Origin of the sequence: Acinetobacter sp. 197, from assembly GCF_048148385.1 — a bacterium.
Taxonomy (GTDB): Bacteria; Pseudomonadota; Gammaproteobacteria; order Pseudomonadales; family Moraxellaceae; genus Acinetobacter; species Acinetobacter pecorum.
Map to the genome: position 1 here is coordinate 1 of NZ_JAYWZK010000008.1, position 57,671 is coordinate 57,671.

The following is a 57,671-nucleotide window of genomic DNA, read 5'->3' on the forward strand; positions in this document are numbered from 1 at the left end:
TGCGGGATGGAGCAGTCTGGTAGCTCGTCGGGCTCATAACCCGAAGGTCGTTGGTTCAAATCCAGCTCCCGCTACCAAGTTTCTAAAAGAGGCTCACAACAAGGTGGGCCTTTTTGCACAGTGGGATTTGAAAAAAGTCTTAAATTGTGCAGTAATTGGGGCGATTTACGCCCTTTTTTATTGGCTATCGTGTAGTGTCGACATTATTTGATCAAATCTCCATGTTTCACTACTACTATAGTTTGTATTGGTTTGTAGTGGTCAAATAGATCATAAAATCGCACCAGATGACGAGAGTAAATGAAGCTATCAAATAAAACTCAAGCACTTCAGGACTTGATTGCACCGGCAGTTGAAGCCTGTAATGTAAACCTTTGGGGGATTGAGTTCCTGCCACAAGGGAAACGTTCGTTATTACGTATCTATATCGACAAACCAGTCGATGAGAGTGTTGCACCAGTCGTTAATGAAGATGGTGAAGAAGAACAGGGGCGTGGTATTGGCGTTCAGGATTGTGTGCGTGTCACGCAGCAAGTGGGTGCAATGCTGGATGTTCATGATCCAATTTCAGGTGAGTATTCACTTGAGGTTTCATCACCAGGCTGGGACCGTCCTTTTTTCCAGCTTGAGCAGATGTCAGGTTATATTGGTCAAACCGTAGCACTACGATTGATCAGCGCAGTAGATAACCGTCGCAAATTCCAGGCAAAACTGGTTGCTGTCGACCTGGAAAGTGAAATGGTTCAGGTTGAAGTGGAAAAGCAGCAGGTATTGGAGATCGACAGTCACAATATTGATAAAGCAAATTTGGTCTTCCAAGATTAATTTAATAAATAAGAATTTGAACGCATAGGTGACGTATGGCACGTGAAATTCTGACCGTCGTTGAAACGGTTAGTAACGAAAAAGGTGTACCTCGTGAAGCGATCTTTGAGGCGCTTGAGCAAGCTTTAGTTGCAGCGACAAAGAAAAAATTCTACGAAGGTACAAATTCGGAAGAAGCACGTTTACGTGTGGAAATCGATCGCAAGACAGGTGACTATCGCACTTTCCGTCAGTGGGAAGTGGTTGCAGATGAAGATCATGAAATGCCAGCTTGTCAGGATGCGATTTCTGACGTTGATCCTGCAAAATGGTCAATTGGCGACATTCGTGAGCTGGAAGTTGAATCGATTGATTTCGGTCGTATTGCGGCACAAATTGCCAAGCAAGTGATCGTACAGAAAATTCGTGAAGCAGAACGTGCACTTGTGGCAGATGCTTATGAATCTAAAGTCGGCGAGTTGATCTACGGTGAAGTGAAAAAACAAACCAAAGATGGCTTTATTATCGACTTAGGTGACAATGCCGAAGCTTATCTTGCCCGGGAAGAAATGATTCCGAAAGAGATTCTTCGTCCGAAGCAGCGCGTAAGTGCAATTCTTTATAGCGTGAACCGTGAAGGTCGCGGTGCGCAATTGTTATTGTCGCGTGCCAAGCCTGAAATGCTGATCGCATTGATGAAGAAAGAGATCCCTGAGATTTCTGAAGAAATTATTGAAATTAAAGCTGCAGCTCGTCAACCGGGCGTGCGTGCCAAGATTGCAGTAAAAACCAATGACCACCGTATTGACCCGGTGGGTGCTTGTATTGGTATGCGTGGTACCCGAATTCAGGCTGTACAGCAAGAGCTCAATGGTGAGCGTATTGATGTCGTAGTCTGGTCGGATGATCCTGCGCAATATATCGCAAGTGCATTGGAACCAGCAGATGTATCGAGTATTGTCATCGATGAAGATGCACGTACTGCGGATATTATCTTCGCTGCCAGCGATCAGTTGGCACGTGCGATTGGTTCACAAGGTCAGAACGTTCGTCTGGCATCAGAACTGACTGGCTATAAGCTGGACATGATGCTGGAAGAGGAATACTACGCCCGTCAACAAAACGAAGCGCAACAATATCTGGACATGTTTGTACAACGTCTGGATATCGCGGAAGATTTGGCGATGGCATTAGTAGAAATGGGCTTCACCTCGCTTGAAGAAATTGCTTACGTCCCGGCAGAAACATTCGATGAAATCGAACTTGATGCTGAACTAGTTGAATTATTGCAAAGCCGTGCGAAAGAAATTGCACTTGCTGATGCATTACAACAGCAAGAGAATATCCAAGCGCCAAGTGAAGAACTTGTTGCAATGGAAGGCATGACAGCAGAGATCGCGCAAGCTCTAGCAGCTCGTGGTGTGGTAACCGTGGATGATTTAGCAGATCAGGCAACCGACGATATCGCAGATATTGAAGGTTTGGGTGCTGAGAAAGCGGGTCAACTCATTATGAAAGCGCGCGAATCATGGTTTAACTAGGAGGTAGTATATGACGGACAAGTCAATTAAAGAGTTAGCCCTCAGCGTGGGTCGTCCAGTTGAGAAGCTCCTAGAGCAGGTTCGTGAGGCAGGTTTACCACAGCGTAAAGCTGACGATATTATTACCACCGAACAACAAGATAGCTTGATGAGCCATGTGAAAAAATCACAAGGTTCAGAGAGCCAAGCAGGGCAAATCACGTTGAAACGTAAAACGACCAGTACGGCTAAAGTAGCCAGTACTTCAGGTAAGGCAAAAACAATTAATGTAGAAGTTCGCAAGAAGCATACATTTGTTAAGCCAGATCCGGAACAGATCAAAGCAGAAGCATTGGCGAAAGCCAAGGCTGAGCAACAGGCCAAAGCTGCGCCTGAGCAGAATACACCGCAAGCGGCTTCTGCTGAAGCTCCAAAAACTGGCGTCAATAATGCCAGTAAAGCGCTAGAAGCGATGCGTGCTGCTGCAAAGCAAACCAGTGACAAGCAGGAAGTTTCTAAAGCTGCAGTTGTGGTAAAACGCAAATCAACCAATAAACCGATTGTAAAACAAACGGTTAAGCAAGTAGAAACAGCTGAACAGAAAAAACTACGTGAAGCGGAAGCAGCAAAATTAAAAGCTGTTGAAGAAGCAGCACGTCGTAAAGCGGCTGAAGAAGCGCAGCAACGTACGCTTGAACAAATGCGTCAAATGGCGACCAAGTACTCTGCTGAAGATACCACTGCAACCATTCGTGTTGTTGATGATTCTCCTCTGGCAGCCGGTCTTGTTGGCCAGGCATATGAAGACTCTTTTGCCAAAGAAGACCGCGAAATCAAACGTGGTACCAATACGCCGAGCGCGCGTGCACCGAAAAAAGGTGGCCGTCGTGGTCAGGAAGAGCAAAGCTTCAGCAAACAGCCTAAACGTGGTTTAAAAACCAGCCAGGGCAACAAGCATGGTTTCGAAAAACCTGTGAAAAAACAGGTTTACGATGTTGAAATCGGTGAAACGATTGTAGTTGCTGACTTGGCTGCGAAAATGGCAGTTAAGGTTCGCGAAGTGATTAAATCACTCATGAAAATGGGTGAGCTAGTAACTCAGAACCAGGCGATTGATCAGGAAATTGCTGCACTTGTGGTTGAAGAAATGGGCCATAATCCGGTACTGGTTTCTGATACACAAGCTGAAGATAACTTGCTGGAAGCAGCTGAAGAAGCACGTGGTGCGCAAACCACTCGTGCGCCTGTTGTGACTATCATGGGTCACGTTGACCATGGTAAAACATCACTGCTTGACCGTATTCGCCGTGCCAAAGTGGCTCAAGGTGAAGCGGGCGGTATTACCCAGCATATCGGCGCTTACCATGTAACTACCGATAAAGGTATTATTACTTTCCTTGATACTCCGGGACACGCAGCGTTTACTGCGATGCGTTCACGTGGTGCCAAAGCGACTGATATCGTGGTACTTGTTGTAGCAGCAGATGATGGTGTGATGCCACAAACTGCAGAAGCAATTGATCATGCGCGTGCTGCAGGTACGCCGATCATTGTTGCGATCAACAAGATGGATAAAGAGTCTGCTGATCCAGACCGTGTTCTGAATGAATTGACTGCTAAACAGATCGTGCCTGAACAATGGGGCGGTGATGTGCCGGTTGCCATGGTTTCAGCCCACACGGGTCAAGGTATTGATGAGCTGCTGGACCTGATTTTGATTCAAGCAGAAATGTTAGAGTTGAAAGCATCTGAAGAAGGTGCTGCGCAAGGTGTGGTTATTGAAGCACGTGTAGATAACAGCCGTGGTGCTGTGACTTCTATTCTTGTTCAAAACGGTACCCTGAAAGTGGGTGACCTGGTACTTGCTGGTTCGTCTTATGGTCGCGTACGTGCGATGACAGATGAAAACGGTAAACGTATCAAGTCTGCTGGTCCTTCAATTCCGGTTGAAATTCTGGGTCTTCCAGAAGCACCAATGGCGGGTGATGAAGTTCTTGTGGTCAGCGATGAGAAGAAAGCACGTGAAGTTGCTGATGCGCGTATGGACCGTGAACGTCAAAAACGTCTTGAGCGTCAATCTGCAATGCGTCTTGAAAATATCATGGCATCTATGGGCAAGAAAGATGTGCCTATCGTCAATGTGGTACTGAAGACTGATGTACGCGGTACGCTGGAAGCCTTGCATGTAGCACTTGCTGAACTTGCAACAGATGAAGTGAAAGTACGTATTATCGGTTCAGGCGTTGGTGCAATCACCGAGTCTGACGTAACACTGGCTGAATCTTCAGAAGCAGTTCTGCTTGGCTTTAACGTACGTGCGGATAATGCAGCACGCCAAAAAGCCGATGCGGACAATATCGACATTCGTTACTACTCAATCATCTATCAATTGATCGATGACGTGAAAGCAGCAATGAGCGGTAAGCTTGCACCTGAACATCGTGAAACGATTCTGGGTGTTGCACAGGTACGTGAAGTATTCCACTCAAGTAAATTCGGTGCGGCTGCAGGCTGTATGGTGCTTGAAGGTGTATTACATCGTAACAAACCGATTCGCGTATTACGTGATGACGTGGTTGTGTTCCAGGGTGAGCTTGAATCTCTTCGTCGCTACAAAGAAGTGGTTGAAGAAGTTCGTGCCGGTATGGAATGTGGTCTTGCGGTGAAAGGCTATAAAGACATCAAACCTCTCGACAAGATCGAAGTGTACGATGTTCAACTGATTAAACGGAGTCTTTAATGGCGGGTAGTCAACGTCTGAAGCGTATGGCGGATACAGTACAACGCGAGTTGTCAGAACTGATCCGTCAGGAGCTGAAAGATCCACGCTTAGGTGGTCTGGTGACCATCTCTGCGGTGAAGGTGAGCCCAGACCTGGGATATGCGGAAGTTTATGTCACTGTAATGGGACGTGAACTTGGCGACGAACAAAGCGAAGCGGCAAATAAAGAAACTCTGGATGTATTAAACAAAGCATCCGGTTTCCTGCGCCATGAGCTGAGTCGTCGTATTAAAACCCGTATTACGCCTCGTCTACGTTTCCATTATGATAAGACCAATGCATATGGTAACTATATGTTTGGTTTGATCGCTGAAGCTGTGAAGGACTTACCTGAAGCAGAAGCAAAAAAAGACAATGAATAAGTCTTAACACAATAAAAAAGCCACCTTTGGGTGGCTTTTTTATTGTCTGGTTGTATCAAAAATTAAGCTACTGATAGACCAATCTAAAAATAGTCTGGATTAAGTGAGATCATCATCTTTATGGTTCATTTTTTTCTCATAAAAAGCACGGCGACGTGAGCGCTGCCAAGGCAGAGGGCGTTCCAGCGTTTCCGGAACCTCGCCACTCAAAGAGCGTAAACGCAAATGTAATGCAGCCTGTGCCATCAGATTGGCAGATACCGGTGCGGTAATGAAGGCGAACAGGGTGATGAGCACTTCAGCAAAACCGAAACGGCCATATATGGCCGAGAACAGAATTGAGGCCATCAAAAAGCTGCCCAGGCCCAAAGTACTGGATTTGGTCGGGGCGTGCAGACGCATAAACAGATCGGGCAGACGGACCATACCGATCCCGCCGACCAACATAAAGAAAGCACCAATCAATAAAAAAATCGACACCAGTATTTCTAAAATTAAGGACATTTAAAAACTCCTAGTCGATCACATGGCCAGTGGTGAAATAACGTGCCAAGGCTGCAGTCGAAACAAAGCCAAGCATCGCAACCAGTAAGGCCCCTTCAAACAGGAAGCTGCTACTCCAGTAAATCCCTAAAATGACAATCAGACAGGTGGCATTCAGGAACAGGGTATCGAGTGCCAAGAGCCGGTCAACGATAGAAGGGCCAGTGATGAGCCGGATCAGGCAGAGTAACATCGAGACAGTGATAGCACCCAGGCAAATCATTAATGCATAAGGCAGAATAGTCATGCTTTTTCTCCTGTCTGTGCGCTGAAAATTTCAATCAGAGGCTGTTCGTAGCGCTGTTTGATCGTTTCGATTTCTGCTGCTTCATCCTCTGTGCTTAAGGCATGAACCAGAATATCACCACGATCCTGATCAATGCCTGCAGATACTGTACCGGGCGTTGTAGTAATGATCATTGCCAGCAAGGCATTGACTTCCTCATGCTCGGTTTCCAAAGGCACGCGAAACCATTTCGGATGCAGGTTCTTGGTTGGACCAAGTACCAGTTTTGCGACTTTAATATTGGCTACTACAATATCCCAAACCACGACAAAGAACAGGCGCAGGGCAGGAGCCCACTGCATATTCGGGGTATAGTCAATAAAAGGTGCAACCATTTTCGGAATGACAATCGCCAGAACCAGCGCGAAAAGCAATGTTCCAGCTTCCAGATTATGTGCCAGCAGAATCCAGCTTAGCCCAACGATCACAGAAACCAGCGGATGCGGGAACCAACGTTGCAGGAATGATACAGCCATTAAGGTCCCTCCACCGGTTTAAGTTGATTATCATCATATCTGTTTTGTTCAACATACTGCTGATCAATCTGGCGTTGCTTGAATTCAGAAATGTTTTCACCTTCCAGAGTGGCTTCCGAAATCGTATAAGGAACCAGATGTGCATTCGGATCGACTGTCTCACCACCGTACTTGGTTTCAGGTAAATAGCTTGGATCAAAAGGTTGCACACTGATAAACTGGCCTTCTGCATCGCGTTTTAACAAGGCAGCTTCATAAACCGGATTATTTTTAATCTGTTCTGCAGTCTGATAATTATATTGATAGATCGGTCCGGCAAACACCACATAGGCAGTCAGGCCAGCAAGCAATAGATAGATTACACGATCATTACGTGCGGGTGCCTTACTTGGTAGGGCTTCGTATTTGTGAAAATCTTCAGAATTAAGGTCATCCTCAGGTCTGGTCGAACGCCAGAACAGCACGAAACCAACCCGGGTAAAGGCCAGAATACTGAGGAAGCTTACCAATAAAATGGTCAGGATAATAATCATCTGATAGTCTGAATTGGCAGAAGCCTGCAAAATAAAGACTTTACCGAAGAAACCACTAAACGGTGGCAGGCCGGCCATCATCAAGGCAATGATGAAATAGACAATCGAAACCAGCTTGTTCTGTTTCATCAGTGGCGCGATTTTAAAGTGATCCTTAAATTCGCCGCGCTGTGAGGTAATCCAGCCTGACAGGATATAAAAGGCTGCGCCAATCAGGGTACTGTGCACCATATAATACAATGCACCGGCCCAGGCTGCAGTTGTATTCATGCCGATTGCTACCAGAATTGTTCCGACTGAAGACAGCACCATAAAGCCGATAAAACGGCGCAGACGTTCTGTGCCGATTGCGCAAATCACGCCATAAACCGACGTAATCAGACCGATCACCAGCAGGCAATTCATCAGGATCTGGTGGCTGTATTCATCATCAAAAACAGTTCCATTAATCCGTAAAATTGCATACACCCCGACTTTGGTCATGATGGTAAAGAGTGCTGCCACAGGTGTGGTGGCTACGGCATAGGTTTTGGGTAACCAGAAGCCAAGCGGTAGCATCGCCGCTTTAATTCCGAACACGACAAACAGCATTAATCCACCAGCAACCGCCAGCTTGTGCTGATCTTCAGCGAGGGTAGGCATCAAGCGGGCCACATCTGCCATATTCAGACTGCCGACACTGCCATAAATCATCCCGAGTCCAATCAGGAATAGGGCAGAAGCAAACAGATTAATGGTGACGTAGTGGATTCCCAGCTGGAAACGGGCCTTGCCTTGTCCATGTAGCAGTAGTACATAGGATGCCATCAACAAGATTTCAAAAAACACGAACAGGTTAAACAGGTCACCGGTCAGGAAGGCACCGGTCAAACCCATGAGCAGGAAATGCACCATGGCATGGAAATAACGCCCACGCATATCCCATTCTTTACTGGCATACCAGAGCACCGGCACTGCAAGGGCATAGGTCAAAACCAGCATCATCGCAGAGAGCTGATCGAGAACCAGTACAATACCAAAAGGTGCGACCCATTCGCCCAGCGTATAAACATTGATCTGACCCTGATTACTGTCTACTAAATAGCTGACAGCAATGATCAGGCCCAAGATACTCGAGACATAGCTGATACCCCGACGCCAGGGCTGACGCCAGTCCGTCACCAGAGAGCCTGAACCCGGGTTGCCTAAAAGAACCAGGACAAAAGCGGTAAAGGCCGGTAAAAGAATACTGAAAATAGGGGTATGTTGATTCCAGAAATTGAGAAGATCAGTCATTAAGGCTCATCCTCGCGCGGGTCAAGATTTGGTATTTCTTCTTTGGAGTCAACGTGGTCTGTTCCTGATTCGTAGCGGCTACGCAATGCCAGTTGGACAATAAAGGCAGTGGTGGCAAAGCCAATCACGATGGCTGTCAGCACCAGTGCCTGAGGAAGGGGATCGGTCACTTTCGAGGCTTCAGTCAATACTGCAGGCGAATTCATCTGAATTCGGCCCATGGCAAATAAAAACAGGTTGACTGCATAACCAATCATGGCGAGACCCAACACTACCGGGAAGGTACGGGCACGCAGGATCAGATAAATGCCTGTGGCCGTCAGCAGGCCAATCGCAGAGGCTAATAAAAATTCTAAACTGATCATTCTATTATCCTCTTGGTACAGGGCCAGTCATGCTTGAGTGACGTGAATCGCCTAAGACTGAAATCATCAGCATCGTTGCACCCACAACAGTGACATAAACGCCAACATCAAACAGCGCAGCCGAAGCCAAATGCATTTCTCCAATCATTGGCGGAGAGACATAGATATGTGCACTGGTCAGGAATGGACGTGACCAGAACCAGGCCGCGACACCGGTCAAACCGGCAATGGTTAAGCCGACTCCAATCCAGATTTCATAGAGACGGCCAGATTTGGCCCCCAGCAACTGTTCGGTTTTATCCTGCCCCACTGCGATATATTGAATAATAAGTGCCAGTGAGGTGACCAAGCCTGCAATAAATCCACCGCCTGGCAAATTATGGCCACGCATAAAGATGTACAGGCTGACCACCAGTGCTACAGGCAAGATCCATGATGCAGTAATACGTAACATCAGGGGTGAAGGATTAAAACGATAGGTCAGACCCTGGGTGATGGTGGCGCCATGGGCACGCATTCCATCCATCAGGCTAAGTACACCAATCGCGGCAATTCCAAGTACGGTAATTTCGCCAAAGGTATCGAAACCACGGAAGTCGACCAGAATCACATTCACCACATTGGTGCCGCCGCCCAGTGGAATCGACTGTTGCAGGAAGAACCATGAAATGGAATTATGATCACGGGTCATGATCAGCCAGGCAATAGCTGCTATTCCAAGACCGCCACCTATTGCAATAATGGCATCACGCCAGCGACGGGTCGGACTCGATTCATACGGTGTTAACTGAGGCAGTAAAGATAAACTCATCAGTAGCAGAACCGTGGTGACCACATCGACCGTAATCTGGGTCAATGCCAGATCGGGTGCCGAGAAACCGATAAAAACCATGGTGACGACCAGACCGACTGCACCGCTAATCAGTACAGCTTTAATCCGCTCATGATGGAACCACAGCAGCATCCAGCAGGCAGAAAACAGGAGTAACCACAAGATAATCGCCAGAGCAGGGGCGTGGGTCAGTTCACGTGTACCCGTGCCCACCGCATTGTTCACCAGTGGGAAACTGACCAGTGCGACAGTAAAAATCACGATCCACAATAAATAGCTTTGTAATTTGCCATTTTCAGTGGCACGGCGGAAACGGCGTGAATTCAGCAGCAGATTTTTCAAAAACAGTTCGAACAATACCCGGCCCTGCAAGCGGCCCAGTTTTGGATCTAGGTCGATTTCGCGTAAGGTACCACCTTTGGCAAGAGAAAAATAGAAGATGACTCCGCCAACGAGGGCTATCACGCTCATCAGCAGCGGCAGGTTGAAGCCATGCCATAGTGCCAGATGAGTGCCTTCAAAAGCAAAATCCTGAGTCGATGCCCGGGTGGAGCTGTTTACAATTTTTTCAACCAGAAGTGCCGGGAATATACCCACCAAAATACACAAGATTGCCAATAAGGTTGCGGGTGCACGCATGCCAAACGGAGGTTCATGTGCATCTTTATTCGGAACCTGCTTGCCTAGCGGACCATCGAAAAATACCCCATGCACCAGTCGAGTAGAATAGGCGACTGCAAAAATCCCGGCCAGTGTTGCGACAATGGCTGAAACGACCATGACCGGACCACTCAAGTTCGCGACCAGTTCGGTAAAGAACATTTCCTTGGACAGGAAGCCATTGGTCAGTGGCACACCTGCCATAGCCGCCGCCGTAATCATGGTCAGGGTAGCGGTATAGGGTAGCAGTTGCCATAAGCCTGACAGTTTGCGCAAGTCACGTGTGCCCGATTCATGGTCGATAATTCCGGCAATCATAAACAGGGCCGCTTTAAAGGTGGCATGGTTAATAATATGAAAAATTGCAGCTGCAACCGCCAGAGGAGAACCGATCCCAAGCAGACACATGATCAGGCCTAAATGGCTGATGGTTGAATAGGCGAGTAAGCCCTTCAGGTCTTCCTTGAAAATGGCAAAAAAAGCGGCCATACATAGGGTAAACAGACCGACAAAGGTTACAATATTATGAAACAGTGCAGCACCGACGAAGATCGGTAGCAAGCGTGCGACCAGAAATAAACCGGCTTTGACCATAGTGGCCGAGTGTAAATAGGCCGAGACAGGTGTCGGCGCAGCCATGGCATTCGGTAACCAGAAATGGAAGGGAAACTGCGCACTTTTGGTAAAAGCACCGAGTAAAATCAGCAAGAGAGCCGGTACAAATAAAGCATGTGACTGAATCTGTTCGGTCATCGTAAGGATTTGATCAATCTGGTAGGTACCAGTGATTTGACCAAGCAGGATAAAACCACCCAGCATGGCCAGACCACCCAGTCCAGTAATGGTCAGAGCCATACGTGAGCCACGTTGCGCAGCTTCGTAATTGCTCCAGTAACCCACTAGCAGGAAAGATGAAATACTGGTCAATTCCCAGAAAACCAATAAAAGAATCAGGTTATTTGACAATGAAATCCCGAGCATAGCTGCCATAAACAGCATCAGCAGAAGATACAGCTTGCTCAGCGAATTTTTGGGATTCAGATAATAATAGGCATAAATATAAATCAGCGTACCAATCCCGCTGATCAGCAGGGCAAACAGCAGTCCCAGGGAATCCAGACGAAAACTGAAATCAATACCCAGCTGCGGCAGCCAGGACCAGGTCTGGGTAATCACTGCGCCATCAAATATGGCAGGCGCCTGACTCAATAATAATAAGAAACTGCTGAGGCTGACACCAATTGCCCCTAAAGCCGTTACCTCGCGCGAAAATTGCTTCAGCCACGAGACAAGGGTTGTGCCTAATACTAACGGTAACAATATAATAATCGGCAGCACACTCGTATCCATTGTCGTGATTTAGGCTGTGACCAACCTAGGGTGAATCTTTATCTTCCAAGGACTACAGGATCACAAGGAGCGATCCAAACTTCTCAATCTTGAAAGCCAAAAGAATATTCAAAAAGAATATAAAACAGTTGTATTGCGCAACTTATGAACGATAGCAAATTCCGATTTTACAATGAAATTCGCAAATAAATCCGATCATATTACAGGATAACAACAACATCAACGTTTTTATGTGGAACTTATAAATTATACGTGAGCTTGGTTTTAACCGCAGAGGGATGCTTAAACAGATCATCCAGAAGTGACCGAAAATTAAGATTAGATCTCAGCCATTGATTGTAAATATAAATAAAAACAGGGTTTCTTATGCTGGGGAAACTGCCTGACTTGATATTTTTCTTTTCAAGCCTCTCTATATCAGGTCCCCAAAATGTACTTGGTTATTTTTGAGTTTTCGGGGAGTTTTATCTATATAAACATTTTCTAATGGCTACTAGGTACCTACCTAAATCTGTTTCATGAGCTTAAGCAGACTGGAAAATGGCCAGGCTATTTTTGCTAAACAGAGTAATTATCATGAATAAAGTACTTCGATGGACGTTACTTTAGTCCCATGTTGTTCACATCTATATTTACATCTTAACCGGCTGCCTGGCGGAGCGACTGCGGCATTTTGATTTTCAGTTGCTGAATCAGGTCATAAATGTGATGAATATTTAAACTCACTTTGGCACGGGTACAGGCCACATAAAGTAATCTTAATTCTTCATCACTAATTTTATGGTCTTTTTCATTCAGCTTGAATTGATAGTCATCTTCAATATGAACCCGATCCCACTCCAGACCTTTGGCTTTGTGCGCCGTGGAAATAATATAGTCAGCCTGGGCAATCGGGGTAATTTTAGCCAGGGCTTTTTTCAGCGGATCGGTGCCATGCTCGTCGACCAGTTTGACCAGTGGCTTGATGTCACTGCCTTCATTGGTTTCACAGTATTCATGGACATCATGCCAGGAGTTAAACCAGGCCAGTTCCGGCACATCAACCACACGCTTGCCCTGTTTTAGCATGGCAGCCGCATCGACAAAGCGATTCAGTTTGACATGATCGGCCTGCAGGCTGACTTTGTCACCGCGTACCAGTCCGGCCAGTAGCAATTCCATGGCCCGGGCATTGGTCCGGCATAAAATTGCATCACGCATTTTGGTATGCGGTTTATTTACAACTTTAGAATCTAACAGCGGATTGCCCAGCAAAGGCACAGTCTCATTGAGGGCACCTAAAATGGCATTGGCATTCAGGGCAATTTCAGGACCAAAACGAAATGAGGTGGTCAGACGTGATTCAGGCAGAGGCAGTTGCTGCATGGCATTGACTGCACCGCGCCAGGCATAGATCTGCTGATGCGCATCTCCGACATAAATCACTTGGGTGCTGCGCTGTTTCAGCAGAATTCCCAGCATTAAGGGATCGGCATCCTGAGCTTCATCGAATAGCACATAATCGGCCGGAATATTCGGCTCAGACAGTGCCCAGAGTTTCAGGTAGATGTCATGACCAATGCCTGCCTGATGATTTGGATCAATTGATTCTAGCCAGCGTCGTTCGACTGCCGGATAAAGCTTTTGCTGCAAGGTCTCGATATCATCCGGATGTAGCCAGCTTGGCGCCTGAATATGCCGCGGGGCAGGATACTGCGAACTGGTCGAACAGAAATAGCCGACCGCATTGGCGACCAAGCTTGCCAGTCTTGATGGCATCAAGACATATTTCTCATAGCGTCCGCCCATCATGCGGCGCATGGTCATCGGTTCAAGCCGGTACTCTTTGGCAATAAAACTCGGACTCAAGCGTGGCAGACGCAGCTTGTCGGTCACTCCACGTGGAACACTGCGAAATGCCAGCGAGTGAAAAGTCCGGCAATCCACACCCCGGTGGAACTTGGCCTGCGCTTCACTGGCAATGGCTTTGTTAAAGGCCAGATACATGCCACGTCTTTGCGGCATGGCATCACTGATCATTTGCAGGGTAGTCGTTTTACCTGTACCTGCATAGGCAATCACCTTAAAGGATTTGCCCAGACGTGCGTTATCAATAGCAGTCGCCTGCTCATAGGTCGCGGTCGGTTTTTTTAAATCAGACACAGATGAATTCAAGGCTTAATGCTGACGGTTGGCTTTTTCAACCAGACCAGACAAGCCTTGGCGACGTGCCAGTTCATTTAATACCAATTGCACATCTAGGTCGAAATAACCGAGCATGACGATGGTATGGAACCAAAGATCTGCCACTTCATAGATCAGATCATTTTTATGGTCTGCCGAAGCATCCTGATCAAAATCTTTGGCTGCCAGCACAGTTTCAAAGCTTTCTTCACCCACTTTTTCCAGAATCTTGTTCAGGCCTTTATGGTAGAGCTTGGCTACATAAGAGGAATCCGGATCGGCCTGTTTGCGTTCTGCCATCATTTGTCCCAGATAAGACAAGACTTCGACCTGTTCAGATTGGGCGGTTGATGCTTCCATCGCCAGCGTATGCGGATTCGTAGATTTTTCGCCATAAATCGCAGATGGATCTTTCAGCTGTGCATCGACAATTTCCCAGCCATTTGGCGTGAGTTTGCGATAGAAACATGATTCGCGACCGGTATGGCAGGCGATACCGCCATGCTGTTCAATTTGCAGCACAATCACGTCGGCATCACAGTCCAGACGGATTTCATGTACAGTTTGAAAATGTCCTGATTCTTCACCCTTATGCCATAATTTGTTGCGTGAACGGGAGAAATACACTGCCTGATTTTTTTCGGCAGTTAAAGCCAATGCTTCACGGTTCATCCAGGCCACCATCAACACACGTCCAGTTTGATGATGCTGGGCAATGGCAGGGACTAATCCTTGTTCGTTAAATTTTACTTCATCGAGCCATTGCACATTGTTCATAAGGGTTTCCATCATTTCAATCAAAATATAAAAATACGGATAGGAAATATCCGCTGATAGTGTACGTGATCTCGCAGCATTTGCGGCAAAAATCTGTGTTGATCAGGACAGGCTGTGTCGTGGTTTTTTAAATCCGTCCACTTTATTTCAGATCTTGCAAAAATGAGACAGAGAAAAGCCGCCTAGTTGGCGGCTCGTATTGCGATTCAATTATCCGTATGAAAAATTACCAGTGTTCGCCCGGGAACAGACGCGCATATGCTTTCTGCACCAAGTTCAATTTTTGTGGTTGGCCCACAGATGCACTTGAACTTGGGAACAGGTTGAAACCAATGGACATCAAGACATTGTTGATATCTGGCGCAATGGAATAGGTAATGGATGCCAGACGGCCCAAACCGGTCGCGACTTTCTTCGGGCGCTTCATGATTGCATAGGCAATCAGGTCGGCTGCCTGTTCTGGAGAAAGCGTTGGAACATATTTATAGATTTTGGTCGGTGCAATCATCGGGGTACGCACTAAAGGCATATAAACCGAGGTGATTGCAATTTTATGCGCATGTACTTCAGCAGACAGGCAGCGGCTAAAGGCATCCAGCGCAGCTTTTGATGCTACATAGGCTGAAAAGCGGGTCGCATTGGCCAACACGCCAATTGAACTGATATTGATGATATGACCCGCGCGGCGAATCATCATTTGTGGCAGGATATTCATGACCAGACGCACCGCACCAAAATAATTCAGCTGCATGGTACGTTCGAAATCATGGAAACGATCTACCGATTCATGTACGGCACGGCGAATCGAACGACCCGCATTATTAATCAGGATATCAATATGGTCGACTGAAGCAATGATCTGCTTGGAGACTTCGTCAATCGCTTCCATATTGTTTAAATCACATGGAAATATCGAGGCTTTACCGCCTTTTGCTTCAATTTCTGATTTTACTTGTTCTAGGGTTTCTTGAGTACGGGCTACCAGTAAAACATGGGCACCTGCATCGGCCAATTGATGTGCTGTGGTTAGGCCAATACCGCTGGATGCACCAGTAATCAGCACGGTTTTACCTGCAACACACTTTTCCAGTTGTTTGAGTAGTCTAGTTTTCACGTTTGTTATCCCTAATTTGAAGTCTGCGTTCAAATTATTTTTATTAAAGGTCTATGGCGCTCTAACAGAAGACGAGAGCGAAGGTGAGTATGGATATGATAACTAATTCTTCAGGAAAATCTATACATTAAATTATTGAAATTAAAATAAAAATTAGAGTAATTGCTCTATTTGTGTTCGCTATTTCATTTAACTTTTATCATGAAAATAAAAAGTAAAGCAAGTGGCTGTTTTAGAAAATAAATAAAAAAACCTCATCAGAAATGATAAGGTTTCGGGTCAGTTCTAAGCACTGCTTTAAACGGCGGCCAATGCCTGTTCCAGATCGGCAATCAGGTCGTCAATATGCTCAATTCCAATGGAAAGTCGTACCATATCTTCACTGACACCGGCAGATTTCAGTTCTTCAGCATTCAGCTGACGATGGGTGGTGGTGGCAGGATGACAGGCCAGACTTTTGGCATCACCGATATTGACCAGACGGGTGAACAGTTGCAGGGCATCAATAAAACGTGTGCCCCCTTCAAGGCCATGCTGCACTCCGAAAGTCAGAATGGCAGACGGTTTACCTTTCACATATTTCTGTGCCAAGGCATGCTGTGGATGATCTTTCAGGCCAGCGTAATTGACCCATTTCACTTTAGGATGTTTTTGCAGATATTCAGCGACTTTCAGTGCGTTTTCGGTATGACGCTCCATACGCAGACTTAAAGTTTCCAAACCTTGCAGGATCAGAAACACATTCTGCGGGCTGATCGCGGCTCCAGTATTGCGTAGTGGCACCACACGCGCTCGAGCGATATAAGCCGCTTCACCGAGAACTTCGACATAGTTTACGCCGTGGTAGCTTGGATCGGGGGTATTCAGCGCGGGAAAGCGTTCAGGATATTTACCCCACGGGAATTTACCGCTATCGACAATGATGCCACCAATCGAGTTGCCATGACCGCCGATATATTTGGTCAATGAATGCACGATAATGTCGGCACCAAAATCAAAAGATTTTTGTAGCACTGGCGTTGCCACCGTATTGTCGACAATCACGGGCACACCGTATTCATGCGCGATTTTTGCAATCTCTTCCAGATCAATAATATTACCCAATGGATTACCAATGGATTCAACAAAGACCAGTTTGGTCTTGTCATCAATCAAATTGCGTAGACTTTCCGGTTGTTCATAATCAAAGAAACGAACGTCAATGCCTTGTTTCGGCAGGGTATGTGCGAACAGATTATAGGTGCCGCCATAAAGCGTAGATACGGATGCAATATTGTCACCGGCTTCAGCAATGGTCTGAATCGCATAGGTAATTGCAGCCATACCAGACGCTAAAGCAAGCGCACCAATCCCGCCTTCAAGTGCGGCGATACGTTGTTCAAGTACTGCAGTGGTCGGGTTCATAATCCGGGTATAGATATTTCCCTGTACCTTTAAATCAAACAAATCGGCCCCATGTTGTGTATTGTCAAAGGCATAAGATGTGGTTTGATAAATTGGTACAGCCACTGCTTTAGTGGTTGCTTCGGGGGTATAGCCTGCGTGAATCGCTAAAGTTTCTGCTTTATAACTCATTCTGTTTGATCTTCTTGTTTAAGCTTATGGCTTGAGTGTAGCATTTTTACATATAAGTAAAAGTGCAATTTTATTGAAATGAATATATGAAATATTCATATACCAGTCTGGATTTAATCCGGTTATTTTACTGAAAACGGTTGTTTAAAAAAACATCAGCAATAAACTTGTAACAATGCATGCAAGTTCATGGCAATGGCTTATGTTTTTGCTGCTTTCTGCGTATAATAGCCGATTATTTTTTCGCTCATTTTTGAGCTGGGGTCGTTGTTCTAACCCTATTTGGTTTTTCAGTTGAGGAGTCCTACGTGGCCCAATATATTTACACGATGAACCGAGTGTCGAAGATGGTTCCGCCTAAGCGCGAAATCCTGAAAGACATCTCCTTATCATTTTTCCCAGGCGCTAAAATTGGTGTGCTTGGTTTAAACGGTGCAGGTAAATCTACCTTGCTTCGTATTATGGCGGGCGTAGATAAAGATTTCTCTGGTGAAGCGCGTGCACAGCCGGGTATTAAAATCGGTTATCTTGAGCAAGAACCACCTTTAGATGAAACCAAAGACGTTCGTGGAAATGTCGAAGATGGTTTACGTGAACCGCTTGATGCTTTAGCGCGTCTGGATGAAGTCTTTGCTGAATATGCAGCAGAAGATGCGGATTTCGATGCACTTGCGAAAGAACAAGAAAAGCTTGAAGCAATTATCCAGACCTGGGATGCGCATAACCTTGCGAACCAGATGGATCAGGCTGCTGCGGCATTGAACCTGCCAGCTTGGGATGCAGATGTATCTAAGCTTTCAGGTGGTGAACGCCGTCGTGTGGCACTGTGCCGTTTACTTCTGTCTAAGCCGGACATGTTACTTCTAGACGAACCGACGAACCATTTGGATGCTTCATCTGTGGCTTGGTTGGAACGTTTCCTGAAAGACTTCCCGGGTACCATCGTAGCCATTACGCATGACCGTTACTTCCTGGATAACGTGGCTGAATGGATTCTTGAGCTTGACCGTGGTATGGGTATTCCATATCAAGGTAACTATTCTTCTTGGCTTGAGCAGAAAAATGCCCGTTTAGAGCAAGAGAACAAGCAAGAAGAATCTTTTGCTAAGGCGTTGAAAAAAGAACTTGAATGGGTTCGTTCGAATGCCAAAGGCCAGCAAAAGAAAAACAAAGCGCGTATGGAGCGTTTTGAAGAGCTTAACTCACGCGAATTCCAGCAGCGTAACGAAACTTCTGAAATCTACATTCCACCTGGTCCACGTCTGGGCAACAAGGTTGTAGAAGTTGAAGGCATCAGCAAATCGTTTGGTGATCGTTTACTGTACAAAGATTTAACATTCACGGTACCACCTGCCGCAATTGTGGGTATCGTGGGTGAAAACGGTGCAGGTAAAACCACACTGTTCCGTATGATGACGGGCGAACTGCAACCTGATACCGGTACGGTAACACTGGGTGAATCAGTGAAAGTAGCGTATGTGGGTCAGATCCGTGACACCTTAGATAACAACAAAACCGTCTGGGAAGAAGTTTCTGGTGGTTTGGATATCTTGAAGATTGGCGAATACGAAATCGCATCACGTGCATATATCGGTCGTTTTAACTTTAAAGGTCAAGATCAGCAAAAACGCGTAGGTCAATTGTCTGGTGGTGAGCGTAACCGTTTACAACTTGCGAAAATCCTGCAAATGGGCGCTAACGTTATCCTACTCGATGAACCATCAAACGACTTGGATATCGAAACCTTACGTGCACTTGAGGATGCAATTCTTGTATTCCCGGGTACAGTCATGGTGATCTCGCATGACCGTTGGTTCCTAGACCGTATTGCAACACATATCTTGTCATTCGAAGGTGAAACACCTGAATTCTTCACCGGTAACTATGCTGAATTCGAAGCATATCGCCGTAAACGTGATGGTGATGACTTGGTCACGAAGCGTCAAAAATATCGCAAAATCGGTGCTTAATAACCCTAAATTTTGTAAATAAAAAAACCAGCCTCAGGGCTGGTTTTTTTATACTTATTGCATGCTGAAGGGTAAATTAGACTTCCCACTCATGATTGCATTCACGGCATTTCCATTTCTTTTGTGTTTGCATAAATGCCTGCATTGAAATTTTAAAATCAGGTAAGTCCTTATAGAACATAAAGCCTGCGATCAAAGAAAGAATAAAGACGATCACAGTTGCAGTCTGTAAAGTCGTACCTGCACCATCGCCAAAAATCCACATCGCAATGCTAATAATCACCAGCAATAACAAAAGGAACAGGGCGGGTACCAGAAACATTAGGCTTTTAGGAACCACGGGGCGTGGAGCTGCTTGACCTGGCTGGGCCACCGGCATGATTTTCGGGCTTTGACACTTAGGGCAACGATATTGCATTACAACTCCAAAATTCTAAATTACTGATTATTTTATCGGAAGATGCGAAGAAACCGAAATATTGCCCAACATAAAATATACAGGCAATAAAAAACCCAAGTCGCAATGCTTGGGTTTTTTATAAGATCACCATAATATATTATGGTCATCTTGAATATGGCGTCCCTACGGGGATTCGAACCCCGGTTACCGCCGTGAAAGGGCGATGTCCTAGGCCTCTAGACGATAGGGACAATTGAGGCAAATAACACAGCTAAAGCAAGACTTGATTTGGTGGAGTCAAGGAGGATCGAACTCCTGACCTCTACAATGCCATTGTAGCGCTCTACCAACTGAGCTATGACCCCAGTCTGTGTGAGCGCTATATTAGGGATATCGCGCTCACACGTCAACACAAAAATTAATTAAGCTTGATCAACTGCTTCATTTTTCGGCAACTTTAAGCTTTCATTGAGTTTTTCCCAGACTTTCAGCTCTTTTTTGCTTGGACCACCGACAATTTCCAGCGCATGACGTAAACGTGCAAAGGTTAAATCAGGACCAATGGTCACCATCGTTTGCATCACGGGTGTAGACGCAGTCGAACCGGCGATCGCAATAAAGAACGTAGGCATGAAATCACGTAACTTGATTTCCATCTGTGTCGCCAAGTCCATCAAGGTCTGGCTCACCGTGTCGTTATTCCAAGTAAACAGGCTTTCTAAACGCCAAATTGCGAATTGAAGACTTTGACGCACTTGCTCTTCAGACAGTTTTTTGCTTACAAACTGTTCTTTGCTCAGGGTCGGGAAGTGGTTGAAGTAATGTGCCGACCAGTTCACCGCTTCAGACAGCAGGTTAATACGCGGTTGAATCGCAGCTGCAATTTCTTCCAGTTTTGCGCGGTCTGCTTTCCAGGCCAATAAGGTGTCAAGTAATTCAGCCGGGCTGAGTGCCTTGATCCATTGACCATTTAACCAGTTCAATTTCTCTACATCAAAGATTGGGCCGCCCAAAGAGACACGTTTAATATCAAAATGCTCAATCATTTCTGCCAAAGTGAATTTTTCACGTTCATCTGGCATTGACCAACCCATACGACCCAAGTAGTTCAACAAGGCTTCAGGCAGTACACCGATGTCTCTGTAATAGTTAATTGAGGTCGGGTTTTTACGTTTAGACAGCTTAGATTTATCCGGGTTACGCAGCAGTGGCATGTGGCATAGTATCGGCATTTCCCAACCAAAATATTGATACAGCAACTGATGTTTCGGCGCAGATGGAATCCATTCTTCACCACGAATTACGTGGGTGATTTGCATCAAATGATCATCCACCACATTTGCTAAGTGGTAGGTTGGGAGGCCATCGGTTTTCAGCAGAATCTGCATGTCTACTTGCGCCCATGGAATTTCCACTTCGCCACGCAGCATGTCATTGAATTTACATACACCTTCAGTCGGTACTTTCATGCGAATCACATGTGGTTCACCAGCGGCCAAACGACGCTCCACTTCTTCTTCAGAAAGATTTAGACCACGACCATCATAACGTGGCGACTCTCCACGTGCCTGCTGTTCTGCACGCATTTGATCCAGTTCTTCTGCAGTTGCGAAACAGTAGAAGGCATGACCTTTCTCTACCAGTTCCAAGGCATAATTTTTATAGATATCCATACGTTCTGACTGGCGGTACGGCGCATGCGGGCCACCGACATCAGGACCTTCAGACCAGTTCAGACCCAACCAGCGCAATGAATCCAGGATCATTTTTTCAGATTCAGGCGTTGAGCGCAGTTGGTCAGTATCTTCAATACGAAGAATGAATTCACCGCCATGCTGTTTAGCAAAACATAAGTTAAACAAGGCGATATAGGCAGTACCTACATGCGGAAAACCAGTAGGAGAAGGTGCAATACGAGTACGAACAGTCATAGCCGGATCTAATCTTAGATATAAAATTGCAGCTATTATAGCGAAAAAGCCACATCACTTAATGCTTTATTCAACATTGAATGATGTGGCTTTTAAATCCGGGAATATTCAGCGCTGTTGAGGCTGATTAAGAATGAGCGCTCGAAAAAATACTTTGGACAAAGCGGGTGAAGCGGTAATTCTGTTCTGCAAAGAAATTTTGCGAAGGTGCGACTTTAAATGCAGTCAAGACTTTGAGATTATCTTCTGTTTGAAGTGTTTTTTCAGTTTTTTGTTGCTGAATCGCTTTTTCAATCGGCGAAGTCTTGCTTTCAACAGTGCTTACTGTAGGCTTCGGCAAATCTGTCTTCACAACCACGGCATGACCGAGTTGAATCGAGAACAACATAATCAGGCTTAGGATGCTGGCTGTGAATAATGTAAATTTCATATCCAAACTTCCTCCTTACTTCGGGTTGGTTTTATTTTGTTAAAAATGTTTTTTTAATACTCTGCCTACAATTTAATCACAGTTGATCATAAAGAAGTAGAACCAAGTCACATTTTTTACAAAAGAAATAATATAACTCTGTGGAAAATTACTAAAAAAACGTAATTTCCTGTTTTAGTGGCCTATTTTTAACAGAAAACTGTGAAGACAACGTGAAGAACTGTCTTATATTGTAGCAGAAGATTAATTTTATGGCGAAATATGTATCCGGATTTAATTGTTAGGAGATATCTCAAAATCAGAAATAGATTATAAATATTATTATAAGCATATGATTGTTAGGTTTATTTTTGATTTGTATAGTGCAGATCATATAAACAATGAGTTACATATGATGAAAAGAATAATAGCATCAGCAATCTTGACAATTATAGCAGGAACAGCAGTACAGAATTCAATCGCCAAAGATTTCCTGAATGTGTCTTATGACCCGACCCGGGAATTTTATCAGGAGTATAACGAAGAATTTGGCAAGTTCTGGAAGCAGAAAACCGGACAGACGGTTAATTTTAAGCAATCACATGGCGGTTCAGGCAAGCAGGCACGTTCAGTGGTCGACGGTTTGCAGGCCGATGTGGTGACCTTGGCATTGGCCAATGATATCGAAGAAATTGTCAAAGCAGGTTTAATCGAGAAAGGCTGGCAAAAAGAGTTTCCGAGCAATTCGGCACCTTATACTTCTACGATCGTATTTCTAGTACGTAAAAGTAATCCAAAGCAAATTCAAGACTGGAATGATCTAACCAAACCGGGCGTAGAAATTATTACCCCAAATCCCAAAACCGGGGGTGCACCGCGCTGGATCTACCTGTCTGCTTGGGGTTATGCACTGAAACAACCTGGCGGTAATGATGCTAAGGCCAAAGAGCTGGTGAAAAAGCTCTATAGCAATGTCAAAGTACTCGACTCCGGTGCGCGTGGTTCGCTGACCACTTTTGCCGAGCGCGGTATCGGGGATGTGCTTTTATCCTGGGAAAATGAAGCCTTGCTGGCAACACAAGGCTTGGGTAAAGACAAGTACGACATCGTCTATCCATCGATTTCAATTCTGGCCGAGCCATCGGTGGCAATTGTCGATAAAAACGTGAATAAAAATGGCACGACCCATCTGGCAAAAGGCTATTTAAACTATTTATATTCACCGAAAGGGCAGGAGCTGGCTGCGAAATATTTCTTCCGTCCGCGGGACGCTAAAGTCGCTGCCAAATATTCGGCCCAATTCCCGAACATTCAAACCTTCACCATTGATAAAGTCTTTGGCGGCTGGGCCAAAGCGCAAAAAACGCATTTTATCAATGGGGCGATTTATGATCAGATTTATAATGAAAAAAGATAGCTAAACAGCGGTTTAGAATGAGATAAAGAAAATGGTCAAGTTATTATCCATTTTCTTTATATCTAATGCATAAAATTCTATATATTAGAGATAAGTAGAATAATAATTAACTTTTTCTTTTAAAAACAAAATACTAATCAAGAAAAACCTTTCATTCTATCGTGTTGCACCAGTAGCGGGTGAATTGCGATAAATGATTTTATTTCATATAGTTATAACCAATGAAGATAAACTCCCTGTTACTATGAAAACTCAATTCAAATCGTTGTTTAGTGCTGCCTTATTGGTGGCCGGTTTAGGCATGACTGCAACTGCCGCTCAAGCCGCAGACCGTCAATTTCTAAATGTGTCTTATGATGCCACACGCGAGTTCTACGACGAATTTAACAAATCATTCGGCGCTTACTGGAAAAACCGGACTGGTCTGGATGTGAATTTCAAGCAGTCACATGGCGGTTCGGGCAAACAGGCACGTTCTGTGGTCGATGGTTTGAAAGGTGATGTGGTGACTTTGGCGCTGGCCAATGACATTGAAGAAATTGTGAAATCTGGTCAGATTCAGCCAGGCTGGCAAAAGGAATTTCCTCATAACTCGGCACCTTATACCTCAACGATCGTATTCATGGTCCGCAAGGGCAACCCGAAAGGCATCAAGGACTGGAAAGATTTGACCAAGCCAGGGGTGCAAATTATTACCCCGAACCCGAAAACCGGTGGCTTACCGCGTTGGGTGTATCTGTCTGCATGGGGTTATGCCGAGAAACAGCCGGGTGGTAACAAAGCCAAGGCGCAGGATTTTGTTGGCAAGCTTTATAAGAACGTCAAAGTAATGGATTCTGCTGCACGGGCTTCAATGACCACCTTTGCTGAGCGTGGTATTGGCGATGTATTACTGACCTGGGAAAATGAAGCCTTGGTCACGCAAAAAACCTTGGGTAAAGACAAGTTTGATATCGTTTATCCATCGATTACGATTTTGACTGAACCCTCAGTAGCGATTGTGGATCGTACCGTAGATAAAAATGGCAATAAATGGTTAGCAACCGGTTATATCAATTACCTGTATTCACCATTGGGTCAGGAAATGGCTGCTAAGCATTTCTATCGTCCACGTAATGAAAAAGTATTGGCCAAATATTCGGCACAGTTCCCGAAAATCAAAACCTTTACCATTGATGAGGTCTTTGGTGGTTGGGCCAATGCACAGAAAACCCATTTTGCCAATGGTGCAATTTTTGACCAGATTTATAACAGCAAGCGTTAATTGATCTGCGAAGTCATCTTGCTGATAAAAAAAGCCTCCTGAACTGGAGGCTTTTTTTGTGGCAGAAAATGCTAAAACGGTTTTCTCTATGGAAAGTAATATTTATCTACAAAAAGTCGTTTGGAGCTTTGCTCAAACAGGGTGATAATGTGCAGTTAAATTTTTCCCCCTACTGATTGAGTTTTTATGTCACATATTTCTGTATTACTTCACGAAACGATTGATGCCTTGTTGGCGGGTCGCAATACGGGAACTTATGTGGATGGAACCTTTGGCCGGGGCGGACATACGCGTTTATTGCTGTCTAAATTAGATGAACATGCACGTGTTTATGCCTTTGATAAAGACCCACAGGCACTGGCGGTGGCGGCCGAACTCGAACAAGAAGATTCACGTTTTAAAATTATCCATGCCAGCTTTGCTGATCTGAAAGAGGCATTGGCTGAACTGGCTATTGAACAAGTTGATGGGGTAATGGCGGATCTGGGTGTTTCTTCACCACAGCTGGATCAGGCTGAACGTGGCTTCAGTTTTATGAAAGATGGCCCGCTGGATATGCGTATGGACAACTCGCAAGGTCCAACGGCAGCAGAATGGCTGACCCAGATTGAAGAAGAAGCACTGGCGAATATCATTTTTAAATATGGTGAAGAGCGTTATAGTCGCCGTATTGCCAAGGCTATTAAGGCTGCCGGATATATTGATACCACGGCCAAGCTGGCCGAGATCGTAAAAGTAGCGCACCCGAAATGGGAAAAAAACAAGCATGCTGCGACCCGTACTTTCCAGGCGATTCGTATTGCTATTAACAAGGAATTAGAAGATATTGAAATCTTCTTGCCTCAGGCGGTAGAAATCTTGAAGCCGCAAGGGCGTTTGGCGGTGATTAGTTTCCATTCACTGGAAGACCGCTTGATTAAACAATTTATTCAAAAAGAGTCAACGCTTGAAGAGGATTCAGGCTGGGGAATGCCACAACAACAGAAAGATACGCGACGTTTGAAGAAAGTTGCTCGTGTTAAAGCCAGTGAGGAGGAGGTTAAAGCCAATCCCCGTTCACGTAGCGCATGGCTCCGGGTAGCAGAACGTTTAGCTTAATAGGCAGATCATGAGAACGGAAGTGGTTGATAAAAAAACAGAAAAATTGTGGCTGAAAAAAGTTGCAATTTATCTCATGCTGATACTGATGGTCTTTGTCAGTGCAGTATTTGTGGTATTTCAGGTGTTTGAATACCGTCAGGACAACAGAAAGCTAAGTACTTATCTGCGTGAGCGCGATGATCTCAATGCGGAGTGGGGCCGTTTGCTGATTGAACAGCAAACTTTTGGCGCGACGGCACAGATCGGTACGCGTGCAGTGACACAGTTGCGTATGTATTCCCCTCCAGTTTCACAGAGTGTGGTGATTTCCTTACCACAAACTTCAGATGAGAAAAAATAAGGCTAGCGTTCGGACATGGTAGACAAGAGAAAGAAGCAACCGGTACGTAAAAAACAATCGGTCACCGACAAAAATGCCTCAAATGTTTATATCAATCGTTTTTACATCATGTGGGCGGTGGTGTTGCTGTGTTTCGTGACACTGATTTGCCGTGCCTTCTATGTGCAGATTATTAATAAAGATTTTTTGCAGAATAAAGCCAATGCCAATATTTTAAGAACCAATACCATCAAGGCGATGCGTGGCGTGATTTATGATCGTAATGGGATTCCATTAGCGATTAGTACCCCGATCATGAAAATTGTGATTGATCCACGTGATTATTTTGACAATAAAAAGCTCTATGATGAAACCATGCTGGCGCTGGAAAAAGAACCGAATAGCCGCAAACTCAAACGTCAGTTGCCGGATAAAAACCTGAATCTGGATGAGCTGGCTGATGCAGTCGGTATGGATCGGGCAGAACTGCGCAAAAAAATGCAAGAACGTCCGCGTTCACGTTATCTGATCCTGAAAAAAGAAGTTCCGCCACAACAGGCCGAACTGATCATGAAGCGTAATTTTCAGGGCGTATATACCGAGAAAAACTATAAGCGCTATTATCCGCAGCCGCAGCCGAACTCTCAGATTATTGGCCTGACCAATAGTGAGGGCATAGGGATTGAAGGTCTGGAAATGCAGCTGAATGCCCGTCTTTCTGGTAAGGATGGCGAGCAGCAGATCATTCGAGATAAGAAAGGCAACCGGGTTAAAGAACCGGAAGTGATTAAAGAAGTTGAACCGGGCGAAAATATTACCTTAAGTATCGACTCGCGTCTGCAATATATCATGTACCGTGAGCTGACTGCGGCCGGAGTTGCCAACAATGCCCGTTCGGCGACTGCGATTGCTGTAGATGTCAAAACCGGTGAAATTCTGGCGCTGTCTTCATGGCCATCGTATAACCCAAATGACAAAAACAGCCTGCTTAACAAGGATGCCATGCGTAACCGCGGGGCGGTCGATTCCTTCGAACCGGGTTCGACCATGAAGCCGCTAACCGTGGCAATGGCGCTGGAAAGTGGCAAATATACAGCGAATTCAGTGGTGAATACCACACCAGGCAGTATGCGGGTAGGTAATCATACCATTCGTGATACCCATAATTATGGTCAGTTGACCCTAGGTGGTATTATCCAGAAATCATCTAACGTTGGTGTGGCTAAACTGGCCTTGTCGCTGCCGTATGAAACCTTGCCGACCTTCTATAAACGTTTGGGTTTTGGTCAGCGGTCAGCGGTGAAATTCCCGGGTGAAAGTGCCGGTCTGATTCTGCCTCCTAGCAAATGGAATGTGTCAGAAGTGGCGACCATGTCCTATGGTTATGGTCTGAATGCAACGGTACTTCAGCTGGCTGATGCCTATGCCATGCTGGCCAATAAAGGCGTAAAAATGCCGCTAAGTCTGTATAAGCTGGAAGAACAGCCGCAGGGTGAACAGATGATCGATGCCAATATTGCCGATCAGGTGCTGATGATGATGGAAACCGCAACCTTGCCAGGTGGTACGGCGACTCGCGCCACCATTCCAGGCTATCGCGTGGCAGGTAAAACCGGTACTGCACATAAGCTGCGTGCTGACCGTAAAGGTTATTCGACCAATGAATACCGGGCTTTATTTGCCGGTGTAGCACCCGTCAGTGATCCACGGATCGCCATGGTGGTAGTGGTAGAAAACCCACAGGGTACCTACTATGGGGGTACCGTATCTGCACCAGTCTTTGCCCGCGTGATGCAGGAATCTCTGCGTCTCCTGAATGTCCCTTTGGACAAACCTTTAGAAACTCCCAAAGTCCAGTAAATAGGTGATCAATGTCTATTACATTTCAAGATATCTACACCTCTCATGAGGTCGCTGACTGGATGAAGAAATCCTTTCAGGGCTTCGAGCTGGATAGTCGTAAAGTCAAACCGGGACAGATTTTTATTGCCCTGACCAGCCTGTCACAACCAAAAAAAACTGCTCAATTTGCCCAGAAAGCTTTGGATCAGGGTGCATTGGCTGTGATTTCAGAAACTGAGCTGGAGGTATCTCCAAATCTGGTAGTGGCAGATGTGCGTTATCTGATGGGGCAGTGGCAAAAGCAGTATTTGCAAGCGACTCAACCTGTTCAAGCTGCTCGAATTCTGGCAGTTACCGGCACCAATGGTAAAACCACGATTTCTCGCTTGGTGGCTGAATTCATCATGCTGCAAGGTAAAGCCTGTGCAGTGATGGGTACCACGGGTAACGGGATTTTGCCAAATCTGGAAGCATCTTCGCATACCACCCTGGATGCCTTGCAACTGCAAAATGCCTTGCATGGCTATGCGCAGGCCGGTGCGGAGTTTGCCTCGATTGAAGCCAGTTCGCATGGTCTGGAACAAGGCCGCTTGAATGGTTGTGATATCGAGATTGCAGGCTACAGCAATTTGAGTCGTGACCATCTGGATTATCATGGAACGCTGCAAGCTTATGCAGAAGCAAAGTCTGGTTTATTCCGGTTTGAATCTTTAAAAGTGGCTGTTATCAATATCGATGATGAACATGCACAGATCATGCTGGATGCCGCGAAAAATAATCCGGCACAGCCTAAAATTTTGACTTATTCCACCAAGCAAAAAGCGGATTATCAGGTTCAGGATATTCAGTACAGCATTTCAGGTGCGACCTTTAAACTAGAAACTGCTTCTGCTGAATATATGATTAACAGTCCACTGCTGGGTCATTTCAATATTGAAAATCTGGTCGCTAGTCTGATCATGGTGGAACAGGCCGGATTTGACTTGGAAAGTTTGATTGCAACTGTGCCCCAGCTCAAAGGTGCGCCCGGTCGGATGCAGGTGCTGCGTGATGGCGAACGTCTGTTTGTGGTGGATTATGCCCATACCCCGGATGCCCTGACTCAGGTTCTGGTGACCTTGAAACGGCATGTCTCACAAAATCTCTGGGCAGTCTTCGGCTGTGGCGGCGACCGTGATCGCGGTAAACGTCCACTGATGACCCAAGCTGCATTAGAGGGTTCCGATATCGCAGTTCTCACTTCTGATAACCCGCGGACCGAAGATCCGGCACAAATTTTTGCGGATATGAAAAATAGCATCGATTTTTCCGGCAAAATCTATCATGAAATTCATGACCGTCGTGAAGCAATCAAGTTTGCCGTTAAACAGGCGCAGGCGGGTGATATTGTGGTGATTGCAGGAAAAGGGCACGAAAATTATCAGGAAATTGATGGCGTACGTCACTGGTTTGATGACGTGGTCGAAGTGCAGGCTGCGATTGATGGCCAGCATTGCAACACAGATACTGCCTATTCAGCGCATTAGGATTCAGATATGCATACCTCAACAACAAGTACTGCGGCGCTGGAGCCGTGGAGTATAGAACAATTACAGCAGGCCACCCAAGGCTACTGGCTGAATGATAAAAAGCCTGCAGGCCAGATCAAACGGATTTTGACCGATTCACGTGATGCAGAAGCAGGTGATGCTTTTCTGGCGCTGAAAGGCGAGCGTTTTGACGCGCATGACTTTATTGCGCAAGTGGCGGCTCAAGGTTGTGACATTGCCATTGTCAGCCGTCCAGTGGATGCTGATATTTGCCAACTGGTGGTAGAAGATACCCGTCTGGCATTGGGATTGTTGGGGGCTTATCGCCGTCAGCAGAATCCTCAGCTCAAAGTGATTGCCTTGACCGGCAGCAGTGGTAAAACCACGACTAAAGAAATGCTGGGGAGCATCCTGTCGCGTCTTGCGCCGACCTTGGTGACGCGTGGTAATTTGAATAATGACCTTGGCGTGCCAGTAATGTTGCTGGAGCTGCGTTCTGAACATCAATATGCGGTGATGGAACTCGGTGCAAGTCATCAGGGTGAAATTGATTACACTTCAAACATGGTGCAGCCGCATGTAGCCGGAATTATTAATATTGGCACGGCACACTTGGGTGAATTTGGCGGCCGTGACGGAATTTGCCGTGCAAAATCCGAAATTTATGCGCATATCTCTGAGACTTCGATTATTCCTGCTGCCGATGATTTTGCTGAAGCCATTCGTGCCGCAGTAAGAACTGAAAAAAGCTTAAGTTTTGGTACGGGTGGTGAAGTCTATGCCAGCGATATGGTGCTTGAAGCTCAATCTTCAAGCTTCACACTGAATACGCCACAAGGCTCGAAAACAGTTCAGTTACCATTTGCCGGCGAGCATAATGTCGAGAATGCCACAGCTGCCGCTGCATTTGCCTTGGCGATTGGTATTAATCTTGATGATATCGTGGCTGGCCTGGAACAGGCAGTCGGTGCTAAAGGTCGCTTAAACTTTATTCCGCACAAAGAATTTTTATTTATTGATGACACCTACAATGCCAATCCGGGCTCAATGCGAGCGGCGGCTGAAGTGTTAGCACAGCAGCAAGGCATCCGGGTGATGGTGACCGGCGATATTGGTGAACTCGGTTCATCTGCCGCAATCGAGCATTACAAGCTCGGTCGGGATCTGGTCTCGGTAAAAGGTATTAATTTTGTGGTGGCTGTGGGTGAATTCGCTCCTGCCGCACAAGAAGGTGCCCGTAGTACGCAATATGGTAAGAAAATGCAGGCTTTCCTGAATCAGGAGCAGGCCTTACCGTTTTTAATTGATTTGATTGAAACACATCATCCCCAGCCGATATCTTTGCTGTTCAAAGGGTCGCGTTATACCCATATGGAAACATTGATGGCTGCATTGATGGAGAAACTCTAAATGCTGTTATGGCTATTTGACCATCTGGCGGGCTTTGATAGCACGTTTCAGGTAGTTCGTTATTTAACTTTACGTGCTCTGCTGAGTGTCTTGACGGCAATGACCATTGGTTTGGTCTTGGGTCCGATCATGATCCGCAAACTGCAGGCGCTGAAATATGGTCAGGCGGTCAGTTCGTTTGCTCCTGAAAATCATGCCAAGAAAATGGGCACACCGACCATGGGTGGGGTGCTGATCCTATTATCCATCGGGATTTCGACTTTGCTCTGGGCAGATCTGTCTAATCCTTATGTCTGGATTGTGCTGGCGGTGATGGTAATTTTTGGTGCCGTGGGCTGGGCTGATGACTGGATCAAGATCCGTTATAAAGACAATGCCGGTTTGCCTGCGAAGAAAAAATTCTTCTGGACTTCAGTGGGTTCGTTGGGTGCTGGTATTGCCTTGTATGTGATTGCACAGCAACAAACCAATCCGGTACATACCGCGAATATGCTGGATTTGCTAATTCCATTCTTTAAGGATCTAACCATTCCTTTGTCGGTCATTCCATTGGGTATTGGCTTCATTATTTTCACTTACTTCGTGATTAATGGGGCATCCAATGCAGTGAACCTGACCGATGGTCTGGATGGTCTGGCGATCATGCCGATTGTACTGGTGGCTGCAGGTTTGGGCGTATTCGCTTACCTCGCGGGTGATGTGCGTTTCGCCAACTACCTGCATATTCCTTATGTGAAATACTCGTCTGAGCTGGTGGTGATCTGTGCAGCCATGATCGGTGCCGGTCTGGCATTTCTCTGGTATAACGCCCATCCGGCCCAGGTATTTATGGGAGATGTTGGAGCCTTATCCCTCGGTGCGATGCTGGGTACCATTGCTGTCATGGTTCGTCAGGAAATCGTGTTTGCGATTATGGCGGGTGTATTTCTGGTTGAGGCGATTTCAGTATTCTTGCAGATCGGTTCATTAAGAATGCGTAATAAACGCGTATTTCTGATGGCGCCGCTACATCATCATTATGAAAAGAAAGGCTGGCGTGAAACCCAGGTGGTGATCCGTTTCTGGATTATTACGATTATGCTGGTAGTTTTGGGCCTAATGACCTTAAAATTGCGCTAAGAAATGCATGAGAAAAAGTCGGCGCATGCCGGCTTTTTTGTTTTGGAGAAAATGATGAATTTACTCATGTGCCCAGTCTGTCGCCAGCAGTTGAGCTTAAATGAAAGAACATGGCGATGTGAGAATCATCATAGCTACGATGTGGCCAAACAAGGTTATGTGAATCTGCATGTAGTTCAGCATAAGCATAGTAAAAATCCGGGTGATACACCTGAATCGGTACAGGCGCGCCGTGCATTCCTGAGTGCAGGTCATTATGTGCCCCTACAGCAGGCTGTGGTCGAGAAAATCCGAGACTTACGGATTGAAAACCTGCTGGATATCGGCTGTGGCGAAGGCTATTACACCAATGCCATGCAGGCTGAAGTGCTGCAATGTGTAGGGGTCGATATTGCCAAGAATGCAGTTCAGGTGGCTGCCAGACTGAATAAAGACATTACTTGGGTGGTGGGAACCGGGGCAACCTTGCCAGTACTGGATGAATCGATTGATCTCTGTACCAGTTTATTCAGTCCGATTCCAAAACAGGAAATCCTGCGGGTATTAAAGCCAAAATCTTATCTGATGGTGGTAACACCGGCACCACAACATTTATATGCCATGCGTGAAGCACTGTTTGAAGAAGTCAAACCACATGAGCCACAAAAGTTTGTTGAGCAACTGCAAGATGAATTTGATCTGGTTCGTGAGCAGGTAATTGATGCACCAATGATTTTGCCACAGGCTGATTTAAAAAACCTGATTGCCATGACCCCTTATGCCTATAAAGCCAAACCGGAACGCCGTCTGGCTCTGGAGCAACATGACCGGTTTGAACTGATGGCACAGTTCCAGATTTTCTTGTTCCAGAAGAAATAAAAATTGAATATATAAAAGCCCTCAACTGAGGGCTTTTATTTTTATATAGCAGCAGATTACTGGACTTCTTCGATCAGGTTTTCCAGGGAGTCTACCCGGTTCGGCTGTAGCGGCTGTTCTGGCGATACAGATTCATTACCTGGTAAGCGTGTTGGCTGATCCGGTAAATCCTCAAAATCATTTTGCTGACGTTTTGGCACGACAACTGGAGCGGGGCGGTAAAGTGCTGTCGCCAGAGGTGGAGAAGCCGGATGATTTTGCGGCTCCTCACCCTGAACCACCTTGTTGCGATTTACAGGTGCCTTGGCATTACGGTCTAAACGTACCCAGGCTTCCGGTTGGCCTTTTAATGCCTTGCCCATAAAATCGGTCCAGATCGGTAAAGCTGCTACACCACCATATTCACGGCGACCTAAAGTCGTCGGCTGGTCAAAACCGACCCAGGTAACCGTTACCAGCTTGCCATTGAAGCCGGCAAACCAGGCATCTTTGGCATCATTGGTGGTACCGGTTTTACCACCAATATCACTACGACCAATTCTTAATGCGGCACGACCGGTACCATACTGAATGACATCACGTAGAATATTGGCCATGTCATAGGCAGAGCTGGATTTTAAAATACGTTCTGCCTGACGATAATTGCTGTCTTCATCTGAAATTTTCGGGGTCTCGGGTTTCTGGCCCAAGGTCGTATTGTTGATTGCAATTACTTCATCATCGGCGGTAATGGGGTCAGTGACTTGAACGGGTTCTTCTTTTTCATTAATACATGAAATGCACGCATATTCAGGCTTGGCTTCAAAGATGGTGTTGCCATAGGCATCTTCAATACGCGTAATAAAGTGCGGCTGAATTCGGTAACCGCCATTAGCAAAGGTAGCATAACCGGTGGCCATCTGAATTGGAAGAACCTGCGGCGTACCCAAGGCAATGGTATAGTTACGTGGAATCTGACTGTCCTGTAAACCAAAGTCCATAAATAACTGACGTGTACGTTCAATTCCGACCGTCTGCAATAAGCGCACTGAGACTGTATTACGTGACAGATAAAGGGCACGGCGTAACGGGATCATGCCAAGATAACGTCCATCCGAGTTACGCGGTGACCATTTGCCAATGGTAATAGGTGCATCATTGACCATAGTATGTGGCGTCATGCCACGTTCTAAAGCCAGTGCATAAACAAAAGGCTTAATAGTAGACCCAGGTTGACGCCAGCCTTGGATGGCCCGGTTAAATTTTGACTGATAAAAATTATATCCGCCCACAATAGCTTCAATTGCACCATTATTTGGATTGATAGCAATCAGCTGTCCTTGTACTTTGGGAATCTGTACCAGTGACCAAGAGGTTTTATTTTCATTGGGTCTTAAACGGACAATATCTTTGACTTTAACAATCTGGGAGGCTTTGCCGGGTGCCCCGCCTACACTGTTAACGTTACGAAAGCGACGTGCCCAAGACATGCCTGACCACGGAACAGTCACGCTGCTCCCATCCTGCATGAGTGCTTCAAAACTGGAAGTGCCTACCTTGGTTACTTGCGCAGGGTAGGTATTGGCATAGGCGCGGAAATTTTCAAGGGGTTGATCATGTGCTTCAGCTCCTCGCCAGCCGTGTCGACGGTCATAGGCTTCTAAACCTTCTTGTACCGCTTGCTCGGCATAGGTCTGACGTTCACTATGAATAGTGGTATAGACTCTATAACCAGAATCGATCGCCTGTTCACCAAAGTTTTGTACCAGCTCAGAACGTACCATTTCACCCACATAAGGGAATTTATTACGGGTACTGCGATCCGGCATGTCCAGATTAATCGGTTCAGCAATGGCCTGCTGATACTGGCTCTGGTTTAAATAGCCCAATTGCAGCATACGTCCCAAAATCCAGTTACGACGCTCCAAAGCACGCTTGGGATTAGCAACCGGATTATAGCGGGAAGGTGCTTTAGGCAGGCCGGCGATCATGGCCATCTGTGCATTTGAAAGTTCTTCTAGACTCTTGTTGTAGTAAATTTTAGCTGCCGCTGCGATACCATAAGCATTTTTCCCCAGGAAAATTTTATTGACATACAGGGTCAGAATTTCTTCTTTACTTAGGTTTTGCTCAATTTTACGGGCCAGAAAAATTTCAGTCAGTTTACGTTTCAAAGTCCGTTCAGGACTGAGGTAATAATTTTTTGCCACTTGCATGGTAATAGTCGAGCCACCGGTCTGGACATCCGAACCGGTCACGGTCTCGCTGAGGGCGCGTCCCAAGCTTTTAAAGCTGATGCCGCTATGCTCAAAAAAGCTAGAATCTTCCGCTGCGAGGAACGCATGAATAAACTCCTGTGGAATTTGTTCATATTTCACGGGAACTGAAAGCTTGCCACCATATTCGGCAATTAATTCATTATCTGAACTAAATACTTGTAAAGGCTTTAATAAAGGTGCCTTTTTAAGCGTGGACATTTCAGGCAAAGATGGGGCAATATAGAGATACATGCCATAGAAACCCATCGGAATTGAGATCAGTATAATGATAATGATCAAAAAAAATGGATGAACAAGGCCTGAACAAGATAGCTTTTTCATAACAAGTAAGTTTTAATAAGAGCTAATGGCGAACTAATTACCGGTCAGTATATCCTGTCGATATCCATATTGTTAGATCAGTTATTGTATCTATATAAAATTATAGGCTGGACCAATTGGTAAGTTAGATTGAATTGGGGACAAAAAAATAATAGGAAGTATATTGTGCGCAGGTTATATCGTAAACCGAATAAGGGGTTAATAGGAGTCGATATTAGTTCGACTTCTGTTAAGGTTTTAGAACTTTCTGTAAAAAGTGGCCGTTATTGGGTAGAGAGTTATGCTTTGGTCCCATTATCGGAAAACAGTGTTGTTGAAAAAAATGTCTTAAATCCAGAAGCAGTTGCTGATGCCCTTGGGCGCGCAATTAATTTGGGCAATACCCAGTCGAATCAGACCGCTTTTGCAATACCCACCTCAATGGCGATCACCAAGATCATTGAGATGGATGCAGATATGTCGGATGACGAACGTGAAGTTCAGATTCGTGAAGATGCGGAACAATATATTCCTTTCCCTCTCGATGAAGCCAGTCTGGATTTTGAAGTTCTGCCAGACCGTCTTGCCAATCCGAACCGGGTAAATGTGCTGCTGGTCGCGACCCGCATCGAAAATGTCGAAGCACGTTCCGAAGTTTTGGAAATTGCCGGACTGACACCCAAGATTGCAGATGTAGAAAGCTTTGCACTGGAAAATGCCTTTAAAGTATTTTCAGATACTTTGCCAATGGGGGTTAATACGGTCGGTATTTTAGATATTGGGCATAGTATGACCACCTTGTCGGTCATGCAGAATAACAAGATTATTTATACCCGTGAGCAGGTGTTTGGCGGCAAGCAGTTGACTCAGGAAATTCAGAACCGTTATGGATTGTCATTTGAAGAAGCTGGGCGTGCTAAAAAAACCCGTGCCTTGCCAGATGATTATGATATTGAAGTGCTGGAACCTTTTCTGGATGCGGTGGTACAGCAGGCGGCCCGTTCATTGCAATTCTTCTTTTCATCTTCTCAGTTCAATGAGATCGACCATATTTTACTGGCTGGCGGAAATGCCAATATTCCGGGGCTGGCAAAATTATTACAACAAAAACTCGGTTACCGTGTCACGATCGCGAATCCATTTTTGCAAATGGGCTTTTCTCCGCAAATTGATATTAAAAAAATTGAAAATGACGCGTCATCACTCATGGTTGCATGTGGATTGGCCTTAAGGAGTTTTGATTAATGGCAAGAATTAACTTACTTCCTTGGCGTGATGAGCTAAGAATTAAAAGAAATAATGAATTTGTGGCGATTTGTGTGGGGGCACTGTTCTTAGGCTTAGCAGCAGCGGGTTCTACCTGGTTTTATTATGATCAAAAACTTCAGGATCATGAACAGGCCAATCAGCTGATTCAAAGCACCAACCAGAATCTGGATGTGCAGTTAAAGGCACTAGAGGGTTTGCAAGAACAGCGTAATGCGATTGTCGAGCGGATGAAACTGATTCAGGGATTACAGACCCAGCGTCCGATTGCAGTACATCTGATTGATGAAATTGTGCGGGTCACCCCGAGCAATATGTACATCACCAAATTCCAGCGTACCGGCGATAAATTTACCATTGAAGGTAAAGCTGAGAGTCCTAATACCGTAGCTGAACTGCTACGCAATCTGGAAGCTTCATCTTGGTATCGGAATGCCTTTATGAACGCTTTCCTGGTGGCTGAAGAAGCCAAAGAAAAGGCGCCGAGCTCGATTATTCCACGTGTGGAAGAATCTTATGGCAGTTTTACTGTAACTGTAGATCTGGATCAGATCGCTCAGCCAGTACTTAACGAAGAACAACAAGCAGTTACTACAACTACGGGGGCATCATCATGAGTAATGACGAGTACGATGAGTTCAACCAGGATGTCGTCGCTGTACCCAAAAATAAAATGACTGTTGAAAAGTTTTTTCAACAATTCAATACCTTAGATCCAAATAATTATGGTGGCTGGCCTTTAGCGGTCAAAATTACCTGCTGGATCTTCATTGCTGCATTGGCATTTGCGGTGATTTACTTTGTCATGATCAGAAGCACGATTGAATCGATTTCGCAAGCCAGTGCCCAAGAACAAAACCTGCTGAATGAATTTCGCGAAAAAGAATCCAAATTACGCAACTTACAACAATATCAAATCCAGCTGCAGGAAATGGAAGCCCGTTTTAACCAGCAGTTAGAACAATTGCCGAAAGAAACTGAAATTCCGGGTCTGGTTGAAGATATTAACCTGAGCGGCGTGAATTCAGGCCTGAAGTTTAAAAATATCCGACTGGAACCTGAAATTAAGCAAGAATTCTTTATTGAGCAGCCAATTGCGATTGAAGCTACTGGGGATTATCACGCTTTTGGTTCCTTTGTGAGCAGTATTGCCGGCTTGTCACGTATCGTTACGCTACATGATTTCACGATTACCGGTACTGAAAACAAAGAGAAAAAATCTGAAATTCCGGTTATTGATTATGTGGTAAAAGCCAAAACTTATCGTTATGTCGGTAATGCTGAAGGTGCTGCAATGCCAGCAGCTGACAGCACGGCTCAGGGGGCGCAGTAATGAAAAAAATTAAAATTACTTCGGCTTTAACGCTCGGGTTTTTATTAGTGGGATGTGATTCCCGTATTGATGCGGTCAATCAGGAAATGGCCAATATTCGTAATCAGCCGCCTTTGCCGATTGAACCTGCGCCTGATTTTATGCCAGTTGAAACCTTTAATTATGCAGCGCACCAGATCAAAAGCCCATTTTTACCAAGTTCTCTGGCTGCTGAACTGAAAATTATGGCCGGGAAACGGGTTTATCCAAATTTGTCACGTCAGTTGCAACCACTAGAAAGTTATCCGCTGGAAACCTTGACCATGAAAGGCAGTATGCGTAATCAGGCGGGACAGATTCTGGCTTTAATCCAGACCCCTGATGGTGAGGTTGAGCGGATTCAGCGTGGCAGCTATATGGGACTTAATCATGGTCGTGTAATTGGAATTACACCGACACAGATCAATCTGATTGAGATTATTCCAGATGGCCGTGAGGGATATGTGGAACGTCCGCGGAGCCTGGTTCTCATCGGGCCGGCGCCATAAGGTTTTAAAGGAATAACAATGAATAAGAGTATTAAAGAATTTATTTTTGGGGATGCTAATACAATGAATCGTGTGTTTCGTCAGTTTTCAATGGGTGCTGTTGCGATTGCGGTGATGCAAGCAGCCAGCGCACAAGTGGCCGTAACGAATGTGGTACCTATGCAGCTTCCTGGTCAAGGAACTGAAATTCGGGTGATGTTTAATGGTTTACCACCTCAACCACAAGCCTATCAGTTAGAATCACCGTCACGTTTGATTCTGGACTTTGACAAGGCCCAACAGAATTTAAAACAAAGCAAAATTCCGGTCGCAACGCGTGAAGCCAGTTCGGTCGATGTAACTTCGGATGCGCAGCGTGCCCGTTTGACGGTTAATCTGACAGATGCAGGTGCCTTTACCACTCGAGTAGAAGGCAATACTTTTATTCTTAAAATTAACTCGGCAACTCCTGTAGCCATGGCTCAACCTGTGCAGCAACAGTCAGCTCAGGGTATTAGCAATATTGGTTTCCAGCGCGGTGCGCAAGGTGAAGGCCAGGTCGTTATTGATCTATTAGGAAATAATACTCCTGTTGATGTACAGCAGCAGGGTACCAAGGTTATTGTGCGCACTTTAGGTTCCAAGATTCCGGCTCATTTGACCCGCCGTCTTAATGTGACTGATTTTGCGACTCCGGTATCAAGTGTGGATGCTGTGAATCAAAATGGTTCAGGAGTCATTACGATTCAGTCTGCGGAAAGTTATGAATATATGGCTTATCAGACTGATAACAAGCTGACCATCAGCTTGAAACGACCAGAAGCCAAGAGTCCATTGCGTCCTAAAACCGTTGCCTATACCGGTAAGAAGATTTCTTTAGATTTTCAGGATATCGAAGTCCGTCGTGTATTACAGCTCCTGGCAGATTTTACCGATATCAATATGGTGGCTGCAGATAGTGTACAAGGTAACATTACCTTGCGCTTGAAAGAGGTACCTTGGGATCAGGCGCTGGACATTGTGCTGAAAACCAAAAATCTGGATAAACGCCGCAATGGCAATGTGATCTGGATCGCACCAGTTACAGAGCTGATAAAGGCTGAAGAGGAAGAAGCTAAGGCGATTAAGCAGAGTGTTGCACTTGCGCCTATCCAGACGGAATATATGCAGCTCAGTTATGCCAAAGCCGCTGATATTGAGAAACTGATTACGCAGAATAAAGGCGCATCTAGTTCAGGCGGCTCGAGCAGTACGAATAATAATGAGGGTGGGGAAAGTTTATTAAGTTCCCGTGGTTCTGTGTCTGTTGATGCACGAACCAATACCATTATTGTCAATGATACCCAGCTCTTTATTGATAAAATTCGTAATATGGTAGATCTGCTCGATGTACAGGTGAAGCAGGTGATGGTCGAAGCGCGTATTGTTCGAGCTACCACTGACTTTACCAAAGAGATGGGAGTGAAATGGGGAATTCTGTCTCAAGGGATTACCAACAATGATAGTCTTCTGGTCGGTGGTAGTGACACGACGTTATGGGATCTCAGAGATCCTAAAGAAAATGATTTGGGTGGATATACTTATGAGATTCAGCGTCCACAAAACCTGAATGTGGATTTGGGGGTAACCAGTCCGGGTGCCAGTCGTATCGCCTTTGGTTTAATCAGCCTTTCTGATTTTATGCTAGATCTTGAATTGTCTGCACTTCAGGCAGATGGCTATGGTGAGGTGATTTCTACCCCTAAAGTACTGACTGCGGACAAGCAGAAAGCGACTGTTGCCTCTGGTTCTCAAATTCCGTATCAGTCAGCAGAGGGTGGTGGTGCGAATGCAGTATCTACTACGGAATTTATTGATGCTACGCTAAGTCTGGATGTCACACCAAGCATTACGCCAGATGGCAAAGTACAGATGGAACTCAATATTACCAGTGACTCACCGGGTAACCCGACACCGACTGGACAGCTCACTATTAATAAAAACCAGATCACTACCAATGTCTTGGTGGATAATGGCGAAACAGTGGTTCTAGGCGGTATTTTTGAGCAAGAAACCCGTAATGCGCAAACTAAGGTACCTTTCCTGGGGGATATTCCTTATGTAGGACGTTTATTCCGTAAAGATTTAAAGTCGGATAATAAACGTGAGCTACTGATTTTCGTTACACCTCGAATTGTTAATGACAGTGTTTCAAGAAATCATTAATATATTTTGAATTTAACAAAACGAATAGGTGACTCCTTGCCAAGCAACGAGTTTGAAACCCTGCCAAATATTTATTTGGTAGGGCCGATGGGGGCCGGGAAAACAACAGTAGGACGACATCTCGCAGAATTGTTAGGGCGTGAATTTCTAGACAGTGATCATGAAATTGAACGTAAAACAGGCGCGACCATTCCCTGGATTTTTGAAAAAGAAGGGGAGCAGGGTTTCCGTGACCGTGAAACTGCTGTCATTAATGACCTTACCTCACGTCCCCATCTGGTTTTAGCCACTGGCGGTGGTGCCATTACTCAGACCTTAAATCGGGATTATCTGAAACAGCGCGGAATTGTTGTCTATCTCTATACGCCGGTTGAAATTCAACTGCAACGCACCTATCGCGATAAAAACCGTCCCCTCCTTCAAGTCGAAAATCCGGAACAAAAGTTGCGTGATTTACTGGCAGTTCGTGATCCCTTGTATCGAGAAGTGGCACATCATATTATTGAGACCAATCAGGGTGCTGCACGAGATCTGGCGCAGCGGATTCTCAATCTCATTGTTTCTAAAAATTAAGTTCATTGAATCAAGTGGTTAATCAAGCATGCAAACCTTATATGTAGAACTCGGAGAACGTCGTTATCCTATTTTTATTGGAAGCGATCTGGATCCACAGGCCTTATTGGCTCCCTATATTCAGGGCAAGCAAGTGATGATTGTGAGTAATACCACAGTTGCACCACTTTATTTACAGCGTTATCAAACTGCAATTGAAGCTCTGGACAAACGTGTTGCGACTTGCATTTTGCCTGATGGTGAAAAATATAAGGATAGCCAGCATCTAAACCTGATTTTTGATGCGCTGCTTGAAGCCGGGTTTAACCGCGATTGTACTGTACTAGCATTAGGTGGTGGCGTCATTGGGGATATGGCCGGATTTGCCTCGGCCTGCTTCCAGCGCGGAGTGTATTTTATTCAGGTACCGACCACCTTGCTGTCGCAGGTCGATTCTAGTGTGGGTGGAAAAACCGGGATCAATCATCCGCTGGGTAAAAACATGATTGGCGCTTTCCAGCAGCCGCAGGTGGTGCTGGCAGATATGTCGCAGCTTGCTACTTTACCGGACCGTGAGCTTTCAGCAGGACTGGCTGAAGTGATTAAATATGCTTTACTTGGTGATGAATCATTTATGGTCTGGCTGGAAGCGAATATGGAAGGCCTGATTGCTCGTGATGAGCAGTTGCTTGCCGAAGCCGTTTACCGTTCATGTGCACATAAAGCGCGGATCGTAGCCAATGATGAGAAAGAGCAGGGTGAGCGTGCATTGCTGAACCTGGGCCATACCTTTGGACATGCGATTGAATCCTACCTGGGTTATGGGGTGTGGTTACATGGTGAGGCGGTTGCCACCGGTATGGTGATGGCTGCGGATCTGTCACAGCGTATGGGCTGGATTTCTCAAGAAGATTTAGAACGTACAAAAAAAATCATTTCTCGTGCCAAACTTCCTGTGGTTTGTCCTAAAATCCCTCTGGATGATTTTCTGGCCTATATGGCCCATGACAAAAAAGTCTTGAATGGACAATTGCGTCTGGTGTTGTTAAAGCAATTAGGCCAAGCAGTAATTACTCGAGAATTCGATTTCGAGTTAATGAAACAGACAATTTTAGCCAATCAGGTATAGGTTTAGTTTTATGGCAGCGTTACATACTCCTTGGCAAAAGGTTCAGCATTATTTCTGGCTGGTCTGTGGAGTAGGCTGTCTTTTTGCTGCCTTGATTTTCTGGGCAGCTACTGATTCAGATGAAGTCATTGAAATTGAAAAAAAACCTGAAACCGAAGTCCAGTTGCAGATTCAGCCAGAAAAAGTCGCAACAATGACCCATCTTGGTGCACTTTCTGATGAAGTGAAACCACTTGACCTGACCACGCGTACTATCGTGAATGCCAGTCATGAACCGGAATTTCGCGGTACCAAGTTTGTTAATGAAGCGAAAAACCAGCATGCAATTGAATTGTTTCGCGTGACCAATGAAGCAATATTAAAAAGTTTCCTTAAAAAACAGCCAGATCGTAAGCCTTTTATTTACTTAAGAATATCGGGTGAAAATCAGCCAGAGCAATATGTGTTGTTATATGGTCAATTTAAGACTGCGGCACAAGCGAATCAGGCGCTTTCAACCCTCAATTTGAATTTACCTGCTTCGGTCAAGCCTAAAGTGGTACAAATCAAGCAGTATGTCAGTCTGGTAAATAGTCTGGGTTCAGAAGAATTAGCCAGTAATCAAAAGCTTTACGAAATTCATTTGAAAAATGTGCCTTTGCCAAAAATAGATGAATCGGCACGAATCAGACAGCAAACCCAGCCGGAAATCAAACTGCGTAGTCCTGATGCCGCTACAACCAGTACCACAATTGTGCGTCGTGACACCTCTGGAAATGTGGTCGATGTGCAGAAATCTGAAAGCGCTGTAGAGAGTATGCCCCAACCGCAAAACAACTCTCGTCCTAGTCAGAACACTAATCCTCGTCCTCAAAATAACGAGATTAGTGATCCATTTAATTAGTCCGGTCTAAAATAGCGCACCTAGAAAATTAAAGAATCAAAAATGAGCGCTTTTGGTGCAAAAAATGCACATTGAAAATTATCTGTCTGGCGCTTATCTGCGCTAAATCTTTGTCATCTGTATAGTTTTCATTTTTGCTCTGTTTATTGGCATGGAATTTGCTTTATTGGTGCATGAATTGAATTAATCTCCCTGTTTTAGCGCGAAAAATGATTCGATGACACTATGTGAATGTCATATTTATTCCTGATTTTTATGTTATTCATCAGCAAAATAAACTTTATTTTTTATGCATTCTGTCTGAAAAAGGACTACGCTGAAGAAATAGAGAACAATGTTTTTGCTCTATCAAGACAGTCTTCGAAAGTTCATTAAACGCAGCGCAGAGAAGAATTTAGATTGTTTAACAGCCTATTGAGGCTTCGTGAAAGAAGGGTACGCTATGCACATGCCATCGCCTAATAATGTAGCTCCCGCTCAAGGTTTATACCAACCGGATGAGTTTAAAGATAACTGTGGTTTCGGTTTAATTGCCCATATGCAGGGTGATGCAAGCCATGATCTCGTCAAGACTGCGATTCATAGTTTGAGTTGCATGACCCACCGTGGTGGTATTGCCGCAGATGGCAAGACTGGAGATGGTTGTGGTTTGCTCTTGGCGATGCCAAAAAAATTCTTCCGTGAAGAAGCAAAACGCTTAAGCGATACCACCTTAAGTGAAGTCTTTGCTGTAGGTTCGGTATTCCTGAATCTTGATCCTGCGCTTGCGGCACATGCCAAACAGGTTTTAAACAAAGAGATTGAAGCTGAAGGTTTGATCGTTCTGGCCTGGCGTGTGATTCCAACCAATGTCGATGCCCTAGGTGAAATTGCTTTGCAATCGATGCCAGCATTTGAACAGATTATTGTTAATTGCCCGATGGGCGTGACTGAGGTTGAATTTAACCGTAAGTTATTCCTGGCGCGTCGTCGTGCAGAACAATTGTTGGTGAATGATACGTCTTTCTATGTCACTACTTTATGTTCAACGGTGATCAGCTATAAAGGCTTGATGATGCCAGAAGCGATTGCAGATTTTTATACAGATCTGGCAGACCCGCGTCTGGAATCGCATATTGTGGTGTTCCATCAGCGCTTCTCGACCAATACCTTGCCTCGCTGGCCGTTGGCACAGCCGTTCCGTTACCTCGCACACAATGGTGAAATCAATACTATTACTGCGAACCGTAACTGGGCCATGGCACGTGTACCAAAATTTGAAAATCCGTTATTGCCCGGTTTAACAGAATTGAATCCGATTGTGAACCGTACCGGTTCGGATTCTTCGAGCCTGGACAACATGCTGGAGATTCTGGTCGGTGGTGGCATGGATCTGTTTCGTGCCCTCCGTATGCTGGTTCCGCCTGCCTGGCAGAATGTGGAAACCTTAGATGCTGACTTGCGTGCCTTCTATGAATTCAACTCAAAACATATGGAAGCCTGGGATGGTCCTGCAGGTCTGGTGATTCAGGATGGCCGACATGCGATCTGTATGCTGGATCGTAACGGTCTGCGTCCTGCGCGTTGGGTCATTACCAAAAATGGTTATATCACGCTGGCTTCTGAAATTGGCGTCTGGGGTTATCAACCTGAAGATGTCATTTCTAAAGGACGTGTTGGCCCCGGCCAAATGCTGGTAATCGACACACAAACCGGCAAGGTGCTGGATACGCAAGATGTCAATAATCATCTAAAACGTATGCGTCCATACCGCGAATGGTTACGTGAAAATTCTGTGCGTCTGCAAGGTAGTCCAGAGCTGGAAGAATATTTATGTGATCAAGGCTTAAAAGGTGATGGCCTGAAAGCGGCACAGAAAATGTTCATGGTGACCTTTGAAGAGCGAGACCAGTTGCTGCGCCCGATTGCCGAAAGTGGTCAGGAAGCGGTAGGCTCAATGGGTGATGATACCCCAATGGCGGTATTGTCACGTCAGGTACGTCATGTATCGGATTATTTCCGCCAGCAGTTTGCACAGGTGACCAACCCCCCAATCGATCCGCTACGTGAGTCGATTGTGATGTCACTGGAAACCTGTTTTGGCCGTGAACAAAATGTATTTGAACAGGGTCCTGAACATGCTGATCGTCTGATCGTATCAAGTCCAGTACTATCCAATTCTAAAATGCATCAAATCCGTACCCTGGGTCGTGCCGGCTATGAAATTGCAGATATTGATCTGAACTATACTGAATCTGAAGGTTTGGAAGCAGCAATTGCGCGTATCTGTGAAGAATCTGCTCAAGCGATTCGTGATGGTAAAACCTTACTGGTACTTTCCGACAAGAAAATCCGTGAAGGCTACTTACCTGCCAATGCATTCATGGTGACCGGTGCTGTGCATCATCACCTGATCAAGACTGGTTTACGTACCGATGCGAATCTGATTATTGAAACCGGTTTTGCCCGTGATCCCCATCAGTTTGCAGTGCTACTTGGTTTTGGTGCAACTGCGATCTATCCATATCTGGCCTATGACGTGATCAATGATCTGGTCGCCAAAGGTGAGTTGTTGGGTGACCCAATCTATGCGCAAAACAATTTCCGTAAGGGGATTGAGAAAGGTCTGCTGAAAGTTCTTTCGAAAATGGGTATTTCTACGGTTGCTTCTTATCGTGGTGGTCAGTTGTTTGAAGCAGTGGGTTTATCTAATGAAGTGGTAGATAAATGCTTCATCGGTGTGCCAAGCCGTATTCAGGGTGCAACTTTTGTCGATCTTGAAAATGATCAGAAACAGTTGGCGGATATCGCCTGGAAAAACCGTAAGCCAATTGATCAGGGCGGTTTGCTGAAGTTTGTCTTTGGCAAGGAATATCATGCCTTTAACCCGGACGTGATCAACTCGCTACATAAAGCAGTACGTTCTGGGAACTACGCAGATTTTAAAGAATATGCAGAACTGGTGAACAACCGTCCGATCGCAACGATCCGTGACTTATTTAAACTGAAAACAGACAACTCGATTCCAGTCGAACAAGTGGAATCTGTGGAAGAGATCCTGCCTCGCTTTGACTCTGCGGGTATGTCTTTGGGCGCATTGTCACCTGAAGCACACGAAGCGATTGCGATTGCCATGAATACCATTGGCGGTCGTTCAAACTCGGGTGAGGGCGGTGAAGATCCAGCGCGTTACGGCACCATCCGTAACTCGAAAATCAAACAAATTGCATCGGGCCGTTTTGGGGTAACGCCTGCTTATTTAACATCAGCAGAAGTTCTCCAGATTAAAGTCGCGCAAGGTGCAAAACCAGGTGAAGGTGGTCAGTTGCCGGGTGGTAAAGTGAATGGACTCATTGCCCGTTTACGTTACTCTGTGCCGGGCGTTACCCTGATTTCGCCACCTCCGCATCACGACATCTATTCAATTGAAGATTTATCACAGTTGATCTTTGATTTAAAACAGGTTAACCCACAGGCGATGGTGTCAGTTAAGCTGGTTTCTGAACCGGGTGTCGGTACGATTGCGGCAGGTGTAGCGAAAGCCTATGCCGATTTCATTACCATTTCTGGTTATGATGGCGGGACAGCGGCTTCTCCACTTTCTTCAATTCATCATGCAGGTTCACCATGGGAACTGGGTCTTTCTGAGGCACATCAGGCCCTTCGTGTGAATGACCTGCGTGGTAAAGTTCGCGTACAGACAGATGGCGGTCTGAAAACCGGTCTGGATGTCGTCAAAGCAGCAATTCTGGGTGCAGAAAGCTTCGGCTTTGGTTCAACCCCAATGATTGCATTAGGTTGTAAATACCTGCGTATCTGTCACCTGAATAACTGTGCAACCGGTGTGGCAACCCAGCAAGACCATTTACGTCAAGAGCATTATATTGGCGAGCCACAAATGCTGATCAACTTCTTCACTTTTATTGCTGAAGAAACCCGTGAATGGCTGGCAGCACTTGGTGTGTCGAGTCTGAAAGACCTGATTGGCCGTACGGATCTGCTGGAAGTCTTGCCAGGTGAAACTGCAAAGCATGCACATCTTGATTTAAGCAAATTGCTTGAGTCACATCCTGCTGCAGAAGGTAAAGCACAGTACTGCGAAGTACAGGGCAATGCACCATTCGATAAAGGGATTCTGGCAGAGAAAATGGTGGATGAGATTCTGCCTGCGATTGAAGCAGGAACTGGCGGTGAATATAGCTTCACGATCGGTAACTGTGACCGTTCGATTGGTGCCCGTCTGTCTGGTGAAATTGCGAAACGCTATGGCAACCTGAGCATGGAAGCCCATCCGGTAAAAGTTCACCTGAATGGTACTGCGGGCCAGTCGCTGGGTGTCTGGAATGCCGGTGGTCTGCATATCAGTCTGGAAGGCGATGCCAATGACTATGTTGGTAAAGGCATGGCTGGCGGTCGCATCTCGATCTTCCCGCCAAAAGGTTCGCCATTCCAGACGCAAAATACCGCAATTATTGGGAATACCTGTCTGTATGGTGCGACTGGCGGTAAATTATTTGCTGCCGGTACGGCAGGCGAACGTTTCGCAGTACGTAACTCGGGTGCATTTGCCGTAATTGAAGGTGCAGGCGATCACTGCTGTGAATATATGACCGGTGGTATTGTGACAGTGCTGGGTAAAGTTGGACATAACTTCGGTGCGGGTATGACTGGTGGTTTTGCTTATGTGCTTGATCTGGATAATGACTTCGTTGATTATTATAACCACGAGCTGATTGAGCTGAATCGTATTTCAACTGAAGCGATGGAAGAGCACAAAGCCTTCCTGGGTCGTATTCTCGATGAACATATTAAAGAAACGGGTAGTGCTTGGGCGTACAAGATCCGCCATGAGTTTGACTTTTACAGCCGCAAGTTCTGGTTGGTAAAACCAAAAGCAGCCAACTTGCAAACACTGTTAAAAACAACTCAAGCTGATCCACAATAATTCCACTACTGCAGAAACATAGGCAGATGTAAGGCAACTGTGAACCCCTTACATCTCCCCACGGAGAGAGACATGGCAGAACGCCTGAATAATGACTTTCAATTCCTGGATGTCGCACGCCAAGATCCAGAGAAAAAAGAGATTGATGTCCGCAAAGCAGAATTTGTGGAAATTTATAAGCCTTATACTGCGGAAATTGCAGCCAACCAGACGCATCGCTGCCTAGGCTGTGGTAACCCGTATTGTGAGTGGAAATGTCCGGTACATAACTATATTCCTAACTGGTTGAAACTGGTGTCAGAAGGACGTCTGTTCCAGGCGGCTGAACTATGTCACCAGACCAATACCTTGCCAGAAGTCTGTGGTCGTGTCTGTCCGCAAGACCGTTTGTGTGAAGGGGCATGTACTCTCAACGACGGTTTCGGCGCGGTGACGATTGGTAATGCCGAAAAATATATCAATGACACGGCCTTTGCATTGGGCTGGCGTCCAGATATGTCCAATGTGAAATGGACAGACAAAAAAGTTGCGATCATTGGTGCGGGCCCTGCGGGTCTTGGCTGTGCCGATATTTTGGTACGTGCAGGCGTAAAACCGGTCGTGTTTGACAAGCGTCCGGAAATTGGTGGTCTTTTAACGTTTGGTATTCCAGAATTCAAAATGGAAAAAGACGTGATGAAACGCCGCCGTGAAATTTTCACGGGCATGGGGGTTGAATTCCGTCTGAACACTGAGATTGGTACAGATGTGACCATCGACCAGCTACTTTCTGATTATGATGCGGTCTTTATGGGTATGGGCACCTATACTTATATGAAAGGTGGTTTTGCCGGTGAAGATCTGGATGGTGTTTACGATGCGCTGGATTTCCTGATTGCGAATGTCAATCGTTGCCAAGGCTGGGAAAAAGATCCGTCTGAATACATCAGTGTTGAAGGCAAAAAAGTCATCGTTTTAGGCGGTGGTGATACAGCTATGGACTGTAACCGTACTTCGATCCGTCAAGGTGCTGAGTCGGTAGTTTGTGCTTACCGTCGTGATGAAGAAAATATGCCGGGTTCACGCCGTGAAGTGCAAAATGCACGTGAAGAAGGGGTGAGTTTCCAGTTTAACCGCCAGCCAATTGAAATTGTGGGTGAAAATGGCAAGGTTACGGGTGTGAAATTTATTACTACTCAGCTAGGTGAGCCAGACAGTCGTGGTCGCCGTAGTCCAGAGCCGATTCCAGGTTCAGAAGAAATTCTGCCGGCGGATGCAGTTCTGCTGGCTTTTGGTTTCCGTACCAGTCCAGCAGACTGGTTCACCGATGTGGAAATCAATCTGGATGGTTCAGGTCGTGTCGTTGCCGCTGAGCAGCAGCAATACAAATTCCAGACCTCGAATCCAAAAATCTTCGCTGGTGGTGACATGGTTCGTGGTTCTGATCTGGTGGTAACCGCAATCTGGGAAGGCCGTCAGGCAGCTGAAGGTATTCTGGATTATCTAGATGTTTAACAGTTGAAAATTCACTGAAATCATTCAAACAACCCGCTACGGCGGGTTTTTTAATCTTTGAGGAGTTTGAGTCCTAAAATGGAAAGCATTAAAAATATTATAAAAAGTAACAAAACTTTAGAAAATAGTGTTTAAAATCAAATTAATTATATAAATATCAATAAAGAATTGAGGACGAGACATCATGCGTGTATTAAAACAATCTCTCATAGCTTTGATGCTGGCCAGTACCTTGACCCTGAGTGGCTGTGGCTATAATACCTTGCAGGTCAAAGATGAAGCAGTAACGGCAGCCTGGTCGGAAGTCCAGAACCAGTATCAGCGCCGTGCCGATCTGGTACCTAATCTGGTCAATGTAGTCAAAGGCTATGCCTCGCATGAAGAGCAGGTTTTAACGGAAGTGACCCAAGCACGTGCCAATGTTGCCGGCCTGAAAGTAGATCGTGAAGTACTGGAAGATCCTGAACTGTTTCAGCGCTATCAGGAAGCACAGGCGCAGATGACCAGTGCCTTGTCGCGTCTTTTGGCTGTCACTGAAAATTATCCGGACCTGAAAGCCAACCAGCAGTTCCGTGATCTGCAGGTACAACTGGAAGGAACTGAAAACCGGATTGCTGTGGCACGTAACCGTTACATTACCACGGTTCAGGACTTTAACTCTTATGCACGTCAGTTCCCGCAAGTCATGACTGCCAAAGTGATCGGAATGGAGCCTAAACCGAACTTTAGCGCCGAGCAAAGTGCCCAGAAAGCTCCCACGGTTTCCTTTGAGTAATAACTGATTTGAAAATAAGCGAGAAATCAGATGTCTGAGATGCTGCTGAAATACTGTGCCGGTTTGCTCCTCATATTGGGCATGGGGATAATAGCACCTGTCTCAGCAGAAACAGCCACGGCTACGGATACTGAAGACGTGATCGTGGCCCGTGAAATTTTGCAGCCTAAAGCGGGTCAAAATGCTCCAGCTCAAAAAAGTGGAACTGAAACAGAAACTGCAGCAGCATCACAGCCACACATTGCCAATGATATGGCAGAAGGGCAGCTTCAGCGCGACCTGCCAAGTCTGAATGAACCGATCATTGATCAGGCGAATTTACTCAGTGCTACTGAAAAGCAGCAACTCAGTCAGCGTATTCTGAAACTCTATGAGGAAGGAAAAGGCCAGATTGGTGTAGTGATTGTGCCAACGACGGGCCAGGAAGATATTTTTGATTATTCCATGCGGGTGGCGGAGGCCTGGCAGCTTGGTTCGGCTAAACGGGATAATGGTTTGTTGATGACCATTGCTATCAATGATCGCCGTATTCAGATCTTGACCGGTTATGGTCTGGAAGGGGTGCTACCCGATATCGTGGCAGGCCGTATTATTCATGACACCATCACGCCGTATTTTAAACAGGGTCAGTATGCTCAAGGAATTGCTGCAGGCCTGACTGAAATTGAACGGATTTTAAATCTAGATCCTGAAATTGCAGCACAGGCGGCGGATGAGCTGAAAGAGCGTCAGGAACAGGCTTATCAGGCACAAAAAGCCATCAAGGCGACGTTCAGTAGTGTGCTGTTTATTATTGTCGTAGGTGTCGTGGGATCTATGATTTTCGGCAGAAAACTGAGTGCTGCGACTGCCGCAGTTGCAGGGACTGCTGCTGGTCTGGTAAATGGCATGGGGCTGCTTGCAAGTTTGATGATTGGTGCAGGTATTTTCTTTTTATTGATAACTTCTATAGCCCAGCTGATTTTACATGCCTTCTTGGCCGGTGGTGGCCGAGGCGGCGGTAGTGGCCGTGGTGGTTTTGGCGGCGGTGGCTTCGGCGGTGGCGGTGGTGGTTTTGGCGGGGGAGGAGCATCAGGCTCATGGTAACAACTACAGATACGACAGATATAGTCACGCAGCCCAAAATGGAAGAACATGCACAGCCGAGTTTTCAACGCTGGCTCAAGCATTTCTTTTATATGCCGGCAACCAAGCGTTTTTTCTCCAAGCAGGATCAGCATGCGATTGCAGTGGCGGTGGAAGAAGCTGAGCATGGACATGTCGGGGAGATTCAGGTGGTGATTGAAGGCTGTCTGCCTTCACGATCTGCTTATTATCAAGATACACTTTGTCGTGCCCGACAGTTATTTGCTGAAATTGGGGTTTGGGATACTGAATATAATAGTGGGGTATTACTCTATTTGAATCTGTGCGAGCACAAGGTTGAAATTGTGATTGATCGGGGAATTAAGAATGCAACCACCCAGCAGGTCTGGGATGAAATCTGTCAAAATATCATTCAAAATCTGGCTCAGGAGAAGTTTAAAGAAGGTGTAATTGAAGGTGTGAAGCAGATTGGAGAAGTATTAGATCAGTACTATGATCGGAAAATAGATGATTTAGAAAATGAATTAGGGAATAAACCGATTATTCTGGGGTGATTTTAGTCAACTAACTGACGATTTTTGTCAGTTAGTTACACAAAAGAAAACACAAAAGTTACAAAAATAAAAATATTTTTTTAAACTGCTGTTTTTTCTCTCAATTTTATTATAATAAAACTTGGCACAGTTAGTGCTAAATATAAAATTAAGCTAAATGAGCTTTTCTTTAGGCTTATAAATAAACAAAAACATTTGTGGAGAATGTTATGAATACAGTACAAAAGGGTTTTACCCTTATTGAATTAATGATTGTTGTAGCAATTATCGGTATTTTGGCTGCTGTTGCGATTCCTGCTTATCAAGACTATATCGGTCGTTCACAAGTTGCTGAAGGCCCAACGTTGCTTGGCGGTCTAAAGACTCCAGTTACAGAGGCGATTGGGAATGAAGGTGTTGCAACAGGTTGTGCAATTCCTGATGGTGCTGTTGTTTCCGGCAAGTATGTTGATGATATTACGGCAACAGCTGGGGGTACTGCAACATGTGCTTTAGAGGCTACATATCAGGCTACAGGTGTAAATGATGATGTCGCTGGTAAAACTATGACTTATACTTACACAGCTGCAACTGGCGAATGGGCATGTACAACTGATCTTGATGATAAATTTTCACCTAAATCTTGTCAGTAATATTTAAATAAAAAAAAGCCCGATTAGGGCTTTTTTTTATAAAAGAAAAATAAAGTACATCTTATATAAGAGTTTTAAGGAGTCTATGTGGTGACATTAAGTAAAAAAAATAAATATGTGCTGTTGCATTTTAGTTTTTCTGTCTTAATAGCAATGCACGTAATGTATCTTATTTTTTTTATATGGTATCCCCAGTCACTAAGTAATGCTACAGGTGTCAAACAAATTATCTATATTATGGTTATTACAGATGTAATTCTTGGACCAATTTTAAGCTGGATTATCTATAAAGAAAATAAAAAAACTCTTAAATTAGACTTGGCTATAATTATTATGATTCAAATCATAGCATTGGTGTATGGGTTATATACACTTGCACAAGCAAGACCAGCTTGGATTGTTTATTACAAAGATGGTTTTGAACTTGTGCAGAATAATCAAATCTATATCAAATATAAAAATGACATAAATAAGAAATATGAAAAGATATCTTTATTCGGTCCCAAATATGTTGCGGTATCTAATCCCACATCCTATGAGCAAAAAAATCATGATATTTTTCTAGAAATGAATGGAATAAGTGTTGCTCAGGTACCTATGCGCTATGCGGAATTAGAATTCAGTTCTAAAGATATGCAACCATATGCGAGAAATATAAAAGATCTTAAAGAATTTAATAATCAAACTATGCTCATGAAAGTGCTATCTAAATATCCACAGGCGAAATATTTCTTTCCACTGAAAGCTTCTTTTAAAGATATGACAGTATTAGTTGATCAAGATTACAAAGTTATCAAAATCGTCGACCTCCGTCCTTGGAGCTAATTTCTTTTAATCCATCCGTAAAGCAGATTAGCTTTTAATCTGCTTTTTTGTTTATTATGTGCCCAACTTCTACCGCCTGATATTTCCATGAAATTCACGCTTGCCCTCATCGCAGCTATCTTGATCTCCCTTGCATGGCTCATGCCTGTACATTACCGCCCGTGGGTGACGTACACGGGTGAGCTATATGCCTTTTTTGCTCTATTTGCGTTAGCTGCAATTTGCTTAAAAGAAAAACTCAAAATTCCTGCGGTCAGTCTGCCCTTATTAGTGCTTGCCTGCGTGCCCTTGACTCAATTTCTGCTGGGGCAGGTTTTTTTCTTTAGCATCGCCATGATGGGCTTCATTTTTGTCTTTAGCTTTTGGCTGGCAGGTGTTTTGGGTTATCACCTTTCAACAGGAGATTATAATCGGGAAGAAACTTTTACTAATTTGAGTTATGTGTTTCTGGCTTCTGGTACTGTCACGGGAATTATTGTACTTTGCCAATGGACAAATCTGGATTCAGTATTGCCGGGGATGGTGAATATTAGTGGCAGCCAGCGCCCTTATGCCAATTTCGCTCAGCCAAATAATATGGCGACTTTTTTAGTCATGGCATTGATGAGCTGTCTGTACCTCTATGAAAAGAAAAAAATCCAGACCAAGTGGCTATTTGCCTGCACTGCTGTGATTATTATGGGAGTGGCTTTAAGCCAGTCACGTACTGCTTGGGTCGCTGCAATTGCCATCATGCTCTATTTAGCTTTCTATCAATATAAAGGCATTATTCGCCTGAAATGGTATTACAGCATCGCTTGGCTCATCTTCTTTATTGCCTGTGTTGTGGCCTTTCCTTTACTCAGTCAGTTGGCTGCGCAGGCAATGGATACGGACGTAGTTCAAAGCCGGGATGTAGTAGCGCGTGCTACCGGCGATATGTCACGCCTCGCAATCTGGCAGCAAATGATCGCTGCAATTCAGGCGCAGCCATGGTTTGGCTATGGCTGGTATCAAACCAGTGTCGCTTTTGTCTCGATTAGTGATACCGTTCAAGGTCCGGTCTGGATTCGTAGCGCACATAATTTTATTCTGGACTTTTTGCTCTGGAATGGACTGATCATCGGTCTGCCTTTCTTGGCATATTTTGGTTATTTGGGCTATCAGTTACAGCGCTGGGTGGATACGCCAGAATCTGTCATCGGGATCTTGATGATCGGGGCTTTTGTAACACATGCCATGTTTGAGTTTCCACAGCATTATGCCTATTTCCTGCTGCCAGTCGGTTTTATTCTGGGTACGGTTCTGGCACAAAATCCAAAAATTAAAATAATAGTTATGCCCTCAAGCGGCATGAAATTCATTTTTGCTGTTGGGTTGCTTTTATTGATTGTGATTTATCGCGACTATGATGTTGCGGTACCAAAGCTTGGACAAAGTATTCGTTATGAAAAACAGCCGGAAAAAATCACCAATGAAAAACCAATTTATCTGCTGACCGAGTTTAATCATCGTATTGCCTGGATTCGTTTAAATTCTTATAGCAAAGCGTCTGCTGAGCAGATTAAGGAAGGTGAACAGATGGTGTTAACTTACCCGACCAAATATAACCTGATCAAATATCCCAAACTTTTAGCTTTTAATGGCTATGAGACGGAAGCCAAGCACCAGCTGCAGCGCTTAAGAACCATTCAAAAGACTGAGCTGAGTTATGATGAATTAACGCAGGATATGCCACGCTAAATACAAAAAAGCCAGCAGATGCTGGCTTTTTTAATTTAATTCTAGTTTTAGAGCTGGCTTTGGATATAGTTTTCGATACCAACACTTTCAATCAGATCAATTTGTGTTGTGGTCCAGTCCAGATAATTTTCTTCTTTTTCCAGGATTTCCTGAACCAGATCGCGGGTCACATAATCCATCTGAGTTTCAGCCAGTGCGACAGCTTTCTGGATAGCTTCGATATTTTCTTTGACTTTGCGCACATCACAATGCAGTACTTCTTGAGTATGCTGGCCGATATACAGTTTGCCCAGATTCTGCAAATTCGGCAAACCTTCCAAAAATAAAATACGTTCAATAATTTTATCGGCATGCTTCATCTGAACGATGGATTCTTTATATTCTGCCGAACCCAGTTTTTCAATGCCCCAGTCATTAAACATGCGTGAATGCAAGAAATACTGGTTAATCGCGGTTAGGTGGTGATACAACACCTGATTGAGCTGATTAATCACATCACGATTGCCTTTCATTACATCACTCCATTTAAACCTGTTTATCTTTCTAAGAAAGCGTTTTAACTCTGATAGTAAAGCAAGTCAGTGGACAATGGCGAGTAATTTATGGAACAGCAAATGAAAATCGCAATCGAATCCATCCAGACTCAGATAAATGGCAATAAAAACCCGCCAGAGTCAGAGGCGGGGGAGGAGGAATGATCGAAGACCATTGATTTATGATTGTGTTTATAGTTCAGGCAGCTACTCCCAGGCGGGCTGCAATTTGTGATACTTCATCACTGATGATCATACGGGCTTCTGGCGCACAGCGACCACAGCATGTACCCAAGTCCAGCATATCGCGCACATCACGATAACTTTCAGCGCCATTTGCAATAGCATCTTTAATGTCTTGATCTGTAATGCCACGGCATAAACAAACGTACATAGGACACAACCACAGTGATTAAATAAGATAAGTAATATTATTGATAATTGTTATCGTTTGTCAATAAAAATCATTTGAAATCTTTTTTATAATAATTGGTGATTTAGATAAAAGAAGATGATCTGAACGGAAATCCGAGTATTATCCGGATTTCCGCACAAAATAAGTGAATAATTTAGAGCTGAGTCTTGAAATCTGGTTACTTAATTAATGATATAAATCATTGATTAATGATGACAATGCCATCCATTTCAACCAAAGCATCTTTAGGTAAACTGGCAACGCCTAAGGCTGCACGGGCTGGATAAGGCTGGGCAAAATATTCTCCCATAATTTGATTCACCAGCTGGAAGTGCGATAAATCCGTCAGAAAAATATTCAGTTTGGCGATGTCTGCCAAAGAGCCCCCCGCCGCTTCACAAACAGCTTTTAAATTGTCAAATACACGACGAATCTGGGCCTCAATGCCTTCAACCAGTTCCATACTATAAGGATCCAAGCCAATTTGACCAGATAGATAGAGGGTATCACCGACTAAAATGGCTTGCGAATAGGTGCCAATCGCAGCAGGGGCATTTTCAGTATGGATTACTTGGCGGGACATTAATTTCTCCTTTATCATCAACATACATCATATTCGATCGTTTCGGCTGACAAAAGCATTATCGTTTTAAATGATTAACTCGCTTTAGACGCTTCACTCAGAATGACGGGTTGGGACAGACGGGTAATTCGGGGAAAACCGAAATACATGCGCAGGTCACGGATGATCTGTGCAATCTGTTTGCGGTTATGGACTACGATATTGACGTAGGTCTGGTTATCTTGAGAGCGGACCATTTCTACACCGGAATGTGCTTTACGGCATTGATAGATCAGGTCAGAGATCTGTTCATCATCCATCGCCAGGTCAATACAGAGATAGGCGGTAAAGCTGATATCGTCCAGATCATCGGCAGTCCATTGCAATGGCATGATGTTTTCAGGATGCTGATGCTGTTCATGCAGCAGGTTATGACAGCGTGAGCGGTGCACAATCAGGCCACGACGGGTCAAATGACCTTGAATCGGATCGCCAAGTACCGGATTGCAGCAATGTGCATATTTAACATCAACCCCTTCCGTACCCTGAATCAAGCGGCCCGAACTCGCAACATTCTGATGCTGGTCCTGGGCAAACAAATGATTGGCCACCAGTTGCGGTAATAAATCACCGACCGCAATCTGTTCAAAAAGTTGCTCTTTACTGGCAATGTGACGCCATTCCAGCAGGTTTTTCCAGTCAGCCTCGGTCAGATCCTGAATCGAGCGATG

The 57,671-nt window shown here is 45.2% G+C and carries 48 protein-coding genes and 3 tRNA genes (1 of these 51 running past the window's edge); 31 read left to right on the forward strand and 20 right to left on the reverse strand.

Annotated elements, in window-relative coordinates; all coding sequences use genetic code 11:
• The 5 genes from VXQ11_RS09200 to VXQ11_RS09220 all read left to right on the forward strand — a co-directional run bounded on the left by VXQ11_RS09200 (position 1) and on the right by VXQ11_RS09220 (position 5,468).
• Positions 1-77: transfer RNA gene (locus VXQ11_RS09200), tRNA-Met, on the forward strand.
• Positions 78-300: 223 nt separating this feature from the next.
• Positions 301-825, forward strand: a complete 525-nt coding sequence (gene rimP / locus VXQ11_RS09205) for a ribosome maturation factor RimP (protein WP_416680949.1) — start codon at positions 301-303, stop codon at positions 823-825.
• 35 nt (positions 826-860) lie between these two features.
• Complete coding sequence (nusA, locus tag VXQ11_RS09210) at positions 861-2,345, forward strand: transcription termination factor NusA (RefSeq protein WP_064094628.1); 1,485 nt, start codon at positions 861-863, stop codon at positions 2,343-2,345.
• Between the two features lie 10 nt (positions 2,346-2,355).
• Positions 2,356-5,064, forward strand: a complete 2,709-nt coding sequence (infB, locus tag VXQ11_RS09215; RefSeq protein WP_416705885.1) for a translation initiation factor IF-2 — start codon at positions 2,356-2,358, stop codon at positions 5,062-5,064.
• On the forward strand, positions 5,064-5,468 hold the full coding sequence (locus VXQ11_RS09220; RefSeq protein WP_064094626.1) for a ribosome-binding factor A: 405 nt from the start codon (positions 5,064-5,066) through the stop codon (positions 5,466-5,468). The genes infB and VXQ11_RS09220 overlap by 1 nt, the downstream gene beginning before the upstream one ends.
• Positions 5,469-5,567: 99 nt before the next feature.
• Here VXQ11_RS09220 and VXQ11_RS09225 read toward each other — a convergent pair whose 3' ends face one another.
• From VXQ11_RS09225 to VXQ11_RS09270, 10 genes are all read right to left on the reverse strand, one after another.
• A complete protein-coding gene (locus VXQ11_RS09225; protein ID WP_064094625.1) occupies positions 5,568-5,972 on the reverse strand; it encodes a Na+/H+ antiporter subunit G in 405 nt (134 codons plus the stop codon).
• A gap of 10 nt (positions 5,973-5,982) precedes the next feature.
• The gene (locus tag VXQ11_RS09230; RefSeq protein ID WP_064094624.1) at positions 5,983-6,258 is read right to left on the reverse strand and encodes a monovalent cation/H+ antiporter subunit F; all 276 of its coding nucleotides are present in this window, start codon (positions 6,256-6,258) and stop codon (positions 5,983-5,985) included.
• Complete coding sequence (locus tag VXQ11_RS09235) at positions 6,255-6,773, reverse strand: Na+/H+ antiporter subunit E (RefSeq protein WP_416680947.1); 519 nt, start codon at positions 6,771-6,773, stop codon at positions 6,255-6,257. Before VXQ11_RS09235 ends, VXQ11_RS09230 begins: the two co-directional genes overlap by 4 nt.
• Positions 6,773-8,581: a monovalent cation/H+ antiporter subunit D gene (locus VXQ11_RS09240; RefSeq protein ID WP_416680946.1), complete on the reverse strand. Its 1,809-nt coding sequence runs from the start codon at positions 8,579-8,581 to the stop codon at positions 6,773-6,775. The genes VXQ11_RS09235 and VXQ11_RS09240 overlap by 1 nt, the downstream gene beginning before the upstream one ends.
• Positions 8,581-8,946: a Na+/H+ antiporter subunit C gene (locus VXQ11_RS09245; RefSeq protein WP_004281114.1), complete on the reverse strand. Its 366-nt coding sequence runs from the start codon at positions 8,944-8,946 to the stop codon at positions 8,581-8,583. The genes VXQ11_RS09240 and VXQ11_RS09245 overlap by 1 nt, the downstream gene beginning before the upstream one ends.
• Positions 8,947-8,950: 4 nt before the next feature.
• Positions 8,951-11,788: a monovalent cation/H+ antiporter subunit A gene (locus tag VXQ11_RS09250; protein WP_064094621.1), complete on the reverse strand. Its 2,838-nt coding sequence runs from the start codon at positions 11,786-11,788 to the stop codon at positions 8,951-8,953.
• Between the two features lie 639 nt (positions 11,789-12,427).
• Positions 12,428-13,930 (reverse strand): UvrD-helicase domain-containing protein, encoded by a 1,503-nt coding sequence (locus VXQ11_RS09255; RefSeq protein ID WP_416705886.1) that lies wholly within the window; start codon positions 13,928-13,930, stop codon positions 12,428-12,430.
• Positions 13,931-13,945: 15 nt separating this feature from the next.
• The gene (hisIE, locus tag VXQ11_RS09260; RefSeq protein ID WP_416680944.1) at positions 13,946-14,728 is read right to left on the reverse strand and encodes a bifunctional phosphoribosyl-AMP cyclohydrolase/phosphoribosyl-ATP diphosphatase HisIE; all 783 of its coding nucleotides are present in this window, start codon (positions 14,726-14,728) and stop codon (positions 13,946-13,948) included.
• Between the two features lie 226 nt (positions 14,729-14,954).
• The gene (locus VXQ11_RS09265; protein ID WP_064094618.1) at positions 14,955-15,842 is read right to left on the reverse strand and encodes an SDR family NAD(P)-dependent oxidoreductase; all 888 of its coding nucleotides are present in this window, start codon (positions 15,840-15,842) and stop codon (positions 14,955-14,957) included.
• A 297-nt stretch (positions 15,843-16,139) separates the two neighbouring features.
• Positions 16,140-17,417: an O-acetylhomoserine aminocarboxypropyltransferase/cysteine synthase family protein gene (locus tag VXQ11_RS09270; RefSeq protein WP_416705887.1), complete on the reverse strand. Its 1,278-nt coding sequence runs from the start codon at positions 17,415-17,417 to the stop codon at positions 16,140-16,142.
• Positions 17,418-17,725: 308 nt separating this feature from the next.
• On the opposite strand from VXQ11_RS09270, the gene ettA reads away from it, so the two are divergent.
• Entirely contained in the window at positions 17,726-19,387 is a 1,662-nt protein-coding gene (gene ettA, locus VXQ11_RS09275) for an energy-dependent translational throttle protein EttA (protein WP_064094616.1), read from the forward strand.
• A gap of 76 nt (positions 19,388-19,463) precedes the next feature.
• On the opposite strand, the gene VXQ11_RS09280 is transcribed toward ettA, so the two are convergent.
• From VXQ11_RS09280 to VXQ11_RS09300, 5 genes are all read right to left on the reverse strand, one after another.
• Entirely contained in the window at positions 19,464-19,805 is a 342-nt protein-coding gene (locus VXQ11_RS09280) for a hypothetical protein (RefSeq protein WP_064102369.1), read from the reverse strand.
• A gap of 157 nt (positions 19,806-19,962) precedes the next feature.
• Positions 19,963-20,038, reverse strand: a tRNA-Glu gene (locus VXQ11_RS09285).
• 38 nt (positions 20,039-20,076) lie between these two features.
• Positions 20,077-20,152 (reverse strand) — tRNA-Ala (locus tag VXQ11_RS09290).
• 57 nt (positions 20,153-20,209) lie between these two features.
• Positions 20,210-21,718, reverse strand: a complete 1,509-nt coding sequence (gene gltX, locus VXQ11_RS09295; RefSeq protein WP_416705888.1) for a glutamate--tRNA ligase — start codon at positions 21,716-21,718, stop codon at positions 20,210-20,212.
• A gap of 127 nt (positions 21,719-21,845) precedes the next feature.
• Positions 21,846-22,148, reverse strand: a complete 303-nt coding sequence (locus tag VXQ11_RS09300) for a hypothetical protein (protein ID WP_004281126.1) — start codon at positions 22,146-22,148, stop codon at positions 21,846-21,848.
• A 394-nt stretch (positions 22,149-22,542) separates the two neighbouring features.
• On the opposite strand from VXQ11_RS09300, the gene VXQ11_RS09305 reads away from it, so the two are divergent.
• From VXQ11_RS09305 to VXQ11_RS09345, 9 genes are all read left to right on the forward strand, one after another.
• Entirely contained in the window at positions 22,543-23,544 is a 1,002-nt protein-coding gene (locus VXQ11_RS09305; RefSeq protein WP_416705889.1) for a sulfate ABC transporter substrate-binding protein, read from the forward strand.
• 244 nt (positions 23,545-23,788) lie between these two features.
• Positions 23,789-24,808 (forward strand): sulfate ABC transporter substrate-binding protein, encoded by a 1,020-nt coding sequence (locus tag VXQ11_RS09310; protein WP_416680940.1) that lies wholly within the window; start codon positions 23,789-23,791, stop codon positions 24,806-24,808.
• Positions 24,809-24,994: 186 nt separating this feature from the next.
• The gene (gene rsmH, locus VXQ11_RS09315; protein WP_416680939.1) at positions 24,995-25,906 is read left to right on the forward strand and encodes a 16S rRNA (cytosine(1402)-N(4))-methyltransferase RsmH; all 912 of its coding nucleotides are present in this window, start codon (positions 24,995-24,997) and stop codon (positions 25,904-25,906) included.
• 10 nt (positions 25,907-25,916) lie between these two features.
• Positions 25,917-26,249, forward strand: coding sequence for a cell division protein FtsL (ftsL, locus tag VXQ11_RS09320; protein WP_064094610.1), 333 nt, complete (start codon positions 25,917-25,919; stop codon positions 26,247-26,249).
• A gap of 15 nt (positions 26,250-26,264) precedes the next feature.
• Entirely contained in the window at positions 26,265-28,088 is a 1,824-nt protein-coding gene (gene ftsI / locus VXQ11_RS09325) for a penicillin-binding protein PBP3 (RefSeq protein WP_191730929.1), read from the forward strand.
• A gap of 11 nt (positions 28,089-28,099) precedes the next feature.
• Positions 28,100-29,596: a UDP-N-acetylmuramoyl-L-alanyl-D-glutamate--2,6-diaminopimelate ligase gene (locus tag VXQ11_RS09330; RefSeq protein WP_416705890.1), complete on the forward strand. Its 1,497-nt coding sequence runs from the start codon at positions 28,100-28,102 to the stop codon at positions 29,594-29,596.
• A 9-nt stretch (positions 29,597-29,605) separates the two neighbouring features.
• A complete protein-coding gene (locus tag VXQ11_RS09335) occupies positions 29,606-31,009 on the forward strand; it encodes a UDP-N-acetylmuramoyl-tripeptide--D-alanyl-D-alanine ligase (RefSeq protein ID WP_191730930.1) in 1,404 nt (467 codons plus the stop codon).
• Positions 31,010-32,128, forward strand: a complete 1,119-nt coding sequence (mraY, locus tag VXQ11_RS09340) for a phospho-N-acetylmuramoyl-pentapeptide-transferase (protein ID WP_064102373.1) — start codon at positions 31,010-31,012, stop codon at positions 32,126-32,128.
• Positions 32,129-32,182: 54 nt separating this feature from the next.
• A complete protein-coding gene (locus VXQ11_RS09345; RefSeq protein ID WP_416680954.1) occupies positions 32,183-32,986 on the forward strand; it encodes a putative RNA methyltransferase in 804 nt (267 codons plus the stop codon).
• Between the two features lie 56 nt (positions 32,987-33,042).
• Here the strand turns inward: VXQ11_RS09345 and ponA are convergent, their stop codons facing one another.
• Complete coding sequence (gene ponA / locus VXQ11_RS09350) at positions 33,043-35,565, reverse strand: penicillin-binding protein PBP1a (RefSeq protein ID WP_416705891.1); 2,523 nt, start codon at positions 35,563-35,565, stop codon at positions 33,043-33,045.
• A 165-nt stretch (positions 35,566-35,730) separates the two neighbouring features.
• Between ponA and VXQ11_RS09355 the strand changes: the two genes are divergently transcribed.
• The 16 genes from VXQ11_RS09355 (at position 35,731) to VXQ11_RS09430 (ending at position 55,430) form a co-directional block, all read left to right on the forward strand.
• Positions 35,731-36,789 (forward strand): pilus assembly protein PilM, encoded by a 1,059-nt coding sequence (locus tag VXQ11_RS09355; protein ID WP_064094604.1) that lies wholly within the window; start codon positions 35,731-35,733, stop codon positions 36,787-36,789.
• A complete protein-coding gene (locus VXQ11_RS09360; protein WP_064094603.1) occupies positions 36,789-37,427 on the forward strand; it encodes a PilN domain-containing protein in 639 nt (212 codons plus the stop codon). The genes VXQ11_RS09355 and VXQ11_RS09360 overlap by 1 nt, the downstream gene beginning before the upstream one ends.
• Positions 37,424-38,143 carry a type 4a pilus biogenesis protein PilO gene (locus VXQ11_RS09365; protein WP_416680934.1) on the forward strand — a complete coding sequence of 240 codons (720 nt, stop codon included), beginning with the start codon at positions 37,424-37,426 and terminating at the stop codon, positions 38,141-38,143. The genes VXQ11_RS09360 and VXQ11_RS09365 overlap by 4 nt, the downstream gene beginning before the upstream one ends.
• Entirely contained in the window at positions 38,143-38,670 is a 528-nt protein-coding gene (locus VXQ11_RS09370; protein ID WP_064094601.1) for a pilus assembly protein PilP, read from the forward strand. The genes VXQ11_RS09365 and VXQ11_RS09370 overlap by 1 nt, the downstream gene beginning before the upstream one ends.
• Positions 38,671-38,688: 18 nt before the next feature.
• Positions 38,689-40,854 (forward strand): type IV pilus secretin PilQ family protein, encoded by a 2,166-nt coding sequence (gene pilQ / locus VXQ11_RS09375; RefSeq protein WP_064102376.1) that lies wholly within the window; start codon positions 38,689-38,691, stop codon positions 40,852-40,854.
• Positions 40,855-40,890: 36 nt separating this feature from the next.
• A complete protein-coding gene (gene aroK / locus VXQ11_RS09380) occupies positions 40,891-41,427 on the forward strand; it encodes a shikimate kinase AroK (RefSeq protein ID WP_416680933.1) in 537 nt (178 codons plus the stop codon).
• Between the two features lie 28 nt (positions 41,428-41,455).
• On the forward strand, positions 41,456-42,535 hold the full coding sequence (aroB, locus tag VXQ11_RS09385; RefSeq protein WP_064102377.1) for a 3-dehydroquinate synthase: 1,080 nt from the start codon (positions 41,456-41,458) through the stop codon (positions 42,533-42,535).
• A 10-nt stretch (positions 42,536-42,545) separates the two neighbouring features.
• Positions 42,546-43,418, forward strand: a complete 873-nt coding sequence (locus VXQ11_RS09390) for a hypothetical protein (protein WP_064102378.1) — start codon at positions 42,546-42,548, stop codon at positions 43,416-43,418.
• A 448-nt stretch (positions 43,419-43,866) separates the two neighbouring features.
• A complete protein-coding gene (gene gltB / locus VXQ11_RS09395; RefSeq protein WP_416705892.1) occupies positions 43,867-48,342 on the forward strand; it encodes a glutamate synthase large subunit in 4,476 nt (1,491 codons plus the stop codon).
• Positions 48,343-48,414: 72 nt separating this feature from the next.
• A complete protein-coding gene (locus VXQ11_RS09400; RefSeq protein ID WP_416705893.1) occupies positions 48,415-49,836 on the forward strand; it encodes an FAD-dependent oxidoreductase in 1,422 nt (473 codons plus the stop codon).
• A 184-nt stretch (positions 49,837-50,020) separates the two neighbouring features.
• Positions 50,021-50,611, forward strand: coding sequence for a LemA family protein (locus tag VXQ11_RS09405; protein ID WP_064094594.1), 591 nt, complete (start codon positions 50,021-50,023; stop codon positions 50,609-50,611).
• A 30-nt stretch (positions 50,612-50,641) separates the two neighbouring features.
• The gene (locus VXQ11_RS09410; RefSeq protein WP_416705894.1) at positions 50,642-51,697 is read left to right on the forward strand and encodes a TPM domain-containing protein; all 1,056 of its coding nucleotides are present in this window, start codon (positions 50,642-50,644) and stop codon (positions 51,695-51,697) included.
• Positions 51,691-52,251 (forward strand): TPM domain-containing protein, encoded by a 561-nt coding sequence (locus VXQ11_RS09415; protein WP_416705895.1) that lies wholly within the window; start codon positions 51,691-51,693, stop codon positions 52,249-52,251. Before VXQ11_RS09410 ends, VXQ11_RS09415 begins: the two co-directional genes overlap by 7 nt.
• A 209-nt stretch (positions 52,252-52,460) precedes the next feature.
• The gene (locus tag VXQ11_RS09420) at positions 52,461-52,883 is read left to right on the forward strand and encodes a pilin (protein ID WP_416705896.1); all 423 of its coding nucleotides are present in this window, start codon (positions 52,461-52,463) and stop codon (positions 52,881-52,883) included.
• An 87-nt stretch (positions 52,884-52,970) separates the two neighbouring features.
• Positions 52,971-53,708, forward strand: coding sequence for a TfpX/TfpZ family type IV pilin accessory protein (gene tfpZ, locus VXQ11_RS09425; RefSeq protein ID WP_416705897.1), 738 nt, complete (start codon positions 52,971-52,973; stop codon positions 53,706-53,708).
• Positions 53,709-53,795: 87 nt separating this feature from the next.
• Complete coding sequence (locus VXQ11_RS09430; RefSeq protein WP_416705898.1) at positions 53,796-55,430, forward strand: Wzy polymerase domain-containing protein; 1,635 nt, start codon at positions 53,796-53,798, stop codon at positions 55,428-55,430.
• A gap of 47 nt (positions 55,431-55,477) precedes the next feature.
• On the opposite strand, the gene bfr is transcribed toward VXQ11_RS09430, so the two are convergent.
• The 4 genes from bfr to VXQ11_RS09450 all read right to left on the reverse strand — a co-directional run.
• Positions 55,478-55,942 carry a heteropolymeric bacterioferritin subunit Bfr gene (bfr, locus tag VXQ11_RS09435; protein WP_064094587.1) on the reverse strand — a complete coding sequence of 155 codons (465 nt, stop codon included), beginning with the start codon at positions 55,940-55,942 and terminating at the stop codon, positions 55,478-55,480.
• A 220-nt stretch (positions 55,943-56,162) separates the two neighbouring features.
• Positions 56,163-56,357: a bacterioferritin-associated ferredoxin gene (locus tag VXQ11_RS09440; RefSeq protein WP_064094586.1), complete on the reverse strand. Its 195-nt coding sequence runs from the start codon at positions 56,355-56,357 to the stop codon at positions 56,163-56,165.
• Between the two features lie 220 nt (positions 56,358-56,577).
• Positions 56,578-56,961, reverse strand: a complete 384-nt coding sequence (locus VXQ11_RS09445) for a RidA family protein (protein WP_004644973.1) — start codon at positions 56,959-56,961, stop codon at positions 56,578-56,580.
• 74 nt (positions 56,962-57,035) lie between these two features.
• Positions 57,036-57,671, reverse strand: the final stretch of a protein-coding gene (locus VXQ11_RS09450; protein ID WP_064094585.1) for a RelA/SpoT family protein. It continues 1,470 nt past the right edge of the window; 636 of the gene's 2,106 nt are visible here — the last part of the coding sequence; the start codon falls outside the window, past its right edge; its stop codon occupies positions 57,036-57,038.

Coding starts and splice junctions, on each gene's coding strand:
- VXQ11_RS09250 (WP_064094621.1), bottom strand. CDS start 11,788: ATGGATACGAGTGTGCTGCCGATTATTATATTGTTACCGTTAGTATTA.
- VXQ11_RS09225 (WP_064094625.1), bottom strand. CDS start 5,972: ATGTCCTTAATTTTAGAAATACTGGTGTCGATTTTTTTATTGATTGGT.
- VXQ11_RS09370 (WP_064094601.1), top strand. CDS start 38,143: ATGAAAAAAATTAAAATTACTTCGGCTTTAACGCTCGGGTTTTTATTA.
- VXQ11_RS09270 (WP_416705887.1), bottom strand. CDS start 17,417: ATGAGTTATAAAGCAGAAACTTTAGCGATTCACGCAGGCTATACCCCC.
- VXQ11_RS09305 (WP_416705889.1), top strand. CDS start 22,543: ATGAAAAGAATAATAGCATCAGCAATCTTGACAATTATAGCAGGAACA.
- ftsI (WP_191730929.1), top strand. CDS start 26,265: ATGGTAGACAAGAGAAAGAAGCAACCGGTACGTAAAAAACAATCGGTC.
- VXQ11_RS09400 (WP_416705893.1), top strand. CDS start 48,415: ATGGCAGAACGCCTGAATAATGACTTTCAATTCCTGGATGTCGCACGC.
- VXQ11_RS09300 (WP_004281126.1), bottom strand. CDS start 22,148: ATGAAATTTACATTATTCACAGCCAGCATCCTAAGCCTGATTATGTTG.
- pilQ (WP_064102376.1), top strand. CDS start 38,689: ATGAATAAGAGTATTAAAGAATTTATTTTTGGGGATGCTAATACAATG.
- infB (WP_416705885.1), top strand. CDS start 2,356: ATGACGGACAAGTCAATTAAAGAGTTAGCCCTCAGCGTGGGTCGTCCA.
- nusA (WP_064094628.1), top strand. CDS start 861: ATGGCACGTGAAATTCTGACCGTCGTTGAAACGGTTAGTAACGAAAAA.
- rimP (WP_416680949.1), top strand. CDS start 301: ATGAAGCTATCAAATAAAACTCAAGCACTTCAGGACTTGATTGCACCG.
- gltB (WP_416705892.1), top strand. CDS start 43,867: ATGCCATCGCCTAATAATGTAGCTCCCGCTCAAGGTTTATACCAACCG.
- ftsL (WP_064094610.1), top strand. CDS start 25,917: ATGAGAACGGAAGTGGTTGATAAAAAAACAGAAAAATTGTGGCTGAAA.
- VXQ11_RS09410 (WP_416705894.1), top strand. CDS start 50,642: ATGTCTGAGATGCTGCTGAAATACTGTGCCGGTTTGCTCCTCATATTG.
- VXQ11_RS09420 (WP_416705896.1), top strand. CDS start 52,461: ATGAATACAGTACAAAAGGGTTTTACCCTTATTGAATTAATGATTGTT.
- VXQ11_RS09345 (WP_416680954.1), top strand. CDS start 32,183: ATGAATTTACTCATGTGCCCAGTCTGTCGCCAGCAGTTGAGCTTAAAT.
- bfr (WP_064094587.1), bottom strand. CDS start 55,942: ATGAAAGGCAATCGTGATGTGATTAATCAGCTCAATCAGGTGTTGTAT.
- VXQ11_RS09310 (WP_416680940.1), top strand. CDS start 23,789: ATGAAAACTCAATTCAAATCGTTGTTTAGTGCTGCCTTATTGGTGGCC.
- aroB (WP_064102377.1), top strand. CDS start 41,456: ATGCAAACCTTATATGTAGAACTCGGAGAACGTCGTTATCCTATTTTT.
- VXQ11_RS09335 (WP_191730930.1), top strand. CDS start 29,606: ATGCATACCTCAACAACAAGTACTGCGGCGCTGGAGCCGTGGAGTATA.
- VXQ11_RS09445 (WP_004644973.1), bottom strand. CDS start 56,961: ATGTCCCGCCAAGTAATCCATACTGAAAATGCCCCTGCTGCGATTGGC.
- VXQ11_RS09390 (WP_064102378.1), top strand. CDS start 42,546: ATGGCAGCGTTACATACTCCTTGGCAAAAGGTTCAGCATTATTTCTGG.
- VXQ11_RS09360 (WP_064094603.1), top strand. CDS start 36,789: ATGGCAAGAATTAACTTACTTCCTTGGCGTGATGAGCTAAGAATTAAA.
- VXQ11_RS09440 (WP_064094586.1), bottom strand. CDS start 56,357: ATGTACGTTTGTTTATGCCGTGGCATTACAGATCAAGACATTAAAGAT.
- VXQ11_RS09235 (WP_416680947.1), bottom strand. CDS start 6,773: ATGGCTGTATCATTCCTGCAACGTTGGTTCCCGCATCCGCTGGTTTCT.
- VXQ11_RS09280 (WP_064102369.1), bottom strand. CDS start 19,805: ATGCAATATCGTTGCCCTAAGTGTCAAAGCCCGAAAATCATGCCGGTG.
- gltX (WP_416705888.1), bottom strand. CDS start 21,718: ATGACTGTTCGTACTCGTATTGCACCTTCTCCTACTGGTTTTCCGCAT.
- VXQ11_RS09240 (WP_416680946.1), bottom strand. CDS start 8,581: ATGACTGATCTTCTCAATTTCTGGAATCAACATACCCCTATTTTCAGT.
- VXQ11_RS09405 (WP_064094594.1), top strand. CDS start 50,021: ATGCGTGTATTAAAACAATCTCTCATAGCTTTGATGCTGGCCAGTACC.
- VXQ11_RS09430 (WP_416705898.1), top strand. CDS start 53,796: ATGAAATTCACGCTTGCCCTCATCGCAGCTATCTTGATCTCCCTTGCA.
- VXQ11_RS09330 (WP_416705890.1), top strand. CDS start 28,100: ATGTCTATTACATTTCAAGATATCTACACCTCTCATGAGGTCGCTGAC.
- rsmH (WP_416680939.1), top strand. CDS start 24,995: ATGTCACATATTTCTGTATTACTTCACGAAACGATTGATGCCTTGTTG.
- hisIE (WP_416680944.1), bottom strand. CDS start 14,728: ATGAACAATGTGCAATGGCTCGATGAAGTAAAATTTAACGAACAAGGA.
- mraY (WP_064102373.1), top strand. CDS start 31,010: ATGCTGTTATGGCTATTTGACCATCTGGCGGGCTTTGATAGCACGTTT.
- VXQ11_RS09245 (WP_004281114.1), bottom strand. CDS start 8,946: ATGATCAGTTTAGAATTTTTATTAGCCTCTGCGATTGGCCTGCTGACG.
- VXQ11_RS09220 (WP_064094626.1), top strand. CDS start 5,064: ATGGCGGGTAGTCAACGTCTGAAGCGTATGGCGGATACAGTACAACGC.
- VXQ11_RS09415 (WP_416705895.1), top strand. CDS start 51,691: ATGGTAACAACTACAGATACGACAGATATAGTCACGCAGCCCAAAATG.
- VXQ11_RS09230 (WP_064094624.1), bottom strand. CDS start 6,258: ATGACTATTCTGCCTTATGCATTAATGATTTGCCTGGGTGCTATCACT.
- ponA (WP_416705891.1), bottom strand. CDS start 35,565: ATGAAAAAGCTATCTTGTTCAGGCCTTGTTCATCCATTTTTTTTGATC.
- VXQ11_RS09365 (WP_416680934.1), top strand. CDS start 37,424: ATGAGTAATGACGAGTACGATGAGTTCAACCAGGATGTCGTCGCTGTA.